The sequence below is a fragment of the Flavobacterium hankyongi genome (genome assembly GCF_036840915.1).
Classification (GTDB): Bacteria; Bacteroidota; Bacteroidia; order Flavobacteriales; family Flavobacteriaceae; genus Flavobacterium; species Flavobacterium hankyongi.
This window is the reverse complement of the sequence record NZ_CP085725.1, coordinates 57,672-115,342: the sequence shown is the minus strand read 5'-3', so window position 1 is coordinate 115,342 and position 57,671 is coordinate 57,672. Positions and strand designations below refer to the sequence as shown.

The window sequence follows — 57,671 nt, the reverse complement described above, 5'->3', positions numbered from 1 at the left end:
GATAACTTATCAATGAACGAATATTACAATTGTAAAAAAACTTTGAAAGCTCAAAATGAATTTTTGAATGAATTAGTTGAAGTTGACAATGAAATAAAACTTAAAGAAAGTACAATTAAATATTTGGAAACAGTTGAAAAAATACTTGATAGTTTTATTCTTCCAATTATAAAACACTTAAATGAACCAAATCAAAACGAAATATTCGATGCAGAAAAACTAAAAGAAGGACTTTTGTTAATTGAGAAATCTGTTAAAGAAACGTCTGAATTAAGTAACAATCTTGACAAGTTTTGCGAGAAATATAAATTAGCGAGAAAGATGAGCGATTTTGAAAAAAAAGATTTAAGCCAGAAAATAGAAAATTTGAAATCTAAATTAAAAAACTAGTGCTAACACACGTTTGGCGCAATTGCGAATTTTGTGGTAAATTCACGTTCACGTTTCGCAAGAAATATTATCTTTGATAGAAAATAATTCGTTCCGAAGCTCGCAACTGACGCCAAGCGCGGGAACGTTGTGTGCTATTTTATAGAACCTATAGAACAAATTCAACTTTTGGTTTATTTTTAGTGTTTATTTTATAAAATTTTTTATGAAAAAGTTTTTTTTAAGTACAATTTTGCTTTTGACTTTTTTTAATACTATTGCTCAAACGCAAATAGGTACTGAAGAGAGTTTTAAACCATATAAATCATATCTAAAAACCCCTGATTTCTTTGAAATATTGGAGAAAAGCAAACAAACCCAAAAAGACTCAATGGAAGTTTTTACGTTCAATGGATTTTCCCAAGAAAAGAATGAAACTTTTAAATGTAGTTTTGATATCGAGAAATACAGAACAAGATTATATGAAGATGAATATGGACTAAATGAATATATAGAACTTGCAAGTCTTACCAATTATGTTTATCAAAATCAAAAAATAATTTTTAAAAGGATTAAAATTAAAAAAGATTTAAAAGAGAAAGTAATAAACATTAAAAACTACAATAGAGATGAAGAAGTATTAGATATTTACTATTATCAAAATGGAAAACCTAAGCGATTATATTCAAAACTAGCTAAAACAATTTGGTTTTTTGATAAAAAAGGAAATATTGACAAAGTCAGATATGATGAATTAGGAAATATTTTGAATTATTTTGATTTAGAAGAAAAAAAGGAATTTATTATAGACAATTCAAAATTTACTTTAAAAGAACATTTGAAAATAAGAGAAGATTTGTTAAAAATAATTCATAATACAGGTATGGCAGGAAAAGGCTTTGATGATTTTACTGTTAGTGATTGGAAAATACTTAACAAAACCAAAAAATATTTGAAAAAGCTATTTAATATTGACTTTGATTTGTATTGTTATGGAATGAGTCATTTAAGTAAAGAAACCTATTTAATTTCAGAATATGGCGAAGAATATTTTCTAACACCATATTGGAAAGAACTCAAAAAACAACAAGAATATTACAATAACAAATGAAACAACTACTTTACATATCATTTTTCCTTTTTAGCATTTTGTCTTTTGGGCAAAATATTAAAACTAAAACAATTAAAGTTTTTGTTTTTGGAAGTGTTTCTTACATAAAAACTCAAATTCCAGTATTTGAAGCAGATATTTTAATATATACAGATGGAAGAGTAAGAGAAACAAAGACAGACAAAGACGGAAAATTTCAAATAGAGGTAAAAGAAGGTGATGAATTGATTTTTAGTGTTCTTGGATATGATGAACAAAAAATATTAATTACTGATAAAAATTGCTATAAAATTTTTTTGTGGTCAAAAGATTTTGATGTTTGGGAATCAAGAAAAACATTTAAAAAAAATCGAAGATACTATCGAAAACTCGAAAAAGAAATATTGAAGAAAGAAAAAAAAGGAATTTATGATTGTTTTGATTAAAAAAAAACAGCACACAACAGCGGTTTGCTTCAATGGCTACTTCCGGATTTTCCTACGGAAAATCCGCTGCTAAATGGAATGTTTTGTTATATTTGTAATGGCTTGGTGTTGGTGCAACGCCACTGAGAGCAAGCCGCAGAACGTTAGCGGTAATTTTACCAAAAATGTGGCTAATCTAAGAATCTAAGGCAATTTTTAAGACAAAAATGAAATCTAAATTTTCGTATCGAGCATATTTTTTTGTGGGATTAATAATTCCAACTCTAATTTTACCAATCTATCTTTTCTTCAACAGAAAAGAAGCTTTCGGAGAAAATTACAATTTCAAGTTTTTATTTGTAGGTTCACTTATGCTAATTACCTGTTTCTGGCTTTTTGTTGGAACATTGAGAAGAGTAATTTCTTTGGACTTATCCAATCGTGAAATTGTTGTGAAAAATATTTTGCAATCAGAAAAAAAAATTAGACTTGAAGATTTAGACGGTTTTGAAACGACAATTGAGACTTCTAAAAGCGGAAACTACGAAGTTTTATTTTTAGTAAAGAATAATAAAACTTTAGTTCACATTTCAGAATTTCATTTATCAAATTATAAGGAAATTAAAAGCGAAATTGAAACGAAACTGAAAAATCTCGGATTTGTGCCGTTTAGTTTTTTCTCAGATTGGAAAAGATATAAATAAAAACTACCGCTAACAGCGGTTTGCTTCAATGGCTACTTCCGGATTTTCCTACGGAAAATCCGCTGCTAAATGGAATGTTTTGTTATATTTGTAATGGCTTGGTGTTGGCTCAACGCCACTGAGAGCAAGCCGCAAAACGTTAGCAGACATTCTTTAAAACCTCACCATGAAAAATCTATTTAGTATCAAGAAAATTTTATTATTGACTTTTATATTACTAATTATTTCTGCTTGTCAAAAAAGAGAAATTAATTTTTCAAATGCTTTGCTTTTAGAGCAGTCAAAAGAGTTGACACTCGCTAATAAAAGAGAATTTCACGGTTTGCTCTCAGCGATATATTCAATAAATTTAGAAGAAAATAAACAAACTTCTGTCGAAACCAAAAAGTTAGAAAATCTTTTTGCCGAATTTGAAAAATTTGAATTAAAACTCCAAAAAGCAAATCGTGCGAAATCCATAGAATTGATTGATAAGGAATATGCGAAATTTAAAAATGATGTTGTTTTTAATATACCTGGGTTTGTTTTTAAACCATTAGTAACCGAAGAATTAAATAAGCTTAATGATGACGTTTTTAAGTCATATGCAACATCAAAAATTTCAAGACTTTATTTAGATTCTGCTGGATATATCTTTACTTCACGAAGTTATGGGCGTGAACCACTCTAGAACGTCTGCTAACAAAGAACTGTGCTTAAAAACAAATAAAAAATGATTTATTTTTAGTTTTTAACTACTAGTTTACTTCTATAGTTTTCATTGTACTCTACTCCTGACTTTGCTATTGCAAATGCTTGTTTTAAAAGCTTGTTGCATACCGCTATTAAAGCTAGTTTCTTGCTTTTTCCTTTGTTAACTATTCGTTCATAAAGTTCCCTACAAGCTTTATTGCATTTACAAGCAGTAAAACTGCACATAAACAGTAAATTTCTGAGTTTGGAATTACCAACTTTACTTATCCTAACCTTTCCTTTTATACTACTTCCTGACTGCCTAATTACTGGAGTTAAACCACAAAATGAACACAATTGTGAACTGTCCTCAAAACGTTTAAAACCATCTGTTAAAACTAAAAGCATCATCGCTGTTTTACGTCCAATTCCTGGAATACTCTCTACCTTAGTCAACATCTCTTGTTGTTCTGATTTGACCAAAACCAACAACTCTGCTTCCAGCAAACCAATCTCTTTTTGTAAATGTTTTAGAATCTTCTTTAATGAACTAACCACTATTTTACAAGGATTACCCAATACCTCCTCTGCTTGTATTTTATTCTTTAAAGCAGCACTTTGCTTGGTATAAGTGTCTAATAATCTCAACATTTGCAAACATTGTGTCTGGTATTTTGAATAACCAAACCATAAGGGAAGCTCTTGTTGCTGACCATACAAACAAATCATCTTAGCATCTGATTTATCCGTCTTTACCCTACTCAGTTTCATTTGAATAAAGCGCTTTATCGATAACGGATTTTCTACCGATACTGCAATATGATGATCTACTAAAAAATATGCCAATTGATAATGATAATAGCCCGTTGCCTCCATGACACAATGGGAAGTGGCATCCAACAATTTCAAAAACTTTAAAAAGTCTTTTAAATTGTTAGAGAATTGATAATAATTACCCGAACAATCATAAACATCAAATGTGTCTTTACTGATGTCAATACCAAATGTTTTTTTATCTTTACTCATAACAAATTTTTTTTGGAAAGGACAGACTACTTGCTTTTCATCACCTTAAAATCGAGATTAAATCTCACAGAACTGTTCGAAATTTAAGTAGAAAAGAGAGGGGATTATCACTGTTGACGGAATCTTAAGTTCCTGCGGTTATCGTAAACCTTACTCCTCTCTTTTGTTCTTTCTGTTTATAATATAAATTTATCAATAGTAAACTTAAGGCGGTTTTACGCAATGGCTCCATTTCTGTTTTCTTCGCCGGAAATTACTAAGTTGGAATTTTTGTTTACATTTACAACTAATCAATAAACGTCCCGCCACTGCGTAAAGCCGCGGAACGTTGTGCGTAACTCGCCCAGCGACCTCAAAAAAATCGTTAAAAAAAATTGCAGAAATACCAAAACTTGGTATATTTGATAAAAATTAAAAACGATGGCACGAAATACTTCAATATTGTTAGGTGATTATTTTGAAAACTTCATCAATGAGCAAATTGCTTCTGGAAAATATAATTCTGTAAGTGAAGTGGTTAGAACTGCTTTGAGAGTTTTTGAACAAGAAGAGAACAGAACAAAATCTTTAATAAACGAACTTAAAATCGGAGAGAAAAGTGCTAAGATTAGAAATTTTGACCGTAACAAAAATCTTGAACAGCTTAAAGCGAACTTTCAAAAATAATGTCAAAATATATAATTAACGAGAAAGCTCTTGATGACATTAACAAAATCTGGATTTACACAGCAGAAACCTGGTCAATCGAGCAAGCTGACCGCTACTATAATCTAATTCTTGACGAAATTGAATATATCATTGATAATTTTGAAATGGCTCGTGACTTTGGAAACGTCAGAAAAAATTACAGATGTTCAAAAGTAAAGTCTCACTTAGTTTTTTTCAAGAAAACAAAAACTAATGAAATAGAAATCATTAGAGTTTTACATGAAAAAATGGATATTGAAAACCAATTAACTGAATAACAAGAGCTACGCACAACAGCAGTTTGGCGCAATAGCTAATTTGCTCTAAATTCTAAATTTTCTTTACGAAAATGTGTATCTTTAACAGAAAATAAATCTTTCGCTGGCTTCGCTACTGTCGCCAAGCTGCGAAACGTTATGCAACATTATTTAAAACCCTGTAAAACATGACATTTACGTATTCTATCTGCCATCCCGAGAAAAAGGAAATCGATTATAAAAATCAACATTTATCAGAAGAAGAAGTGCTTGAAATTGCCCAAAATTATCCTTGGGAAGAAAAATTGAATTTCATGAAATCCCTTGGAGAAAAGGTTTACTATAATCCTTCAATAGATTTCAAATGCATTGAAAATGGACAAAGTTTTTGTTTAACCGCTATGTATGACGACCAAAATAAGCTTATGTTTTCTTTGTGGTATAACCGTCCAAAAAAAGTTAAAGTGTTGTTTGGCCTTCTTGGAGAATCTGAAAAAATGGTTGTTGATGATTTTTGGTCATTAAACCTTAACGATTCAATTAAATATTTAGAATATTTTGTGGAGAAAAAATACTCAAAGATTGAAGATTTATATAAAAAATAACGTCCCACAACCTGAAAAACAAAAGAAATTAAGTTGGATAAATAAAATATTTGGAACTAAAAAGGTAGAGGAAATTCCAACTCGAAAAATTGACTATATCCAAACAACAAAAGATTGGAACGCTGACCCAGTTTCACCTGAAATTGAATTAAAAGTGGACGGAATTGACTTAATAATGAATATTTATCTTAATCATTTCCAATTCGACAAATATCAAGGCGACAAAGTTAAAGTCCGATTTAAAAACTGTGCGGAATATTCTATGAATACTTGTAATGACGAAGGCTTTTACTATGATCAGTATAGAATTAAACCAACGGAATTAGAATGAGGAGAATTTTATGAAATTAAAAATGGATTAGATAGAAAATTACCGAATCCAATTAAGAGAATTCAAAACGATAATTCGGACAGAAAACATTTCATATTCTTTTTTAAAGACGAGACATTCGAATGCCTTGCTTCTGACTATTATTTAGATTTTTACAACGAAAAGGACTAAATAGCTGTAAAACCTATAAAGTAGTTTTAGGAGACAAAGAAATTGGAACTTCAAAACTCGAAAAAGCAGACGCACGAATGGGAGTTGCATTTGGACTATTGAATTCAATGGAATTGAAACGCCTTACGAATTCTTCAAAGAATACTGCTTGAAAAATAATATTGCAATAAATACTGACGACCCAGAATTTGAATTTATTGATACTCAAGTTATATCAGAATTAAAAGTATTCAGACAGCATGGACTTGAAATAAAAGGAGTTGCTGGAAACGCAATTACGGGTATAAAAGATGAAGGATACAAAATCTCAATTTTGGGAATAAGTTACCCATTTTACGAGGAAGAATTTCCTCATCATGTTGAACACTATGAAAATATGTTTAAAAAAAATAAAAAAACGAACGCACAAAAAGCGTTTGGCGCAATTGCGAATTTTGTAGTAAATTCAAGTTCACGTTTCACAAGAAATATTATCTTAGTGGAAAATTAAGCGGTTACGAAGTTCGCCAGTTCTTGAAGCCTCAAAACGAACGTTAACTGCAAGAAGACCAACACACAGCAAAATAAAAATCTGATTGACTAAGCTGAAGCCGAAAACAATAAATACGTTAAACATAATGACAAGAAATATAATGATTGCGAGCCGACTAAGAGAAGTTTTACTGAACGGACGTTGGATTGCCTACACAAATTACAGAGAGCAGATACAAAGCGTAAATTGGCAACAGGCGACACAAAAAATTGGCAATTTAAATACTATTGCAGCTTTGATTTACCACATAAACTATTATTTGGCAGGACTATTAAAAGCTTTTGAAAATGGAAAACTTGAAATTAGCGATAAATACAGTTTTGACCTTCCACCAATTACTTCCGAAACAGATTGGAATGAATTAGTTACCGACTTTTTAACCAATTCAGAAAAGTTTGCAGATAGAGTAGAACAAATGGATGACCAACAATTTGACAAGCCTTTTATTGATGAAAAATATGGAACATTTTTGCGGAACATTGAAGGAGTTATAGAACACAGTTATTACCATTTAGGACAAATTACCTTATTAAAAAAATTGACAATAGACAATAAATCATTAGAAACTAAATGAAAAAAACAATTAATTACAGAACTGCCTGCCGCTAACAAGGGTTTACCAAAAGCGGGGCTAAAGCGCCTCGATTGAGCATTTGTGCAAGGTTGAACAGCAGTACTTCTATTGAACGTTTGTGCTAAAAATCCTCACTAGCATAAAGCCCTGAAAAGTTATCAGTAATACCTCCTCACTAAATAATTCAATTTAAAAAACTTGTTTTAAAATAAATTGTTAAATTATTTTTATATAATTGACGCAACAACTATATTTATATCAATTATAATTGTATCAATTAATTTAATATGACAAAAAACAATCCAACAGGAACCGTTCTTTATACAATTGAACAAACAATAAAAGAATATAGAAAAATTTCACAGAAGAACATAAGGAAAATAGTAAATGATATAACAGTTGACCAATGTTTGTTATTAATTGTGCTTAATAAAAATCCTCATTATTCTCAAAAAGAAATAGCCGAAATGATTTTCAAAGACAATACTTCAATTACTAGAATTATTGAACTTATGGTAAAAAAAGAATATCTGACAAGAAAAATAAACGAATTGGACAGAAGAAAATTTGACCTTGAAATAACAGAGAAAGGAAAAAAAACAATTCAGTTGCTAACACCTGTAATAAACAAAAACAGACAAGATGCTCTTAAAGGATTAACAGACAATGAAATTGAATCATTGGATAAAATACTTATTAAAATACTTTCAAACTGTAGAAAATAAAATGAAAAAAGCACATCAAATAACTATATCGAGATTGTTTTTTATAATCATTTTTCTTCCAACATTAATTTTTGGACAAAAAAATATATCAACTGATCTTGCAAAATATATGCAAGCACAAGTCGATGTCAATAATTTTAGCGGAACTGTTCTTGTCTCAAAAAATGGTTCAATTTTATTAAAAAAAGCCTACGGATTGGCTGACTATGAATGGAATGTTAAAAACACTATTGATACAAAATTTCAGTTGGCATCTGTAACAAAACAATTTACGGCTGCGGCTATTCTTATATTGGTAGAAAAAGGAAAATTATCACTAAATGATAAACTAAATAAATTTTTACCTGATTACCCAAAAGCAGATAGTGTATCAGTTCATATGCTATTATCTCATTCATCAGGACTTGCATTAGGTTTTAAGGAGTTGGCAATAAGTACTATTTCAGCAGATTCTGCCTATTATGAAATTAAAAAAATTCCTTATGAATTTCCACCAGGAACAAAAACGGCTTACAGCAATATAGGTTATTACTTATTGGGTAAGATTATAGAAAAAGCATCAGGTGAAAAGTATGCCAATTTTTTAAATAAAAATATATTTGAAAAAGTAGGAATGAAAAACACAGGAATAAGTAATAATGATTCGATAATTCTAAAAAAAGCAAAGGTTTATCATCTTACAGAAAAAGGACTAGTACACAATCCTTATATTAATTGGACGTTTAATATTGGTCATGATGGTGTTTATTCTACTGTTGAAGATTTAGCATTATGGGACAAATCCCTTTATGGAACTACAATCTTGTCGGCAGAATCAAAAAAGGCAATGTTTACTTCATATAGCAACGAAAATTGGGGTTATGGATTTATGATAAATCCATTTTATAATCATGGACATCAACTAATTGCTCATGACGGTGGTTTTTTTGGCACAATGACTTCATTTAACCGATACACTGATGATAAAATTTTTGTAACTGTACTTTCAAATAATGAATCCTTTTCTCATATTATAGGTTATGGGTTATCGGCAATTGCTTTACAAAAAGTCGTAGAACTTCCTTATAAACATTACCAAACTAAAATTGATACCACGATATATGATAAATATGTAGGTAAATATGGAAAAAACAAAATCATCAAATTAAATGGTAAATTATATTTCAATAGTTCAGAAATGGAGCTTTTACCAGAAACAAAAACAAAATTTTTTAGAGCTGATAATAACGACAGAACAATTGAATTTATTGAAGACAAGAAAGGTGTTTATAGTTCAATAATTTTGACTAAAGGAGGTGTAAAAGAAACTGTAATGAAAGATAATCAATAAAAACACAAACCGCTAAAAGTAGTTTTATATTGATATAATTTATGATAATGAATAAGAATTTAAAAAAGACTTTGGGTTAATTAAACACAAATATTATTATAATAGAAATCAAAGAATTGAAAAGCAAGCAGTTTTTTTTAAACGATACAGAAATTCATTGAATGGAATTTTAGATTAAATTCAGCATCACTTGTATGTTTACCTCAAGAATAGCGAATCTTTAGAAAGACACATTCTGATGCGAGATTTTTAAGAAAAAATGATTGAGATAGAATGAAATACAAATCAGCTAAAAAAGTAAATCAGAATAAAAAACGATATGCAAAAATGAAAGAATTGTATGCTGATGAATTTGTTTACGAAATAATTAAAAAAGAGAAAACATACACAAAGTAGTAGTTATAAAAAAGGCATTCAAATAAAGTTTAAAGTTTTTTTATATATTTAGTTACAATCTTAATAGAACAATTAGAACAAAAAACATTAACATGGAAGACTCAACAAACAATTCATCAAGTAAAGTAACCCCAAAAGTAACAGGTATTGGTGGTGTATTCTTTTTTTCTGACAATCCAAAAGAAACAAGAGAATGGTATGCAAAAAATTTAGGATTTGAAATAAACGATTGGGGATCAACTTTTCAGACAAGAAATTTAGAACGTCCTGAAGAAATAAATTCATTACAATGGAGTCCATTTAAAAACGGTAGTGACTATTTTGCACCATCAAAAAAAGAATTCATGGTAAATTACACTGTTCAAAATATCGAATCGTTAGTTAAAAGTCTCCAAGAGAAAGGAGTTACAATACTTGACGAAATTGCATCTTATGATTATGGAAAGTTTGTTCATATTATGGATGTAGATGGAAATAAAATTGAACTTTGGGAACCTGCAAAATAATTTAAAAAGAGTTTAAAGATGTTTTAAACATCTTTAAACTCTAATATATCTCCTGGTTGACAATCTAAAACTTTACAAATAGCTTCTAAAGTGCTAAATCGTATTGCTTTTGCCTTTCCTGTTTTTAATATTGAAAGATTAGATAACGTCAAATCTACTTTTTCTGAAAGTTCGTTTAATGACATTTTTCTCTTTGCCATCATAACATCTAAATTCACTACTATTGGCATAACTAAATTGTTAATTCGTTTTCAAATTGCATCTCAACTCCTCTCTTAAAAATAAGAACTATTATATAAAGAGTAATAAACATAAAGAACCAAACATCTGCCCCACTAATTCTCAACAATTCAGTATCAGACATTTTTATTCCTTTTGAAGCTATCCATCCTAAATATTTTTGCCCCCAAAATGAAAAAATAGCAATTCCTAAAATTACATACGACATTTTAGACAAATACTTAATCAATTCTTCTGTAAAGGGAGCTTCAATATTAATTTTTCTTTCATGCAAAACCTTTACTATCAAATAAAAAAGAATTGCTTTTAACGTTGCTGCAATACATGAAAAGATCAAAACAACTATAAAATAACCGTAATCATAATCCAACAATTCTCTTAATTTAAAATAATGAGCCGCATAAGGATTTATACATACAGAAAAAACTGCATTGAAAATAAACGATCCCGCTTCTACACATAATCCTATGAATATTATCCACGAAACAACATTCATCACTTTTAAAATTTGTTTTGTTCTTGATTTCGTCACTGCAAATTGTAAAATTACAAAGCAAATATCAGTAAATTTTTATTGAAAAACAATAAATTTTTATTAATTTTTAAAACATTTAATCACAGTCTTATAAATTAAAAATTGATACTAAAGTAAAATCATGTTTAACTTGCTAAATTTGCTAGAAAATAAAGGAAATGAATATTAAACTTTTAGCAATAGGTAAAACAGATAATAAAGCTTTACAATCTCTCATTGATGATTATACTAAAAGGCTTTCCTTTTATATAAAGTTTGATTTAGAAATAATTCCTGACATTAAGAATGTAAAGAATCTTTCAGAAGCTCAACAAAAAGAAAAAGAAGGAGAAATAATCCTATCTAAAATATCGAATACCGATCAGCTTATTTTATTAGATGAAAATGGTAAAACATTTTCAAGTGTGACATTTTCAGAAGAATTACAGAAAAAAATGAATTCAGGCATTAAGACACTGGTATTTGTAATTGGCGGTCCATATGGCTTTAGTGAAGAAGTGTATAAAAAAGCAAATGGCAAAATTTCTTTATCTGCTATGACATTTTCTCACCAAATGGTTCGCTTGTTTTTTATAGAGCAATTGTATCGTGGATTCACTATACTGCGAAACGAGCCTTACCATCATCAGTAGTTTTACTTTTTTTTATAATAATGTGGATTCTTTATTAATCCTTTCTTCACAATTTTTCTTATCCCCCCTCTAATCATTGTATCAAGGCGCAAAAATACATCAGTCAATTTATTATTGGGTCTAGCTCTAAAACTAGTAACATGATAAGTATCTGAAGGCAACAAAGGGTTGTCTGAAAAATAGTAGTTAGATACACAACATCTTGATTTGTCAACTACTACCTTTGAAACAGAATGTAGAGAATTATTATGTGTTGCCATTACTACCAAGCGATTGAATTTACTTTCAATAGTAATTTGACTATTATTCAATCCATCTGGCCATAACTCTAAATTTCCACCATTTTCAATAGTCCAATCAGGTGAGACATAAAATAAAACATTTAAAATTCTCCAACGACTTCTATCCTTATCATGTGAATTATCTAAATGAGGGTTAAGAAAGTGATTTTTACCCATCATCGAAATCCCTCCTGCATATAACTTTTCGTCAGGATGCAAATCGTTAACTCCGCAAATTTCTCCAATAAGTTTGACCACTCGCTCATCTTGAAAAGCAAATATTATTTCTTCTAGTAAAGGGTTAAGCTCATCCATTTGTGCAGAAACATATTTAAACTCTCTAATGCTTTTTTTGAGTTTCATTATTTCAGAATTGGGAAATGAAGAATAAATTTCATCTACAATATGTGAAGGAAGAAGATCATCTAAAAAAAAGAAACCTATTTTATTAGAAGATTTATGAAAACTTTCTGACAAAGACTTTTTTTCTTTCTCTATTTTTTCAACAATTAATGCCGACAAATCCTCTCTAGTCATAAGTTTTTTTTACAAATATAGTATTCTAATAAAATAGATTTTTAAATATATTATAAATAAATTGCAGCATAAATTTCAAATATGATTTCGATACTTATTCCTACTTATAACCACAGTGCTTTGAGCTTAGTTAAAGAGCTGAGCAATCAAGCACAAGGTATCGAAATTCTTTACGAAATATTGGTTTTGGATGATTGCTCAACCAACAAAAAAATCATTGAAGAAAATAGATCTATCAACAATTTAGAAAATTGTTCATATACAGAAAGCAACATCAATAATGGAAGAACATTTTCGAGAGGAATTTTAGCAAATAATGCAAAATATGAATGGTTACTTTTTTTAGATGCAGATGTAATACCAAAAGATATTTCTTTCATAGAAAAGTATATCAATGAAATTAAAGATAATAGTTTTGATGTTATAATAGGTGGATGTGCATATGAAAACAAAAAAACACAAAAAAATAAAGTATTCAGATACACTTATGGAAAAAAAAGAGAAGAAAAAGCGGCAGATTTACGAAATAAATTTCCTCATAAAAATATATTATCAGGGAATATTTTAATTCAAAAAGATATTTTTTTAAAATACAACTATCCATATCCAAATAATATTTATGGATTAGACAATTATTTTGCTTTTCAACTTTTTAAAAACAAAGTAACCATTAAGCATATTGACAATCCAATTTATCATTTGGGTCTGGAAGACAATGAAGTTTTTTTTAATAAATCAATCAATTCCATTGACTCACGTATTAAATTACTTAAAAATGAACCTGGAATAAATAATTTTGACTCATTAATTAAAAACTATAATTTTTTTCACAAATCAAAACTGAATATTATTATTTCCTTTTTATTTAGATTGAGTGAACCTTTTCTTAAAAAAAGAATATTGAGTTCAAAACCAAGTATCCTTGCATTCGATTTATATCGTTTAGGATACATTTGTAACTTAAAATAATTAAAAAAATGCCTTTTTTTTCAGTCGTTATTCCGCTATACAATAAAGAAGAATTCATTGAGAGTACTTTAAGAAGTGTTTTGAATCAGACTTTCAATGATTTTGAAATCATTATAGTAAATGATGGGTCGACAGATAAAAGTGAAGCAAAAGTTTTAAGTTTTAAAGATTCTAGAATAAAGTATTTCTATAAAACGAATGGAGGTGTCTCTTCTGCAAGAAATTTTGGAATTGAGAAAGCAAGTTCAAACTATATCTGTTTTCTGGATGCGGATGATTATTGGTATCCTGAATTTTTAACTCAGTTTCACAATACAATACAATATCATTCTGAACAAAAAGTTTTCTCTTGTGCCATCGAAATTCAAACTTCAAAAATAATTTCTCCTGCAGTTTACGCTATCAATCAAGAAAGAAATACTCAATTATTTAATTACTTTGAAGCCAGTTTAAAACAATCTATACTATTTACTTCGGCGGTTGCTATACATAAGACTGTTTTCGAAAAAGTTGGCCATTTTGATGAAAAAATGAAAACTGGAGAAGATACTGATCTTTGGATCAGAATAGGCTTACACTACTCTATTTTATTTATCAATTCTATTTTAGTTCGATACAATTATGACGAAAAAGGATTGTCCAGACAGATTAAAGATTTTGGCAAAAGCTTAAATTACAGTGCTTTTAAAGATTTAGAACAAAAGAATTTATCGTTAAAAACATTTTTAGATTACAATCGTTTTTCAGACGCTATAAAAGCTAAAATTTATGGAAACAAAGAACATTTTAATTTAATGTATTCTCAAATAAACCACGAACAATTACCAATAAAGAAAAAAGTTTTACTAAACCTACCTACCTTTATATTAAAAGCTTTGATTATAAATCAAAATAAACTAGGGAAAAAATCATTTTTTAAGTAACTTAAAGTCTTTGTATTCTCTTATATAATCAGATTCATCAAAAAGTCCTGAAGAAAGCACAAGACAAACCGAACCAGAAGAAAAGTTTTCTAATTCACGCCAAATTCCTTCAGCTATGAGTAAACCTTGATTAGGACGGTTTAATGTTATTATTCTTTTATTTTTACCGTCTTTTAAAACAACATCAAAACTACCACTAAGTGAGATTAGAAACTCAAATTGTTGCTTATGAGCGTGTCCTCCTCGTTTAGAACCACTAGGAACATCAAATAAATAATAAACTCTCTTAAAGTTAAAAGGAATTGTATCACCTTCAATAACCGAAAGGTTTCCTCTTCTGTCTTGAATTCTTGGTATTTCTATTAATTTACAATCTTCTATTGTTGTCATTTATCCTTCAATGATTTTTTGCCAATCTTTACTCACATTATCCAAAGATAAATGCTTTATACTTTCTTTAGCATTCATTTTACAATTTTCATAAAGAATTTTATCCTCAATCATCCTGTTCATTGCTTGAGCTAAAATATCTGGATTATTATTTTCAACTAATAATCCATTTACTCCATTGATAACAATTTCCGCTGGACCCGATTTACAATTAACAGTTACAACAGGAGTCTCTAATGCCAATGATTCTATAATAACTCTAGGAAATCCTTCATATTTACTTGTTAATGTGGTAAATATTGCCTTTTTCACATACGGAAATGGGTTAACAAGTTTTCCTTTGAAAAGAATTTTATCTGATAAATTAAGTTGAGAAACTTTTTCTTTTAACATCTCTAAATCTTGTCCTTCTCCTATGATAAATAGTTGAATGCTCATTTTAGGTAGATTAGATTTAGCATAAGCATTAATTAACAATGTATAATTTTTAACTTCGTCATCAATTCTGCCATAAGCCAAAATAAAATTCCCCAAAATATCAAGCGCCAAAGACTGTCGCATTAAAATTTGTTCATGAATTGGATTATAGATAGTTTTTACATTCATATAATGAAATACTGACTTAATTTCAGTCTCAATTTCTCTAGAAACACCAATAATCGCATATGCTTTTTTATAGATAGTTTTGGCGATGAATTTATTTTTAGGAAAATATAAATGAATATTTCCACTTCGAACCATATAAATAGGAAGACTTAAATTATAAACGAAATTAGAAATAATAAATTCTAAAACCGTTTTAGTTCTTGTTCTATTATCAATGATATAATCAAATTCATGCTTTTTAATATATTTTCTAAAAACAAAAAAACGATTAATTCTACCTAGTACAGTGTTATTTTTTTCTTTTAATAACCCCAAATTAAGTAATTGTCCTTCATACTCAAACTCAATTTTATTTAAAACCGTTGTAATGTGAACTTCATATCCTAATTGGGTAAGCAAGATAGACAACAATGCTGTTGAACGCTCGGCTCCTCCATTAGCCAATGAAGTCGTTACTAGTAAAACTTTCTTTTTTGTTTTTTTGATAGGCATCAAGAAAAAATGTAGATATATTTGACAAATATAACAATATATGAAAATATTATTAGTAGGAGAATACAGCCGTTTACATAATTCATTAAAAGAAGGGTTACAAGAATTAGGTCACGAAGTAGCACTTAATGGATTAAACGATGGTTTTAAAAATTACCCTGTTGATTTTAAAATAAAAAGAAAATGGAATTCGGGCATTCTAAAAAAACTAAAATTACTTTTTTTAAAATGTACTGGATTTGATATTACTTCTTATCTTACCTATAGACAGGTGAAAAACAATTTAGACAAATTTAGCGGATTTGATGTCGTTCAATTAATCAATGAAAACAGCTTTTTATGTGTGCCTAAATATGAAATAAAAATTATTAATTTACTTCTTAAAAATAATCAAAAACTATTTTTACTATCTTGTGGAAATGATTATCTAAGCGTGACTTTTAATTTTAAAAATCCTGAATTAAAAACTGAAGTGACTTCTTATTTAGAAGGTAAAGTTTTAGATAAAAATTTTCAAAATACTTTAAAATTTAAACAACCTGATTTTAAAAAACTTCATGATTTTATCTTTAAAAATTGTTGTGGGGTAATTGCTTCCGATTTAGATTATTATTTTCCTTTATTAAATCATCCTAGATTTTCAGGATTGATTCCTAACCCTATAAATATCAATAAATTGATTTTTACTGAAAATCCCATTACAGATAAAATTGTGATATTTCTAGGAATTAATAATCAAACCTATTATAAAAAAGGTTGTGATTATTTTGAAAAGGCACTAACAGTAATACAATCTAAATATCCTGATAAAGTAAAAGTTATCATTAGTAGAAGTGTACCTTACGCAACATACATTAATTCCTACAATGAGTGTCATATTTTACTAGATCAAATTTATGCTAAGGATCAAGGATATAATGCTCTAGAAGCAATGGCTAAAGGAAAAGTAGTTTTTACAGGAGCAGGTGATGATTTTGTACAACGATATAATCTCACGGAAAAAGTTGCTATACATGCCAAAGACGATATTGAATACTTAGTAAATGAACTTAGTTTTTTAATTGAAAATCCTAATGAGATTATTAAGATTCAAAAAAATGCTAGATTATTTATAGAACAGGAACATAATTATGTTGGAATATCCAAAAAATACATTAGTACTTGGAATACAAATAAAAAATTTACCTAAAACTACAATGGCGTATTTTGCCTTTATTAATTTAAGGTAACTTTTAAATTTTAGATAATCAGAGAGATTATCTTTTACAAATTTTGTTGTTCTTGTGACTTTATAGTTTCTTACTTTCAAGAAATACAAACCACTATTCATGTTAGGTTAGGTAAATTTACATATGTACTTTCTGTATGAGTTTAGGTTGCATGAATCTGTTTCCCTAAATAATCGTATATAGTTATTTCATTTACTCCTCTAGGTCAATAAGTAATACTTCAAAATTTCCATTGTTGGGATTTGGATATAATTTAACTTGAATAAAAACGGATTAGCATTTATATTAGAACTAGTTAAATCTACAAAAGTTAACAATCTGCAGTATCCATCTCTAAAAGCACCAACATTTAACAATAAAGATTTTTTATAAGAATCACTAATAGGTAAATGTTTGTCCATTTGTTAAAGCAGCTATTTCAAACTTCCCGTTTGGTGTGTTTGTACCAATTCCTAAATTAGTATTTGTTGTTGGTGAATTAGGTAGTACCCTTGATGCACCTCCTGAACCAGTACTAATTTTAGCATTACTACTTACAAAAGAACCTAAGAATAATTTTTTTTTATCTTTACTTGCTTTAAAATTTTACATAATAAATGTCTTACAAATTAAAACAAGCTTTTTCTAAAATAAATTCCTAAAACTATAGAGTAAACAAGGTAAGTAAAGGCATGAGCTATAACAACTCCCTCATTTTCAAAATACTCTATAAATAAAAAACTAGAAACAAGGAGAACACTTAAAGACATCATTTCAGTAATTATAAATGCTCTAGTCATTTTTTTTGCGAAAAACTGTAATGCTAATATCCATGAAAAAGCCTTAAAAAAATCACCAATTAATTGCCAGAAAAACAATTCTGAAACTGGTTTAAAATAATCTGTAAACAATACTGAAATTATAATGTTCTTCAACAGAAACAATATCACTAGTCCAACTCCAAAAAAAGGCAAGACTTTTTTATAAAAATCAAACAAAACACTTTTTGTCTCATCATTATTCTGAGCTGTAACTAATCTTGGGTAATAATAGACTGTAAGGAGCGTATTTATAAAAAGTAAATAATAAGATGAAATTCTACTCATTGCTTCCCAATATCCAGCCTGATCTATCCCTTCGTTTTCAATAAGATTATTTCTTATCAACAACATCACCAAAGGTCCTAAAACTCCTGAAACTAAAGCCATCAGGAAGTAATGTGACAAATTTTCAATCAACTTAAAATCAAAAAATCTGAAGTTTATATAATTACCTAAAGATAACTTTCCAGATAAAAAATATAAACTCACAAAAAAAAGTAGTGATGGCGCAACAATTATTGATAACATCGCTCCAAACACATCATATTTCAATACAAAAAATAAGGTTAGTAACAAACCAATGATATTACCAATGATATTGATGTACATTACTTTCTTAAACTCTCCAAGACCGTTTATAACAGCATTTAAGTAAATAGATGATATGTATAAAGGCACTAAAAACGCTAATATTTTGAATAAATATGAAAAATTATTAGTTCCAAAAACGATTGAATTCCAATAATCAGCAAAACAAAAAAGTAAAATTCCAAATAGACAGGAAAGAATTACAAGATTTAAAAAAAGTGTAGAAATGATTTTTTTTAATTCAGACTCAGAGTCTTTTTTTTCGGCGACATATTTAATGATACCATTTTGAAATCCCAGAGAAGAGATACTATCAAAAGACGATAAAAAATTTCTAAGATTTCCTATTAAAGCCATTCCTGAAGGCCCTACATAGATGGCTAAAATTTTGGAACTAATAACCCCAACTCCAATTTTAGTCAATACATTTAATCCATTTAAAGAAAAAATTTTAAATAGTTCTGAAGAAATTATTTTTTGATAAAATTTCAAAATTAATAGCTATTTAAAATTTGAATTACCTTGTTTATCTCATCGTTTGTCATTACAGGGCTCATTGGCAAACTCAATACTTCTTTGTGAATTTTTTCGGTTATAGGAAATGACCAATTATTCCAACTTTCTAAAGCCTTTTGTTTGTGTGGAGGAACAGGGTAATGTATCAAGGTTTGGATGCCATTATCAAGTAAATAAGTCTGTAATTTATCTCTATCTTCACATCTAATCACAAATAAATGAAAAACATGATCATCAAAGTTTTCGACTTTTGGCAATACAACTTTATCATTCTTAATTTCTGAGAGATAACCTTTCGCAACTAAACGTCTCTTTTCATTATCTGAATATAGATTAGGTAATTTACAATTTAAAAAAGCGGCCTGAATTTCGTCTAATCGAGAGTTAAAACCAATGTATTCATTATAATATTTCTTTTCTGAACCGTAGTTTCGGAGTTTATATATTGTTTTTGATAATTTTTCATCATTCGTTATGACAGCACCTCCATCTCCTAACGCTCCTAAATTTTTCCCAGGATAAAAGCTAAATGTACGAGTATGACTTCCTTTAAAATTTAATCCATGAGCTTGAGCACAATCCTCAACAATTAATAAATCGTGTTTGTAAGCAATTCCTATTATATCATCCATATTAGCCAATTGGCCATATAAATGAACTACCAAAATTCCTTTTGTTTTTGGGGAAATTTTTTCTTCTATTAATTTTGCATCAATATTATAAGTTTCGATATCTGGTTCGACTAGCACTGGAACCAGGCCTGCTTGTAAAATTCCTAAAATTGAAGCAATGTAAGTATTTGCTGGAACTATTATTTCGTCACCTCTCTTTAAATGACCATTTTCTATATACGCTAAAAACGAAAGTATAATAGCATCCAATCCGTTTCCTACTCCAATACAGTATTTTGCTTTACAATAATCCGCAAAATTTTTCTCAAACAGTTTAACTTCTTCTCCCAAAATATACCAACCACTATCCATCACCTGCTTCAGCTTATTTTGAAAGGCTTCTTCGTAAGGTTTATTTATTTTATGAATATCTAAAAATGAAATCATTTCAATACATTAAGTAAGTTGATAAATTTTGAAGTTGAAACTTCATAAAAATCCTGAGTTATAGCTGATGCTCCAAAGCTTTCTTTCCAAAAAGACAAACCTTTATTAAGTATTTTACCATTGTCCTCATTAGAAATTCCAAAGTCTAAAAACTTCTTATCTTTAAATACATTCGTTATCAAATGGTAATACAAATAATCAAGGCTTCCTAATTCATTTTTAGTCGAATTAGCCGAAATATACTGTGCATGGGCAACTTGCTCACTTTCAAAAATAGTTGTCCCGGCAACTATTTCACTGTTTTTATAAACATTAAATTGTCTTATGTTTTTAGAAAATTTAGAATGTAAATATTCTATTTCTTTTAATGAGTGAACTGGTAAAGCATTATGCTTTTCATTCAAATTTGGAATTAAAATAGAATTCCAGAATTTTTCAAAATTTGATTCTTCAACTATTTCCAACTCATTCTTCACCCCCTTAGAAACTCCTTCCATCCGTCCTTTAGATATTGAATTCTCTTTTTTCAGATCAATAACAGCTAATGAATCTCTTCTTATTAGCTTCGATTCCAATAAAAATAGAACATACAACATTTCATCGGCAGGTTTTTTATGATAGATAAGCGGAATACATTTTATAGTTATTTTTTCAAAGCTATTTTCATATAAAAACTTCAAAACATCATGAAAAATATTGATTATCACTTCAAGCTTTAAATTATCATTATAAACAAGTCCTCCATAAGTCAATCCTTGATGAGAAAATAACTCATTACCTACTTTATTTGCAGGTAAAATTGCAACCAACTTTTCTTTTTCATCAGAGACAAATAATGAACAATCTTCAAATCGATCACTATGATATTGCATAAAATTGCGATGAAATAAAAAAGTACCATTTTTAGCATTGGCTACAAAATTGTTCCAAAGATTAAAGTCGGTTTGGTTATATTTTTTTATTTTAAATTGTTTCAAAACTATAATTTAACCCGAAAGTACATATTTTAAAGCCTATCTACAAAATAATTTGAAAGGCTATCTATTTCTTAGTACTTTAGCTTTTTAATTTAATTCGTTTTGAAAGAAATAACTTCTGTCCAAAATCTATATATAAAATCACTGGTTTTACTTCAGGAAAAAGCCAAGGAAAGAAAAAAAACTGGTACTTTTTTAATTGAAGGGCATCGTGAAATTGAATTAGCCATTAAAGGAAATTATAAAATTGAAACTATTTTATTCCTTCCTGAAATCATTTCAAATGATCAGATAAATAAATACTCTCAAGAACAAATAAACCTCATTGAAATATCAAAAGAAGTTTATCAAAAATTAGCTTACAGAGATACTACAGAAGGTATTTTAGCTGTAGCAAAAACCAAAAATTTCAGCTTAGAGAATTTAAAACTACCACAAAACCCTTTGATTTTGGTCGCTGAAGCCCCAGAAAAGCCAGGAAACATTGGCGCTATGTTACGCACGGCCGATGCTGCAAACCTTGATGCGGTTATTATAGCCAATCCTAAAAGTGACATGTACAACCCGAATATTGTTCGTTCAAGTGTAGGGTGTATTTTTACTAATCAAATCGGCACAGGTACTACTCAGGAAATTATTGATTTTTTAAAAAAAAATAAGATAAATATATACGCAGCAACATTACAAAATTCCACTTCTTATCATACTCAAGATTATACCAAACCCACAGCACTTGTTGTAGGTACTGAAGCAACGGGATTAAGTGATGAATGGAGAAATAACGCCACTCAGAATATTATTATTCCTATGCAAGGGGAAATAGATAGCATGAATGTTTCAGTTGCGGCAGCCATTTTAATTTTTGAAGCTAAAAGACAACGCGGATTTTAACTTTACAGAAATTTAAATATATTGTGTATATCAACGCTAATTCGTAAATTTAAAGAATGAAGATTAAATGCCATGGTTGAGATTGATATAGAAAAAGAAAACAAAGCAATTGCTCAAGAATACAAAGAATTACTTCGAATAAGTTATCAAACTTTAAGTCCTGAAGATAAAAAGCTTATCCGTAAAGCGTTTGATGTGGCTGTTGAAGCACACCAAGACCAAAGAAGAAAATCAGGAGAAGCCTATATTTTCCATCCTATTGCTGTTGCAAAAATTGTTGCAAGTGAAATTGGTTTAGGTCCAACTTCAATTGCCGCTGCATTGTTACACGATGTAGTTGAAGATACCGATATAACTGTCCAAGACATTGAAAAACTTTTCAATCCTAAAGTTGCACAACTTGTTGAAGGTTTAACTAAAATCGCACAAGTCAAAAAAGACATGAATATCTCTATGCAAGCAGAGAATTTCAGAAAAATGTTATTGACCTTAAACGACGATGTTCGCGTAATTATAATCAAACTTGCCGACCGTTTGCATAACATGCAAACCATGGAGTCTATGGCTGATTACAAACAGGTAAAAATAGCTTCTGAAACATTATACATTTATGCTCCCCTTGCGCATCGATTAGGTCTATACAATATTAAAACGCAACTTGAAGATTTAGGATTAAAATACACAGAACCTATTGTGTACAACGATATTGTAAGTAAAATAAAGGAGACTAAAGAAGAACAAGATGCTTACATAAAAAATATTTCTGATATTTTAAAAAAATCATTAGACGAAGAAGGTATTGAATACATTATAAAAGGACGTCCAAAATCTATTTATTCTATCCGTAGAAAAATGGCTGCTCAAAATGTTACTTTTGATGAAGTGTATGACAAGTTTGCCTTGCGTATTGTGTACAAATCGAATCCTCATGATGAAAAATTCTTAGCTTGGAAAATATACTCAATTGTTACTGATCATTACCGCCCTTCACCAAGTAGACTACGTGATTGGATTTCTTCACCAAAATCAACTGGATACGAAGCGTTACACATAACAGTAATGGGGCCATTAGGCCGATGGGTAGAAATTCAAGTTCGTAGTGAACGCATGGATGAAATTGCTGAAAAAGGATATGCAGCTCACTATAAATACAAACAAGGCGCTAATGAAGAAAGTAGTCTAGACACTTGGTTAAATCTACTTAAAGAAGCCTTAGAAAACGCCGAAACAAACGCAGTAGATTTTGTTGAAGATTTCAAAATGAATCTTTATGCAAAAGAAATTTATGTATTTACACCAAAAGGAGAAATTAAATCCCTGCCTAAGGGAGCTACCTCATTAGATTTTGCTTTTTCAATTCACTCAGAAATTGGAGTAAAAACAAGAGGGACAAGGGTTAATGGAAAGTTAGTCCCTTTAAATCATGAGTTAAAAAGTGGTGATCAAGTAGAAATTATCACTTCCCCTAATCAAAAACCAACAGCTAACTGGTTGGATTATGTAACCACTGCTCGTGCTAAAAATAAAATTAGAAACGTTCTTAACGAGAATACTAAAAAAATTGCCGAAGACGGAAAAGAAGTTTTGGCAAGAAAACTGAAACATCTTAAAATCACATTAAACGAAACTGTTGTAAACGAATTAGTATCTTACTTGAATCTAAAAACAAGTTTAGATTTATTTTATCGTGTAGGTATAGGAACTGTTGATAATCAACAACTGAAAGATTTTGCCGCACAAAAAAGCAATACATTTTTTAATTTCTTCAAAAACAAGATAAAAAAATCATCTCCAAACTCAGAGTTTATCCATAAAGATGAAATTACAAGTAATTATGATTTATTAGTTTTTGGCCCCGAACAAGATAAACTTGATTATAAATTATCTTCATGTTGTAATCCTATTCCTGGCGATCCAGTATTTGGTTTTGTGACTATTAACGAAGGAATTAAGGTCCATAAACGTGATTGCCCTAATGCCATAAGTATGCAATCGAACTATGCATATCGAATCATGCAGGCAAAATGGATAGATTCTTCTCAACAAGAATTCAAAGCAATATTAGAAATAACTGGAATGGATAGCATAGGGCTTACTAATGAATTAACAAGGGTTATTTCTAACAACATGCAGGTAAATATTCAAAGTATCTCCCTTAGCGGAGAAGCAGGAATTTTTAACGGTAAATTAGCTGTTATTGTACCTAACAATACTGTTCTTAAAAAAATGATTGAAAACATTAAAAAAATTGATGGTGTAGACAGAGTGACTAGAGTTTATAAAAATTAAGTTTCTAATAAACTTTTATACTCAAAACAAAAAAATTATCTTTGCCGGATATGACACAAATATCATCTGATAATACTACAAATCAGGAAATTGTAAAAAATGTTTTTACAATGTATCTTGAAGAAAAAGGTCACAGAAAAACTCCTGAACGTTATGCTATACTTCAGGAAATATACGATAGCGAAGAACATTTTGATATAGAAAATTTGTATATCAAAATGAAAAATAAAAACTATCGTGTATCTCGTGCGACCTTATATAATACTATAGAATTACTTTTAGATTGTGGATTGGTTCGTAAACACCAGTTTGGACAAAACCAAGCTCATTACGAAAAATCATATTTTGATAAGCAACATGACCACATCATTATGACCGATACTGGAGAAGTAATCGAATTTTGTGATCCAAGAATTCAAACCATCAAACAAACCATGGAAGAAATTTTTGGTATTGAAATACAAAACCACTCTCTTTATTTTTACGCTACAAAAAAACAATAATTAATGAGCACAGAATTAAATCAAGATCAACTCAATACTGAAATCGAAAAGAGTAATTTCAAAATTTATTCAAAAGGTGCTATCTACGGATTTTCAATATTTTTTTCTACAGTTTTTGGTGGCGTATTATTAATGCAAAATTTAAAAGATTTAGGAAAAAAGAAGGAAGCTAATCTTGTATTAGGAATATCATTACTATATACTGCGATATCAATTGTCATAATTAATTTACTTCCTTCAACAGTTGGTAATCCAGCTCTTTTTTTAAATTTAATTGGTGGTGGTATTTTGAGTTATTTTTTTCTTCCAAAATACATACCTAATTTCGAAAGCTTTTCTAAAAAAGCAATATGGAAACCTTTAATAATTTCATTATTAATATCAATTCCATTTGTTTTAGCACTTATATATTCAGAATAAATAAAATTATAAATACAACAACACAACACAACACAATGACCGTAGATTTACTACTAGGATTACAATGGGGAGATGAAGGCAAAGGAAAAATTGTCGATGTATTAACCTCAAAATACGACATTATTGCTCGTTTTCAAGGCGGACCAAACGCTGGACACACATTAGAATTTGATGGAATTAAACACGTTTTAAGAACTATTCCTTCAGGAATTTTTCACAAAAACTCAATTAACATTATTGGTAATGGAGTTGTAATTGACCCAGTAGTTTTTATCAAAGAAATTGAAGGTCTTGAAAAATTCAATATTGATATATATAATAAACTTTTAATTTCTAGAAAAGCACACTTAATACTTCCTACTCACCGCTTACTAGATGCAGCTTCTGAAGCAGCAAAAGGTAAAGCTAAAATTGGTTCTACCCTTAAAGGGATTGGGCCTACTTATATGGACAAAACCGGTCGTAACGGAATCCGTGTTGGAGATATCGAATTGGCCGATTTTGAAGAAAGATACCGTTCATTGGCAAACAAACACGAAGAAATGATTAAATTCTATGATGTTGCTATCCAATACAATCTTTCAGAATTAGAAAAAGAATTCTTTGATGCTGTAAAAGAACTTAAAAAGTTAACTTTTATTGATTCTGAAGAATATTTACATCAGGCTCAAAAATCAGGAAAATCAATCTTATGTGAAGGAGCTCAAGGTTCATTGCTAGATGTTGATTTTGGTACTTATCCATTTGTAACATCATCAAATACAACTGCTGCTGGAGCATGTACTGGTTTAGGTATTGCACCAAATAAAATCAAAGAAGTTTTTGGAATATTCAAGGCTTATACAACTCGTGTTGGTAGTGGTCCTTTTCCAACTGAAGATTTTGGTGATGCTGGCGATACAATGGCTAAAGTTGGTAACGAATTTGGATCTGTTACAGGACGTCAACGTCGTTGTGGATGGTTAGATCTTGTTGCTTTAAAATATGCTATCAGAGTTAATGGTGTAACTCAATTAATGATGATGAAAGGCGATGTATTATCAGGATTTGAAACATTAAAAGTGTGTACATCATACCAATACAATGGTCAAGCCATTGATCATTTACCTTATACTATTGAACCAGAAAATGTAACGCCTGTTTATACTGAGTTTAAAGGTTGGAAAGCCGATTTAACTGGAATGAGTTCATACGACCAACTTCCAACAGAATTAAAAGAATATATCGATTTTATCGAAAAAGAAGTAGAAGTTCCCATTACAATTGTATCTGTTGGACCTGACAGAAAACAAACAATAAAAAAATAATTCATAAGACTCAGATAAATTCTGAGTCTTTCTTTTTTAAATAATTTTCTTTACATTGAAGTCCTAAATCATAAAAAATATGACTTCCGCCATAATTATTACACTATGTTCGTTACTATTAATTGCCTACCTATTTGATGTTACATCTTCAAAAACCAAAATACCATCTGTTATTATATTACTCCTTTTAGGCTGGTTAACAAAACAAAGCACCATAGTATTAGAAATTAATTTCCCTGATTTATCTAATGTTTTACCAATACTTGGAACAATAGGATTAATTTTAATTGTGTTAGAAGGTTCATTAGAACTGGAATTTAATTCATCTAAACTAAATATCGTAAAAAAATCTGTAGTTGTAGCCTTACTGCCAATACTAGTTCTTAGTTTTGGAATAGCTTATTTAATGGGTTACTACTATAACATCCCTTTAAAAACTGCTCTCACCAATATTTTTCCTATTAGCGTAATAAGTAGCGCTATCGCTATACCAAGTGCTAAAAATATACCTTCTAGTGAAAAAGAATTTATAACATACGAGAGTAGTCTTTCTGATATTTTTGGAGTCATTCTTTTCAATTTTGTAGCATTAAATACTGATTTTGGAACAAAATCTTTCGGATACTTTGTTTTTGAGTTCCTTTTGATGATTATTATTTCTTTTGCATCAACACTTCTTCTAACTTATTTATTGGGTAAAATAAAAAATCATGTCAAATTTATTCCAATAATTCTAATCATAATTCTGATTTACGCTGTATCCAAATTATATCATTTACCTGCTTTAATTTTTATACTTTTCTTTGGTTTGATAATTGGCAATGTAGATGAATTAAAACATATTCCTTATATCAAAAAGTTTCATACTGAAATTTTAAATAAAGAAGTCAAGGAACTTAGTAAATTAACCAACGAAATTACTTTCTTGATAAGATCTTTATTTTTCATTCTTTTTGGTTTTCTCATTGATACTTCAGAATTATTAAATTCTGAAACTTTCATTTGGTCGCTTGGTATAACTATAAGCATTTTTGCCGTGCGCTTTATCTTTTTAAAGATCTTTTCCTTACCAACTAAATCTTTACTATTTTTTGCCCCAAGAGGATTAATTACAATTTTATTATACTTATCAATACCTATTAACGAAAAAATTGAACTAGTTAATAAATCCTTAATAATACAAGTAATTGTTCTTACTGCAATCATTATGATGATTGGATTAATGATTAATCCCACAACTAAATTGAAAGAAAAAATATAAAACGTATATTTGTACTACTTCAATAAAAAAAATGCCCAATAGAATATCAGCATACCTACAACTAAGATTAAGAAAATTTTCAAGACGCTTTGAAACGTTATTTTTTATAGTCAAAGAATTATTATCTGAAAGAAATTTCATTTATTTTTCTTGTTTGGTAGTTGCCATTTCTTGTGCTTTGGCAGTAATTGTATTAAAAATCTTTGCTCATAATGTATTTCTTTGGGCAAATTATATAAACAAGTACTTAAAGTTACCTTATTCCAATAGTATTTTACCTATCATTGGAATAGTATTGACTGTTTTTGTAGTGAAACGTTTTCTTGATGGAAGCATAGAAAAAGGAAGTTCAAACATCCTTTACGCTGTTGCCAGAAAAGGAGGAATTGTACCTCGAAAACAAATGTATGCACAAATTCTTACTAGTTCATTAACAGTTGGTTTAGGAGGATCGGCAGGACTTGAAAGTCCCATTGTAATTACGGGTGCCGCGTTTGGTTCTAATTTTGCTCAAAAATATAAACTCTCTCAAAAAGATAGAATTTTACTACTTGCCTGTGGTGTTTCTGCTGGTATTGGAGCAGCATTTAATGCTCCAATCGCTGGGGTTTTATTTGCAATAGAAGTTGTATTGACTGATGTGACTATTTCCGCCTTTATTCCAATCATGATTTCGGCGGCAACAGGATCTTTAGTATCTCAAATGATATTAAGTGATGACATTTTATTAAACTTTAAAGGAGAACAAAATTTCGACTTTCACAATACACCATACTATATTTTATTAGGTCTTTTAGCAGGATTTGTTTCAGTGCACCATGCGCGAACATTTAGAAAAGTAGAGCATTACTTTAATCACTTTAGTAAAAAACCGTACCGCAAAGCCATTTTTGGTGCTACAATGTTAGCAGGATTAATCTTTTTATTTCCTACATTATTTGGCGAAGGATATGAGAGTATCAAAACATTATCTTCTTCAAACCCTGAAAGTTTATTAGAAAATACTTTACTTGAAAAATATATGTCCAACGAATGGATATTACTTATTTTCATAGGTGTTATTGCATTGGTAAAATCTGTTGCTACTGGAATTACTTTAGGAAGTGGCGGTAACGGAGGTAATTTTGCTCCATCTTTATTTGTAGGCTCTTATTTAGGTTTTTTCGTATCTAAATCAATAGAATTATTAGGCATATCATCAAGTCTTCCTGTTGTAAACTTCACAATTGTAGGGATGGCTGGCATACTTAGCGGATTATTTCATGCTCCATTAACTGCTATATTTTTAATTGGAGAAATTACTGGTGGTTATAATTTAATGATTCCTTTAATGATTGTTTCTTCAGTAAGTTTTGCAGTGTCTAAAAGATTTGAAAAACATTCAATGGATGTTAAGGCATTAGCAGATAAAGGAGACGTTTTTACGAGCAATAAAGATTTAAACATTCTGCAAAGCATTAACTCTTTAAATTTAATTGATACTGATATACAAACAATTACTCTTCAAAGCAACTTAGAAAATTTAGTTGAATTACTTTCATCAAAAAAACAAACTATTTATCCAGTAATTGATGAAAATGCTGCGTTAATAGGACTTATTGATTTTGAAAAAATCAGACCAATAATTTTTAATTCGTTCCAAGTAAAATATACTCCGATAAAAGATGTTGTAGAATTGCCAGATGTAAGCATTGATTTTGATGAAAGCATAGAAAGCATTATGCAAAAATTTGAAACTTCACAAAAATCAATTTTACCCGTTATAAAATTCGGCAAATTTTATGGTTTTCTATCAAAAATAGCTATTCTAGAAGCCTACAGAAAAAAACTAAAAGAAATTGTAATCGAATAATCCGCATAGGTTTTATAAATTATTCTTAATAAAATTCTTGGTTGTCGTATTTTATTTAATTTTGACAAAAAATACTATTCATTGAATACACTATATATTAAACTTACTTGTATTGCTCTACTCTTTAGTTTGTCGCCAATTTGGTCACAAACACAACCTGCTCCTAAAGACAGTAAACAAGTTATCATAGAAAACTCAGATTTTTTTGATATTTCAGAAAGTGAAGTCCCAGGAGCAATTGTTCTTACTGGAAATGTGCGCATCATTCACGAAGGAGTTCGTATGACTTGTAACAAAGCCTATCATTTTACTAAAGCAAATTTTGTTAAAGCTTTTGGAAATGTTAATATGGTTCAAGGTGATACGCTTACAATGACCAGTAAATATGCAGAATATAACGGAAATACAAAGTTTGCATACGCCACAGGAAATGTAGTGATGCGTGATCCAAAAATGACTTTGGTGACTGACACTATTAATTTTGATCGTAATTCTCAACTGGCTTATTATAATTCTCAAGGAACTATAACTGATCCAGAAAATACTTTGACTAGTAAATCAGGTAAATATTACTTATCACAAAAAAAGTTTCAGTTCCAAACGGCTGTAACAGTTACTAATCCTAGACAGACAATTAAAACTAATCATTTAGATTATTACACAAACTCAGGACATGCCTATGTTTTTGGGCCATCCACCATTACTTCAAGCAGCAATACCATTCATACAACAAAAGGATTTTATGATACTAAAAAGGATGAAGGAAAACTCCAGAAAGGATCCAAAATAGTTTATAAAGACCGACTCATAGAAGGTGATGATATTTATTATGACCGAAAACAAGATTTTGCTAAAGCGAAAAACAATGTAAAAATTACAGATACTATAAACAACTTTGTAGTTAAAGGCCATTATGCAGAGGTTTACAAGAAAAAAGATTCCATGTTTATTACTAAAAAAGCATTGGTAACTACTCTTTTCGAAAAAGACTCTGTTTATTTTCATGCTAAAAAATTAGTAGTAACAGGAAAACCTACAGAAAGAATCATTAAAGGATACAACAACGCTCGTTTTTACAAAAAAGATATGAGCGGTAAATGTGATTCTATTCATTATGATCAGAAAAAAGGTCTGACACAAATGATTGGAAAACCTATTTTTTGGAACGGTAAAAACCAAATGACAGGAGATTTAATGCATTTAATTTCTGATGCAAAATCAGAACGAATAGATTCCTTGAAAGTACTAAACAATGCATTTATTGTTTCAAAAGATACAGTTGGAACAGGATATAATCAAGTGAAAGGACAAAATCTGTACGGGAAATTTAAAGACAACAAACTTCATGAAGTTGACGTGGTTAAAAATACAGAGGTTATCTATTACATGCGAAATGACAAGCAGGAACTAATAGGAATTAATAAAAATGTAAGTAGCAAAATCAATATGATTTTGGAAGGAAATACAATTGAAACCATAACATTTTTCACTAATGTTGATGGAAACATTTATCCTGAAAATGAACTTCCTGAAAATGCACGACTATTAAAAGGATTTATTTGGAGAGGTGATGAACAAATTCTTTCATTAGCTGATATTTTTCCCAAAGAAGAACTAGAAATAGACGCTAAAGTTCAAGAAGAAGCCAAGAAAAAATTACTTGAACCAGATCTTCCAATGGAAGCGACTAAGGAAACATTGGAGTACGACAAACCTAAAAAAGTCGAAAGTACAAAAGCCAAAGTACAAAGGCCAAAGTCGTCGAAAGTCAAAAAATAATATCCTAATCAATTTTATTTGTTTTCAAATAATCAAATCGATACTTAAACAAATGTTAAAAGATTTCTATAAATATCAAGCACAAACTTCACCATACCCTTTAGGAATGGAAGTTTCACATGCAAAAGGTTCCTATATTTACGATACTAACGGAAAAGCTTATTTGGATTTTGTTGCAGGTGTTTCAGCATGTACATTAGGACACCAACATCCAAGAGTTCGTGAAGCCATTGTAAATCAGCTGGATAAATATACTCATGTGATGGTGTATGGCGAATATGCTCAAGATCCGTCTGTACAATTATGTAAATTATTAGCCGAAAATACTCCTGCTCCATTAGAGAAAGTATATTTAGTAAATTCTGGTACCGAAGCTACCGAAGGCGCTTTAAAACTAGCACGTCGTGTAACTGGAAGAAGTCAGTTAATTTCATGTTTTAACGCTTACCATGGGAATACAATGGGTTCTATGAGTGTTATGGGTTTTGAGGAACGCAAACAAATTTTCCGTCCGTTAATTCCTGATGTCGATTTTATCACTTTCAACAACGAAGAAGACTTACAAAAAATAACCACAAAAACAGCTGGTATAATATTAGAAACAATTCAAGGTGGTGCTGGTTTTATTCAGCCTCATGATAATTTTTTACAAAAAGTTAAAAAACGTTGTGAAGAAGTTGGAGCCTTAATGATACTTGATGAAATTCAACCAGGTTTTGGTCGGACAGGGAAGTTATTTGGTTTTCAAAATTACGATGTTGTCCCTGATATTGTAGTCATGGGTAAAGGTATGGGCGGCGGAATGCCTGTTGGTGCTTTTATGGCAAAATCTGAATATATGGATTTACTTAGCCATGACCCAAAATTAGGACATATCACAACATTTGGAGGACATCCGGTAATTGCTGCCGCTTGTTTGGCAACATTACAAGAGTTGTTAGAGACAGATTTAATGCCTCAATGTATTGAAAAAGAAAAGCTATTTAGAGAGCTATTGATTCACCCATTAATAAAAGAAATACGTGGTGAAGGCTTAATGCTAGCCGCCATGACAGAAAGTCCTGAAATCACTAACAAAGTAATCTTTAAATGTCAGGAGAAAGGGCTTATTTTATTTTGGTTACTCTTTGAAGGATGCGCCATCAGAATAACTCCTCCTCTAACCCTATCAAATGAAGAAATAAAAGAAGGTTGTGGCATTATTATTGAAGCTATGAATGAAGTGATGGCCGAATTATAGTTATAGCCCAGATTGAGCCTTTGTTGAAGCTCTTTAATTGTTGAGTCAATTTATTGAACTTGACAATTAAAAGCGACTGGCGAAAGCTGGAAAAAGCTACTAAAAATAAGAGCTGATCACACTAAAATTGTTAATTAAATTGTTCACAACAATTGATTTTCGATGCCAACAACAAATTAAAAGGTTTCCTAACTTTATTAAGGATAATTCTAAAAACAATGAGTATGCATTTGAGTCACGAAGAAGAAGATCGAAATTTATCCTTATCACGTTTTGAATCAATGCTTAAAACAAACAAGGTTTTGTTTTTTGATTCAGAAGAATTCGAGGATATCATACTACATTACATGGATATTGGAAAACCGAGTCTTGCCAAGAAGGCACTTAAGTTAGCGCTCGAGCAACATCCAAAATCAACAGGATTAAAACTAGTTCAAGTAGAAATGCTGATTTTTGAAGACAAACTTGAAACAGCAGAAAAACTTTTAAATGAACTTTACGCAATTGAACCTACTAACGAAGAAATCTACATTCAGAAGGCTAATATTTATTCTAAAAGAGATAATCACGAAAAAGCGGTAGAGTTGCTTAAAGTAGCTTTAAAGTATACTGATGATTATGCTGATGTTCACAACCTAATTGGTATGGAATACCTTTTTATGGATGAACTGGAATTGGCAAAAGAAAATTTTATAAAATGTCTTGAAGAAGAGCCAGAAGAGCAATCGAGCCTTTATAATGTTATTTATTGCTTTGAATTTTTAGAACAATACGAAGAAGCTATTGAGTTTTTAACTGAATACATCGACAAAAATCCTTACAGTGAAATTGCTTGGCATCAGTTAGGTAGATTAAACTATACCATTAAAAAATACGAAGAAGCTTATATTGCATTTGATTATGCAACTGTAATTGACGACCAGTTTATGGGAGCATTTATGGAAAAAGCAAAATCACTAGAACGTTTAAAAAGATATGAAGAAGCTATTTACAATTACAACGAAACGATTCGTTTAGAAGACCCTACTTCATATGCTTTACTACGTATTGGTAAGTGCTACGAAAAATTAGGTAATGATTCAGAAGCTTTAAAATTCTACAATAAAACAGTTCATGAAGACCCTTTGTTAGACAAAGGTTGGATTGCTATTACCGACCATCATTTTAAACATAACGACTTCCAAAAAGCATTATACTTTGTAAACAAGGCCATTGCTATTGATGGAGAAAATCGTTTTTACTGGAAACGCTTTGCAGCCATTAATAAGGCTTTAAATTTATTTGAAGAAGCCGAATACGGCTATAGAAAAGCTGTAGAATTTGGTGCTACAGAATTAGAAACTTGGTTATATTGGGTAAATGTTTTACAATATTTAGGTGAATTTGACGCAGCAATTCAAACACTTTTACAAGCTTGCGATCATTTTCCTGACGAATATGAAATTGAGTATCGACTAGCTGGTTTACACTTAATGCTAAACGAAACCGAAAAAGGTTTATATCATCTTAATAACGGTTTACGTCAAAGTTTTAAAAACAGATTTTTACTCGAAGAAATTTTTCCTGGTGTTTGGGATACAAATCTTGTTCAAGAAACCGTAGCGAAGTATAGTAAGTAATGAAGAAAATATTTTTTTTAGTCTTTATTCTATTTCCGGCAATAGTAGTTTGCCAAATCAGAAACAAAGCTAGTAAAACAAAAGAATCTAACGTCAAAAAAGATGTTAATCAAATTGTTCGTGTGGAACCTGTTTTTGATGAAAATCATATCTATGATTATCCCAAAAATGCTAATCTATTAGATTCGTTTCCTGAATATTTAGATGGTGCTGTTAAATTTGATGAGGATTTTAACAAAGCATTTAATCCAGCAGTTAGTGAAGATTTAAAGGGAAAAATTCTAATTGAATTTATTATTGAGAAAGATGGTTCATTAACACATTTTAAAGTTTTAAGAAACTTAGGACAACAAATGGGAACTGAAGCAATTAAAACCATTCAATCTCTAAAAAAATGGAAACCTGGAACAAGACACAAAAAGCCAGTAAGGACAAAATATATGGTTCCTATTCAAATTGATATTAAAGCCAACATCTCTAATGAAGAAACTAGGATTACTAGGTAAAAATATTAGTTATTCCTTTTCAAGAAATTACTTTGCAGAAAAATTTAAAAAAGATGGAATTACTAATGATTTCTGTTACGATAATTTTGACATTCAATCCATAAATGAATTTCCTGAAGTACTAAAAAATAATCCTGATTTAATTGGAATGAATGTCACCATTCCTTACAAACAAGATGTTGTTCCGTTTCTAGATGACCTATCAGACAACGCTAAAGAGATTGGAGCAGTAAATACTATAAAAGTATCTCCAGAAGGAAAATTAATTGGTCACAATACGGATTATTTTGGCTTTACAGAATCTTTAAAACCTTTGCTTAAGTCTAATCATAAAAAAGCATTAATTCTTGGAACAGGTGGCGCTGCAAAAGCCATTGCTTACGGCTTAAATCAACTTGGAATTCATTTTCAGTATGTTTCAAGAAAAGAAGCATTTGGCATGATTACTTACAATGATTTAAATTCAGATACTTTTGATGAATATCACATCATTGTCAATTGTTCTCCTTTAGGCACTTTTCCTAATATTGAAAACTGTCCAGATATACCTTATCAATATTTTACTTCGAAGCACATTGCTTATGATTTAATTTATAATCCAGAAAAAACAACCTTTTTAGGTAAAGCAGAAATACAAGGAGCAACGATAAAAAATGGTTACGAAATGCTGGTTTTACAAGCCGAAAAAGCTTGGGAAATTTGGAATTCATAGCCCAGATGGAAGCGGCATCCTTTTGGTAACTGAGGTGTCATGCTGAGCTTGTCGAAGTACTCTCGAAGTTACCAAAAGATATAGTGAACAGCTGGATTAAGCTCCTAAAAAAAGATGATTATAACTCATTTTAACCGATTTATACATCTTTATAGCAGTTTTTACTTTCTAATTTATACGCTTTTTAGTAACTTCGGCGTTAATTATTAAACAGTAATATCCTGCAATATGCAAGAAGAACAACACGACAACCTGCTTCACGCAGACGGAAACACAGAAGCTACTACGCAAAATATTGCAAATCAAGCTATTGAGACCATAGAAAATTTAAATGCTGAAGCTGGCGAACACACATCAACAGACAATAGCCATGAAATTCCTATGCTTGATTATGAAGCAATGGACATGGATAAATTGGTTGTTGAGCTTGAACATGTGGTTGCAAAGGACAATATTCTTGCTATAAAAGACCATGTTGAGGAAATAAAAACAGCATTTTTATCTAAATACAATCATTTTATTGAGGAGAAGAAGGAAGAATTTCTTCATGAAAATCCTAATTCTACTGAAGAATTTGAATATCATTTGCCTCTAAAATCAAAATTCGATTCTTTATATAACAATTTCAAAACGAAGAAGAATAATCATTTTAAAAGTTTAGAATCAAAACTTAAAGATAATCTTCAGAAACGTTTAGAACTTATTGAAGAATTAAAAACATTGATTAATCCTAGTGAAAATATTGGTGATAATCTAAAAAGATTCAACGATTTACGTGAGCGCTGGAAAAATGCTGGAGCTATCCCAAAAGACAAATACAACCACGTTTGGAATAATTATCATTTCCATGTAGAAAATTTTTACGATTATCTACACCTTGATCGTGAAGCCCGTGACTTAGACTTTAAACACAATTTAGATTTAAAGCTAAAAATAATTAGCCGAGCAGAAGATTTACTTCAAGAACAAGATGTTTTTAAAGCGTTTAGAGAACTTCAATCTTTACATAAAATCTGGAAAGAAGAAATTGGACCTGTTTCTAGAGAAAAACGTGAAGAAGTTTGGCAAAAATTTAGTGAGGTTACTAGACAAATGCATGAAAAACGTGAGGGTTTATTTGCTCAACAACACGAAATAGAGTTGCAAAATCTGGCTAAGAAAAAAGAGATTATTGCTGCAATTGAAACTATTGCAACAGAACATATAGAAATTCACTCTGGATGGCAAGGCCAAATCAATAAAATTGAAGCGTTACGTCAAGAATTCTTTTCGACAGGGAAAGTACCTGCTGATGTGAATGAGCAAACTTGGACTGATTTTAAAACTGCTGTTCGTAACTTTAATGCACATAAGAACTCTTTTTATAAAGACATTAAAAAAGAACAACAAAACAATCTTGATAAGAAAAATGCTTTAGTAGCTCGCGCCAAAGAATTGCAAGAAAGTGATGACTTTGCAAGCACAACACCAATCATGAAGAAAATCCAAGAAGAATGGAAACAGATTGGTCATGTGCCACGTAAATTTTCTGATGCAGTTTGGGCCGATTTTAAAGCGGCATGCAATCATTATTTTGATAGACTTCATGCTGTGAAAAACGAAAATGAGGCTGTAGAAGTAGAAGCTTTTGAAAAGAAAAAAGAATACTTAGAAACTGTTCGCCTTTTTGAGTTTACCGGAAATCACAAAACTGACTTAGACGAAATAAAAAAACATATTGAAACTTGGAAAAGCTTCGGAAAAGTACCTTTTGCAAGACGTCATATTGAAGGTAAATTCAATAAAATACTTGATGCTTTATTTGAAAAATTGAGCTTAAGTAAAAAAGATGCTGAAATGATGCGTTTTAACAATCGTATTGAGCAATTAACTGACTCAAATGATCCTAGAGCCTTGGATAATGAAAAAATATTTATTCAACGTAAAATTGAGGAAGTACAAAAAGAAATTTTCCAATTAGAAAATAATATTCAGTTTTTTGCTAACACCAAAAAAGACAATCCGATGGTTGTAGAAATTAACAAAAATATTGATCGTCATAAAGACGAACTTGCAACTTGGAAAGACAAGCTTAAGCAACTTAGAAGTTTATAATCATAAAAAAGCCTAGCAATGCTAGGCTTTTTATTATATTATTATTTTTTATTCTTTTACAATTATTATAGAAGCTTTGAAACCTGTGGCTAAATTCCATTGATTGGATGAAATAATATTTTCATTATCATCATAAACTCTAAATTCAGCGGTATTAGGTCCTGAAGAGCCTTGATTTAGTGCTTCAAACTCAACTTTATTAATTCCTTTTGTCAGTCCTAAATTCAACTTCCCAAAAGAGCCTTCTAAATAAACATAATCTACAACCACTACCCCATTTACCCAAATTCTAATTAAATCACCATCTACAAATTCGTGATCACGATATACAATTTTTGCAGAACCAGATTTTGTTTTAAAATCTCCCAAGAATTGATTTCCTCTATACACTTTAGCATCATCTTCTGGTTGAAATGGTTTATTCAATTTTTTTTCAAAATCTAAACCAGGTTTAATATCACTTTTAGGTTGATTACCCATTCCTATTGTTGTTTCTAATTGTGGCGCTTCATAAACTTTCTTAGGCGATTTAAACATTTTAGGCTCAAACGGTTTAGAAATTGAATATTGAGGTGCTTCCGTTTGATCTTCGGGCTTTTTATCTGGTAACGGAGTATCGGTTCTTGGTATAGCAATAGACTTTATAGGCTTTCCTTCTTGGGCAAAACCTATAATTGGCAACAAAAACAGTATTACTATTATTTTTTTCACAATCTAAATTTATCAAAAATTATTCCAAATTACTTTTCAAAATCATATTCTCTTTCAACCAAGGCAATTCTAACTTTATAAGACTCATACCATTTTTGCTTTCCCATACGTTGCGCCTGTAAATGATCTAAATTACTTTTCCAGTTTTTAATAGATTCTAAATCTTTCCAATACGAAACGGTAATACCTATTTCATTACGAGCCGATTCGACTCCTAAAAATCCTTCTTGCTCTTTAGCCATTTCAACCATAAGATTAGCCATTTGTGCATAACCTTGTTCAACTTCTGTTCTTACCGAAGTAAAAATTACTGCGTAATATGGTGGCTTCATATTTTTAGTGTTTCGAATGCTTTATAAACTGCTAAATGTAAAATATCTCCATGATTAGCATCACCAAAATATTTAAAATGACTTTCTATGTTTTTCTTATTATTTGATAGAATATCGTAAAGTTTCTTAGCATCACCTTCCATTACTTTTCCTTCTTTCCCAACTCCAACAAAGACTTTTGTTTTTTGATTAAAATTTTGCTTTAAGAATTCAGGAGTTAGTTTAAATAAGGATTCATTGTCCCACCAAATACTTGGGCTTATAATTATATAATTGGAAAAAAGAGTTGGTTTTTTATACAATATTTCGGTAGCTAAAAGACCTCCTAATGATTGCCCTATAAGTGTTTTACTACTTGTTGTATTATACTTGCTTTCAACAAAAGGCTGTAGTTCTTTTTCAAGAAAAAAAATAAACTTTTCAGACTCTCCTGTAGTAGGATAATCTTTTTTGTCTTTTTCTATAGTTGTAGGAAAAGTAAAATCGCGTTTTCTATCTACGTTAGCAATCCAAACTAAAATAGATTTAGAAACCATATTTAACCATTCATAATTACCATACTGCAAAATTCCCGCTATGTGTATAAAATCTTCACTTTGAGACCCATCCAATAAATAAATTACTGGATATGCTTTAGTAGCATCATACTCGGCAGGGAAATATATATTTATGGTTCGTTCTTCATTTAATACTTTTGAAGGAATCGTTTCTATTTTACCCAACACAAAATCCTTTTGAGCCGAAACAAAAACACTAAATAATAAAGTCAGTAGAAGTATTATTTTTTTCATCATCTCTAATTATAGCTTTTTAGCTTCTTCCCAAAACACATCCATCTCGGCCAAAGTCATTTCAGAAAGATTTTTACCTAAGTCTTTTGCTTTGCCTTCTAAATAAGTAAAACGTTTTATAAACTTTTTGTTCGTTCTTTCTAAAGCATCTTCTGGATTTACATTAAGAAATCGAGCGTAATTAATCATAGAGAATAAAACATCTCCAAACTCGGCTTCGATTTTATCTTGATTATTAGTTTTTACTTCGTGTTGAAGTTCTTGTAGTTCTTCTTGGACCTTTTCCCAAACCTGATGTGGTTCTTCCCAATCAAAACCTACTCCTTTTACTTTATCCTGAATTCGGCTTGCTTTCACCAAAGCGGGCAAACTTTTAGGCACTCCTTCAAGAACCGATTGTTTTCCTTCTTTTAACTTTAGCTTCTCCCAATTCTGTTTAACTTCCTCTTCATTTTCTACTATCACATCACCATAAATATGCGGATGACGATGAATTAGCTTTTCACAAATATCATTAGCCACATCAGCCATATCAAAACTGTTTGATTCGCTTCCAATTTTGGCATAAAAAACAATATGAAGCAATAAATCACCAAGTTCATTTTTCACTTCTTGAAGATTGTTGTCTAAAATTGCATCTCCTAACTCATAGGTTTCCTCAATAGTGAGATGACGAAGTGTTTGAAGTGTTTGCTTTTTATCCCAAGGACATTTTTCACGTAAATTGTCCATGATATCTAGCAATCTATTAAAGGCATCAAGCTGTTGTTGACGTGTATTCATTAGCTTTGTTATTTATATATTCATTTTCTTTGTTTACTCAAACTTTGACAATCTCAGTGTGCAAAAAAAGTGATTCGTGTAAAAATAAGAAATCCTGCAAATGAATATCACTTGCAGGACTTATAATTATGTTAAAACTTCGATTACTCTTTAGTTTTAGTAGCTTTTGCTTTTTTAGGTTTTTCTTCTGTAGCAGCTTCCTCAGTTTTAGCTTTTGCAGCTTTCTTAGGTGCTTTTTTCTCTTCTTCTACAACAATTAAACCTTTAGATTGTAAAATATTATACCAGTTTAATACCTTTTTAATATCTGAAGCATAAACTCTTTCTTGATCGTAATCTGGTAATATTTCTAAAAAATAAGCTGTTAAAGCTGCTTTATCATCTTTTAATTGAGGAGCTGCTCCATTGTTTTCTTTTGCAGCAATAGCAGTCATTACTTCAGCAAGTGGTTTTTCTTCACTGTAAGTATACATAGATATTTCTGATAATAAACTTACGTTACTACGTAAACCTACTGTGATTTTTTTACCATCAACTAATGATTCAGCAACAAAACCAGTTCTTGTTTGCATCTTTAATGCATATAATCCAGGTTTACCAGAAATGGCTAATATTCTCTCTAAATTCATTTTTATATATCTTATTTGTTAGTTTATCTACCTTTTTTAGGACCTGCAAAACGCATTCTATAATCTGGTCTTGCTTTCCCGTCCATTATATTTTGAAGTTTCTTTTTAATTAACGTCTTTTTAAGTGACGATATTTTATCTGTAAACAAAACTCCTTCAATATGATCGTATTCATGTTGAATAACTCTTGCTATCAAGCCATCGTAAACATCTGTATGCTTAGTAAAATTTTCATCAAAATATTCAATTGTAATTTTTTCATGACGGTAAACGTCTTCTCTCACATCAGGAATACTTAAACAACCTTCGTTAAAAGCCCATTCTTCGCCTTCTTCTTTAAGAATTTTAGCATTAATGAATGTCTTTTTAAAACCTTTTAACTGTTCCGCTTCTTCTTTTGACAAATCATCACTTTCACTAAAAGGCTCCGTATCTACAATAAATAAACGAATTGCCAAACCAACCTGAGGTGCTGCCAAACCTACTCCACATGCATTATACATCGTGTCATACATGTTTGCCAAAACCTCGTTTAAATTTGGATACTCTTTAGTTATTTCTTCTCCTACTTTTCTTAAAACAGGATCTCCATAACCAACAATTGGATAAATCATTCTATTTCAATTTGGGCGTTCCCCTTCGTAAACTTAGGGTCAGGCTATTCGCGGTGCATGACACCTTGCTTCTATCCTTAACGCATTTAATTTAGAGTGCAAAAGTAATTAATTTTACTAAAATTAAATGCATTGCTATAAGTTTTGTTACTCAACGCTACTTTGATTCATTTTCAGAACTAAAATAGGGAAAATCTTATTGAGAAATTTTAACGATTAGTTCTCGATTAACTTCGTTCCGTTCAGCTATACCTCGGGTCATTTTTTGTTCCTTTACATTTCACAAAAAACACTTGAACTGAGGTTAATCTACTTTCAATTTTAGTACCTCATTTGTTTTTTTTCTTACTTGGTCACACAATTCAGTATTCTGACACAAACTTTGCCCGTATGACGGAATCATGTTTTTTAACTTGTTTTGCCAAGCTTCAGACTTCATTTGTTCCGGAAAACATTTCCCAAGTAATTCAATCATTATCGAAGTCGCTGTAGATGCTCCCGGTGATGCTCCAAGTAATACTGCTAGAGAACCATCATGAGCTGCAACCACTTCGGTACCAAATTCCAACACCCCATTACCTTCTTTATCTTTTTTGATAACCTGAACACGTTGTCCAGCATTTTCTAAAACCCAATCTTCTTTTTTAGCAGAGGGAACATATTCTTTCAACGCCTTCATTCTATCATTTGACGATTGAAAAACCTGTTCAATTAAATATTTTGTAAGTGGAATATTTTTAATTCCTGCTCCTATCATAGGCTTTATATTGTCTAATTCAATCGACTTAATTAAATCGAAATACGAACCATTTTTAAGAAATTTAGTAGAAAACCCAGCGTACGGACCAAAAAGTAATGCTTTTTCTCCATCAATCATGCGCGTATCAATATGCGGAACCGACATGGGTGGTGCACCAACAGAAGCCTTACCATACACCTTAGCAGCATGTTTTTTAATCACTTCAGGATTAGTACATTTCAACCACTGTCCGCTTACAGGAAATCCTCCATAACCTTCTCCTTCAGGGATATTGGCTTTTTCTAAAAGTAATAACGAACCTCCTCCAGCACCAATAAACACAAATGGCATATATACTTTTTTCTTTTCTCCAGAAGCAATATCCTTAACCTTAATTCTCCAAATTCCTGTATCTCTTTTCTTAAGTGATTTTACTTCATGATTGTAGTGAACTGTAACACCTTCAAGCGTTTCCAGATATTTAAAAATACTGCGTGTCAATGCTCCAAAATTAACATCAGTACCATACTTCATGGTTGTCGCTGCAATTTTATCCTTGCTCTTACGGCCTTCCATTACTAAAGGCGCCCATTCTTTTATTTGATTGGCGTCCTCAGTAAATTCCATTTCTTTAAACAAGTGGAATTTTTGCAGTTCGTTAAAACGTTTTCTTAAATACTCAACGTTATCATCACCCCAAACAAAGCTTAGATGAGGAACACTTTTTATAAAATTTTCTGGATTTTGCAATAAGTTCTTTTCGACAAGATATGCCCAAAACTGGCGTGAAACTTCAAATGATTCTGAAATTTTAACGGCCTTTTTTACATCAATAGAACCGTCTTCTAGTTCAGGAGTGTAATTTAACTCACAAAAAGCAGCGTGACCGGTTCCCGCATTGTTCCAAGCATCAGAACTTTCTGCAGCAGCGATATCTAATCGCTCAAATATTTCGATTTTTAAATCAGGTTGTAATTCTTTTAGAAGTAGTCCTAACGTAGCGCTCATAATTCCAGCACCTATTAACACTACATCTGTTTCGATTTTTTGTGTTGTTGTTGTCATTTCTTAGAATTGTGCCACAAAGATACTATCAAAAAATGCAAAATTTATCTTAATTTTCAACCCTTAATAGAATTTTAGATATTGATAAAAAAACCTATATCATTTTTCGAGATAGATAATCTCTAAGCATAATTGTTGCCGAAATTTCATCAATTAAGGCTTTATTTTGACGTTGTTTCTTTTTTAGTCCACTATCAATCATAGTTTGAAACGCCATTTTTGAAGTAAAACGCTCATCTACCCTAACTACCTGAATTTTAGGAAATATCTCTTTAAACTTTATCACAAAAGCCTCAATTATGGGAGCGCTTTCAGATGGTTGTCCATTCATTTGTTTTGGTTCGCCAATAAGCACCTTAGTAACTTGCTCTTTTGAGAAATAATCTTTCAAAAAATCAATCACTTTTTCTGAAGGAACTGTCTCTAAACCCGATGCTATAATTTGCAGTTCGTCTGTAACGGCAATTCCTGTTCGTTTCATTCCGTAATCTAATGCGAGTATTCTTGGCATGCTATATTTTTGTTACAAAGGTAAATATTATTGGCTTTAATTCTTTGCAGGTAATTTATAATTTGATTTAGTAGATTTGTTTTAAATTATTTATGGCATGGATTAAAAATCATAAGTTTCGAAACCTTATTTCGGTTTAAAAATATCCTCAACTTGATTTGGATTTCCTCCGCATTTTTCCACAATTTCTTTGATGATTAATACTTCTAACTCGTTAGCAAATTTTAGTTTTGTTTTATAAATTTAAAAAATACTTCAATCTCCCATCGCTGTTTGTAGATATCGACAATCTCTTTAGAAGTTAGATTATTACTATTGCTTAAAAAATAGAATATTTCATTACTTTCCTTTTCTCGTGCAATGATTAACCTTAAAAATGAAGTTGTTTTTTTATTTCGTTTATCAAACAATATAACCTTCAAATCTCTTTCAATAGATAATCTTTCTGTTTCTTTTTGAACTATTTGAAATTCCTCAACTATTTGAAAGCGAGTATAATTATTAAGGCGAGTAACAAAAATAAAGTTCTGATTATTGAAACCTTCAAATACACTTCTTGCCTGAAGTCCGCGATCAAAGACCAATATGTTTTCTGGACTTAGTAGACATTCATTTATTAAATCTTTTAAAGCAAAATCTTCAGAAACGAAAGCCTGGTCTGTAAATATCTTAGAATGTATGGGACATTGGAAAAAGCCATACTAAACTTCACAAATCTTTTATCTCCTTGTTTGTTAATCTGCATTCCTTCTGCAAATAATTTTGAAGAAATACTTACTAAAGTAGAGTCAAAAGCAATAATATTGTGTTTCTTCTTAAGATATTTATTTTGAAATTGTTTTAAACAACTTTTAAAAATTGCCTCGAAATAACACGGGTTTATAGCAACTAATCGGTCTCTTATCGAATTGTATCTTACCCCCTCAGAACTATTGTTTGCAATACTTTTAAAGGCTAATGAATGATAAAATTCCTCCATGACACTCAAGCTATTATGCTTTACATTTAGCATTGAAAAAAGTAAAAGTTGAAACATCGTTTGCTCATTGAGCTTTTTAACTTGGTAATCAACCTTGTAATCTAATGATAATCTTTCTAATTCCTCTTTGGAGATATAATTTAATACTTCTGAAACTTGCATAGTTTCTTGTAAAATTATAAAATTTAAGGTTTCGAACACTTATGGCGTCTCGCTCGTGTCTATTGAAACATACGATATTTTCCTACTCAAAGTCAAGAGACTTTGCTTAGAAGAGCAAAAATATTCATTTATCATATCTTTGATTGAAAACAATCAACCTATCATTAAAATTTAAGCATCTGTTTATGCATGAACCTTATGAAAAAAGACTTAATCACAAAGCAGATTTCAGAGTAAAATATAAATTCAGAAGTCCAGAAGACGGCGGAAGAAAAACAGGTGAACCTTATCAAGGAATTCGTTGTGATTTTTCATTCATTGATGAATCTGAAAATAAAATGTATATGATATGGCCAGAATTTGAAGATGAAGAAGGAAATGTTATATTACAAAATAATATATCTGTACCAAACTCAGGAACGGCAAGAATGTGGATTATAAACAATCAAATGAGACCCTATCACTATGAGAAAATTAAAGTTGGCGTGAAAGGAAATTTCAGAGAAGGTCCTATGTTTTCAGCAGATTGTGAAATTATTGAAGTTTTAGACTTAAAGAGTAACCCAACAAAGAATAGATAATAAAAGTAGTATTATTATTTAGAAGAATAAAAAATGCCCCAATCGGGGCATTTTAACTTATATAAACTTGCTTTTTTAAAACACTTCGACAAGACTTTGACAAGCTCAGTCCAAGACTCAGTGTAAGCGATTTACACGAAATCTTTTCAAAGATTTCGGTTCTCTGCTTACATATTTCGTCTATACTGTCCTCCTACTTCAAACAACGCTGAAGTAATCTGACCTAACGAACACACTTTAGTGGCATCCATCAGTTTTTCAAAGATGTTTTGGTTTTGGATAGCGGCTTCCTGAATGATATTCAACTGCTCCTCCACTTTATGCGCATTGGCTTTGTGCAGATTATCTAACATTACAATCTGGTATTGTTTTTCCTCTTCCGTTGCACGAATTACCTCAGCAGGAATTACAGTTGGCGAACCTTTTGAACTCAAGAAAGTATTCACCCCAATAATCGGGAATTCTCCGGTATGTTTCAATGTTTCGTAATACAACGATTCTTCCTGGATTTTCGAGCGTTGGTACATGGTTTCCATAGCACCTAACACACCGCCTCTTTCCGTTATTCTGTCGAATTCCTGAAGAACAGCAGCTTCGACTAAATCGGTCAATTCTTCAATGATGAATGAACCTTGAATTGGGTTTTCGTTTTTAGCTAAACCTAATTCTTTGTTGATAATCAACTGAATTGCCATCGCACGACGTACCGATTCTTCCGTTGGTGTTGTAATCGCTTCATCATACGCATTGGTATGCAACGAGTTACAGTTATCGTAAATCGCATACAACGCTTGTAATGTCGTACGGATATCGTTAAAGTCGATTTCCTGCGCGTGTAACGAACGACCGGATGTTTGAATATGGTATTTCAACATTTGAGCTCTTTCATTCGCACCGTATTTGTTTTTCAAGGCTTTTGCCCAGATTTTACGTGCCACACGACCAATAACAGCATATTCTGGATCGATACCGTTCGAGAAGAAGAAGGATAAGTTCGGACCGAAATCGTTGATGTTCATACCGCGGCTTAAATAATATTCCACGTAAGTGAAACCATTTGCCAACGTGAACGCCAACTGCGTAATAGGATTCGCTCCTGCTTCGGCAATATGGTAACCAGAAATCGAAACCGAATAGAAATTACGAACGTTTTCTTTGATAAAGTATTCCTGAACGTCACCCATTAAACGAAGGGCAAATTCTGTAGAGAAAATACACGTATTTTGCGCCTGATCTTCTTTTAGGATATCGGCCTGAACCGTTCCACGAACCTGTGCTAAGGTTTTTATTTTAATATCGTTATAAACATCCGCTGGTAACACCTCATCTCCGGTAACACCTAAAAGCATTAAGCCTAAACCGTCGTTTCCTACAGGCAATTCGCCTTGGTAACGTGGACGTTCTACGCCTTTTTCTTTATAAATTTTAGCAATTTTGGCTTCAACTTCTTTTTCTAAACCGTTCTCTTTGATGTATTTCTCACAGTTCTGGTCTATGGCCGCGTTCATGAAGAAACCAAGCAACATCGGAGCTGGACCGTTAATGGTCATGGAAACCGAAGTCATCGGGTGACTCAAATCGAAACCAGAATATAATTTTTTAGCATCGTCCAAACAACAGATAGAAACCCCAGCATTTCCGATTTTTCCGTAAATATCCGGACGAACGTGTGGGTCATTTCCGTATAACGTCACACTGTCGAAAGCAGTCGATAAACGTTTTGCTGGTAAACCGGCACTCACATAATGAAAACGCTTGTTGGTTCTTTCCGGTCCGCCTTCCCCGGCAAACATACGTGATGGATCTTCTCCTTCACGTTTAAACGGATACAATCCCGAAGTAAAAGGAAATTCTCCCGGAACGTTTTCCTGTAAATTCCATTTTAGGATATCGCCCCAAGCCTGGTATTTCGGTAAGGCTACTTTTGGTATTTGAGAGTGCGATAAACTCTCGGTATGCGTTGCTATTTTGATTTCCTTATCGCGTACTTTAAACGAGTACACCGGATTTTTGTATTTGTTGACTTTTTCGTCCCAGGTTAAAATGATTTCCCAGTTGTAAGGATCCAAATTCATTTTTACGCGGTCGAATTCTTTTGTTAATAATGATAAGAATTCTTGTTTTTCCGGCGAATGATTCAACGATTCCTCAACTACACCCGATTTATCTAATTTAGGAGCTTTTCCAGAAACGGTTTCAATCGTTTTGAAGATTCCATATAATTTTTGCGCCACATCAACCTGAGAAAGCGCTGTTTCGTCATATTTTCGGTTGTTTTCTGCGATTTCCGACAAATAACGCGTTCTGTGTGGCGGAATCACGAAGATTTTTTCGCTCATTTCACGCGTAATTTCAAAAGTCGAGTGCAAATCGATTCCCGTTTTCTCTACAATTTTATCCATAATGGATTTGTAAAGCGTGTTCATGCCCGGATCGTTAAACTGCGAAGCAATCGTTCCGAAAACCGGCATTTTATCAGGATCAACATCCCACAAATTGTGGTTACGCTGGTATTGTTTTTTCACATCGCGAATCGCATCCAAAGCACCGCGTTTGTCAAATTTATTCAAAGCTACCAAATCGGCGAAATCCAACATGTCGATTTTCTCCAACTGAGTTGCCGCACCGAATTCAGGCGTCATTACGTATAACGAAACATCAGAATGATCCATGATTTCCGTATCCGACTGACCGATTCCGGAAGTTTCCAACACAATCAAATCGTATTTAGCTGCTTTCAATACTTCAATCGCTTCCTGAACGTATTTTGACAAGGCCAAATTCGACTGACGGGTTGCCAACGAACGCATGTAAACACGAGGATTATTGATCGCATTCATACGGATTCTGTCTCCCAAAAGTGCACCACCCGTTTTACGTTTTGACGGATCCACGGAAATTAATCCGATAGTTTTTTCAGGGAAATCGATTAGAAAACGACGAACCAATTCATCTACCAAAGATGATTTTCCGGCGCCACCTGTTCCCGTGATTCCCAAAACCGGCGTTTTACTGTCCTGATTTATTTTGTAGATTTTCTCCAAAGCAGGTTTCGCCACTTCAGGGAAATTTTCCGCCGAAGAAATGACACGAGCAATCGCTGTCGGATTCTTATCTTCTAAATGATTCAGCTCACCATTCAGCACATCGCCTACCGGAAAATCGGAACGCATCACCAAATCATTAATCATTCCTTGCAATCCTAATTCACGACCATCATCGGGAGAATAAATTCTTTCGATACCGTATTCGTGTAATTCTGAAATCTCTGAAGGCAAGATTACTCCGCCACCGCCTCCAAAAATTTTGATATGACCTGCTCCTTTTTCTTTTAGCAAATCATACATGTATTTAAAATATTCGTTGTGACCACCTTGATAGGATGTCATCGCAATCGCATTGGCATCTTCTTGAATAGCAGTATTTACCACTTCTTCCACACTTCTGTCGTGTCCCAGGTGAATAACTTCCACACCCGTTGCCTGAATAATACGACGCATGATATTAATTGCTGCATCATGGCCGTCAAAAAGTGAAGCCGCAGTTACAATTCTAACTTTATTTTTTGGTTGATAAGGTTGTACTTGTTCCATTGTTATGGTAATAAATTTGTGCTGCAATTTACATATTTCTAAAAAATTAAAAGCCTTATTTTTTGTATTATTACGAATAAAAAAGAGTCATTACAAAACTTCTGTAAAATTTATCTCACTATTCACTACTGCGATTGCATTTTAATTAAAAAACAATTCAAAAATTACCTTCAAATTAATTCGATTTTTTAAAAAGGCATAGAGTTTGATTATCTTTGGTAAACCAAATTTTTATTATGAAAAAGATATTCCTACTATTATTTTTAATCCCATTTGCTAGTAACGCACAATTAAAAGATTTACTAAAAAAAGCTGAAGAACAACTTACATCAATCACTAAAAAAGACGGAGGGCTAGATATTGCAGCTGGTTTAAGAGAAGCTTTAAACAAAGGTGTAGATGTACAAGTAACTAAACTAACCGCTACTGATGGTTTTTATAAAAACCAAGCGGTTAAAATTTTAATGCCCGAAGAATTACAAAAAGTGGATAAAACTTTGCGAAAAATGGGAATGTCTAAATTAGCCGATGATGGTGTAAAAGCCTTAAACAGAGCCGCTGAAGATGCTGTAAAAGAATCGACACCAATATTTGTAGATGCCATTAAAAATATCACAATTACTGATGCCAAAAATATTTTACTTGGCAATCAAGACGCCGCAACAAACTACTTACAAGGTTCTACTAGAAATCCGCTTTATGCTAAATTTAATCCTGTGGTTCAAAAATCTATTGGAAAAGTAGGAGCTGATGTTATTTGGAACAATATCATCAAAAAATACAACAGTTTACCACTGGTTTCTAAAGTTAACCCTGACATTAATGATTATGTAACCAATAAAGCTTTAGATGGTGTTTATAAAATGATTGCTGTGGAAGAAAAAAATATTAGAACTAATATTAAATCAAGAACATCTGATTTATTAGTAAAAGTTTTTGCATTACAAGATAAAAAGTAAGGCCATGAAATCAACGATTCACGAACACCAAAAAAGCAATTTAAAAACTGTGAGTAAAAAAGTTATCATTTTACTAGCTATCCTTCCTTTATTTTCAGGATGCGCCGAAATGCAACAGGTGATTAATCAATTACCTACTGAGCAAGGTATTTCACAATTTGAAATTGCATCGGGTTTAAAAGAAGCTTTAAACAATGGTATCGACAAGCAAGTTGTAAAGCTTACAGCTATAGATGGGTTTTATAAAAACGAAATGGTCAAAATTTTACTTCCCGAAGAATTAAAAAAGGTTGACAAAGGACTTCGAGACATTGGAATGGGAAAATTAGCCGATGAAGGATTAAAAGTTTTAAACAAAGCTGCCGAAGATGCTGTAAAAGAATCGACACCAATATTTGTGGATGCCATCAAAGGAATGACATTTACAGATGCTAAAAATATTCTTTTAGGAGACGATCGTTCAGCAACAACTTATTTACAAAACTCTACCTCAACGGCTTTGTATGGAAAATTTAATCCCGTGATTAAAAATTCATTTGCAAAAGTTGGGGCAGATAAAGTTTGGACCAATATCATCAACAAATACAACAGCATTCCGCTGGTTAAAAAAGTTAACCCAGATTTAACAGATTACACCACCAATAAAGCAATGGAAGGGGTATTCAAAATGGTTGCAATTGAAGAAAAAAATATCCGAACTAACATTGCAGCAAGAACTTCTGATTTGTTAAAAAGGGTATTCAGCTTACAAGACAAGAAATAGTTAAAATTTTCATAATCAAGAAGATAATAACATTATCTTAACAATAGCATTCGAAAAAAATACTGACCTTTGTAAGAGAAATTCATAGAATTTTGTTTGGTTTGGTTAGTTTACAAAAAAGTCGGTATCTAGGTACCGGCTTTTTTATTTGAATTCCATCAGGAAATTAATTACTTGAGCATTAAAAACCGAAGCTTGCTCTACGTTTACAACGTGTCCACACTTTTCTACAACATATAATTTAGCTGTTTTATAATGTGCTTCCACCACTTTTTTCACAGAAGGTAAAAACATATAATCCTCTTCTCCCATAATGTAAAATGTTGGAATATTCAGCTCCACTTGGCGGAACCATCTTAACACTGGGTTAATCTCGGCAGTTAATTTAAACCACTTAATAAATTCTTTTTGATACAGTTTTTTGGCCTCATTAATAAACAACAAACGAGACTGTTTATGATTATCCTTTGGCATAATAATGAAAGCAAATAATTTGTAAAGTACCAGATAAGGAAGTACATACTTAAAAACATTCCCTACTCGCATTAAAATTTGGGAACGGAAATTCATTTTCAAAATAGCGCCTCCCATAATCATGCTTTTTACTCTTTCAGGATACATTTCAGCCAATTGACGAATTACAATTGTGCCGAGAGAAATGCCCACAAAATGTGATGACTGAATTTTAAGATGATCAATCACTTCGATCACATCTTGTGCAATAGATTTAAAAGTATATTTTTTTGTAAAAGCAGTTTTTCTAGAGTCACCATGACCTCTTAAATCAAGAACCAAAACATTAAAATGCTTTTGAAATTCTCTAATTTGTTTATACCAAATTGACGAACTACCACCAGCTCCATGAACAAATGTTACCCATTGAGTATTTGAATGATTTTCGTAAACAGTATAATTTATCACAGACTATTTTTGAACAAATATAATAGATTAATGGTCATGACCATGTTGCAAGTGCAATTCTCCTATTCTAAAGCGAAGTTTTTTGAAATAATCGAAAGCTTTGACTAATCTACTCCCGTACCAAGAAAACATTTCTCCGTCTACAAAAACTGTTTTTGCATGATGTGTATGTCTGCCCAATTCAAAAGCATGTTCATCATTAAAAGGAAACGGTTCAGAAGAAAGGAATAGTAAATCTGGATCTCCTTGAATTCGCATTTTTTGCACTACAACTTCTGGATAACGACCTGAGTATTTTTCGTTGTGAGCGTAAATATTTGTAAACTTATTTAACTCCAATAAATGATTAATAAAAGTATTGTCGGCAGCAACCATGTACGGTTTTCCCCAAATAAAATAGGCTACACTTTGGGTTTCGTACTCTTTTATAAAATTTTGAAAATCTTGTTGAGCAAAGTTAATCTTATCAATCCATTTTTGAGATTCGGTACGTACATTAAATAGCTTCCCGAAATCTTCAATCATTTTGTTATTATCCTCAATCGTATAAATATCAGTCACCCAAACAGGACATATTGCACTCAATTCTTCTACAATCGCTAAAGTATTTTCTTCTTTGTTACAAATAATGATATCAGGCTGAAGTGCTTTTATTTTATCAACTTTTACCTGTTTTGTACCACCAACAATTGTTTTGGTCGATTTAAAATGAAACGGATGCACGCAAAATTTAGTAATCCCAACAATCTTATCCTCTAAACCTAAATCATATAACAATTCGGTTTGAGAAGGCACTAAAGAAACAATTCTTTTTGGTGAAACTTCAAAGCTGTGTTGGTTTCCTATTTGGTCTACAAAGATTTTCAAATTCTATTATTTTATTTTTTAATACTAATTCCGTTGGGATACATTATGGCTATTAATACAGCGATTAGTAAAAAATTGAATTCTACTCCATTTCTGCCACCTCCAACAACATACCACCCATCAGGTAAATGAACCATAAAAATTCCAACAATCAGAATTAAAATAGTTATTATAGCCGCTGGTTTTACATATTTATCAATAAGTAATAAAATTGCAGTTACAAGATGCGATAGTTTAATACTCCATGCAAGGGCTAAACCAAAAGGAGCAAATCCTATCTGATTTAGATACAGATTACCAAAATCATTTATTCCGTTATTAAACATTCCCGGAACACTGTGCATAATTAATATGATGGCTACAGCGACACGAAGTATAAAACTTGATTTCATAAAGTTTCTAAAATTTGTCCCATTTCTTGTTGTAACTTGAAAGCTTCTTCCCTAGCCTTTTGAGCAAAATCTTCTTGAATTGAAGCATAAATAATTCCTCGAGAAGAATTTATCAGCAAGCCTACATTTTTATTCAATCCATACTTACAAACTTCCTGTAAACTTCCTCCTTGTGCTCCAACACCAGGAACCAAAAAGAAACTATATGGTACAATCTTTCTTATTTCTGTAAAATATTCTGCTTTTGTAGCACCTACAACATACATCAGGTTTTCAGATTTTTTCCAAGTTTTTGATGTTTCAATTACTTGTTTGTATAATTCTTTTCCGTTTACCATTAATGTTTGAAAATCGAAAGCTCCTTCGTTTGATGTTAAAGCCAACATAATAGTATGTTTTCCTTCAAAAGCTAAAAAAGGTTCAACAGAATCTTTACCCATATACGGTGCCACCGTAACCGAATCAAATTCTAAATCTTCAAAAAAAGCTTTGGCATACATAGAAGATGTATTTCCAATATCTCCTCTTTTAGCATCTGCAATAGTAAATAATTCAGGATAGTTTTGATTAATGTAGTTAATCGTTTTCTGTAAAGCTTGCCAACCTTTGATTCCGTAAGCTTCAAAAAAAGCAATATTAGGTTTATACGCCACGCACAAATCATGTGTCGCATCTATAATTGCTTTATTAAATTCAAAAATTGGATCTTCTGTAGCTAGTAAATGTTGTGGAATTTTATTCAAATCTACATCTAGCCCTACGCATAAAAATGATTTCTTGATTCGAATTTGTTCAATAAGTTGTTGTGTTGTCATTTGTTATAGTTGTTGTGCAAAAGTACAAAGTAGAAACTCAATTCTCAAAATTATATAACATTCTCCAAAAATCATGTAAAACAAACCTCAACCAGTCGATGCATCTTTGTCATGTAATCAAAACATTAAAATTTGGAAATTATGAAAACGATGAAAAATTTAATTTTAGGATTAGGGTTATTAGCGACATGTACAATGATGGCTCAAAACGAAAAAATGCATAACATGATAAAAGCAGGTATAAATGGTGGTATTGCTTTGCCATCAACAAATGCAACAGCTAATGCAGGTGTTGATATTGCTTATCAAAACTTAGTAGTACCAGGATTTGGACTAGGTGTAGCTACGGGTTACAATCATTTTTTTGGAAAAGATAATGATGGAATTAAAAATAATGACTTTGGAATTGTTCCAGTAGCTGGTTTAATTCATGTTTACCCAGGTAAAACAGGTTTCTATTTAGGATCCGATATTGGATACGGATTTTTAGTTGGCGATAAAAAAGTTGCTAGTAACAGTGATGTTGACAGACCCGATGGTGGTTTTTATATAAAACCAGAAATGGGTTGGCATAATAGAAATTGGAACTTCTCTGTACAATACGCAAAATTGTTTACGGGAAGTAAAGGAGAAATTGGAAATCAGGATTATAACGCAGCTAGTTTAGGCGTTGGAGTAAGTTATAATTTACCATTAGGAAAATAATGTACATATATATTTATTTGAGTTAGTTAGTTGGTTTTGAAAACCCCGATTTTTATCGGGGTTTTTGTTTAAATGAAAATTCTATAACAAATAGAGAACAAGATGTAAGGCAAATTTTGGGGCAAAAAGGCAACTTTGAATATAACCTAAATGAAAGCCAAAATGAAAACTATAAGTCTAATTATTATCAAAGTAATAAAATCATTTTTTGGAGCGTTATGCAATGATTTGGTTTTATTTGCTGGACATCATAATTATTTTGAAATGTTTTTGATTGCCTTTTGCATCGAATTGAAAAGCACTATTTTCAGTTAAAAATTTATATATTTAAAGAATAAACTGGTAACAAACTATGAAAGCCTTTTTAAAATTTGATTTCAATATTTTGACAAAGAAGTTGTTGGAAGAAAAAATAGCTTCTTTAGGAGTAAAATTTTCAGTAACAGGTTTTGGTGAAATTGAATTTTTAGAAACCATTCCCGAAGACAAAATCGAAGAAATAACTTCTGTACTTAATAGCTATGGAATTGATATTATCGAAAATCAAAAGACGGTTTTAGTTCAAAAAATAAAGGATACTATTGTTGAAATGGTTTTTAAAGAAGATGCTCCAAATGTAAAAGCATCAGTTTACTTAGCAGAGAAGCTAAATCATAGCTATGGCTATTTATCTAATTTATTTTCTGAAGTAACTTATACATCAATTGAAAATTTTATCATTATTCAAAAGATTGAATATGCGAAACAGCTTATAGTAAATGATAAATTGAGCTTAACTGAAATTGCATTCAAACTTAACTATTCAAGTGTAGCACATTTAAGTACACAATTTAAAAACACAACAGGAATTACTCCTTCTCAGTTTCAGCGAATTATTTTGAAAAGAAGGGAAATTGCCAATACCAAATAAACTCATGGAAAAAGAATATATACACATTATCCTTGCTGATGATGACGAAGATGATAGGTTATTTTTTACAGACGCTTTTAGCGAATTAAAAATAAGCACAAAAGTACAGACTTATAACGACGGTGTTGAACTCATGAATTATCTAAATGAGGACGATGTTGTTTTACCCAATGTCTTATTTTTAGATTTAAACATGCCTCGCAAAAACGGAATTGAATGCTTGCAAGAGATTAAGTCAAATGACAAGTTTAAAGACATTGCCATTGCTATCTACTCAACCTCATCTTCTGAAGAACATATTGAGGAAACTTTTGTATTAGGTGCTAATGTGTATATAAAAAAACCTAATGATTTTAATACACTAAAAAAGTTTTTGTCTGATGTAATAACCATAAACTGGCAATACCATACCTCTGGACTTAATAAAGATAATTTTTTACTACGAATGTAAAATGAATATTATAGCCTTTTATAAATCTCCCCTTTTTTTACGTATTGTTTTTGTTTTATCAATTGCGATTATTTTTTTCATTGCAGCCATCACTTTTAAACATATTAATGCTTTATCTGACTCTTCAAATAGAGTTTTAAACACCTATAATGTTGCTGTCGAACTCGAAAAAATGTACACCTATGTTAATGACTTAGAAACAGCCAAGAGAGACTATATTGCTTCAAACGATCAAACGATAAAATTTTCTATAAAAATTCATCAAAAAGAAATAGAAAAAGCATTGCTAAAAGTAGAAAAAATAACTCAAGACAATAAAACACAAAGGGAGTACACAAAAATTTTAAGAGGATTGATCAATCATAAATATCATATTGTTAACATCATTCTTGCAAAAGATTATTCAAATGGAGTATTAGGAAGTACAGAACTTAATAATGATTTTTTATCTGGTAAAAAAGTCATGTATGATATACGAAAAGTAATTAATAAAATGATTGCTGTCGAGGAGAGTTTACTACTAAAAAGAAATAGCATTTATCAAAACAACCAAAAAACAACTCCTTTATACATTTATCTAACATTACTTGTCACACTTGGATTACTAGTACTTTCTTATGTAAAAATGAGTAAAGATTTGCACAATATAAAATCGTACAACAACGAATTGATCGTGGCAAACAAATCAAGTAGTCTATCAGAAATTGTTGGCAATTATGGCACTTGGCAGCTTAATCTTGAAACCCACGAGTACACATTTTCTGCTAATGAATATCGTCTTTTAGGATATGAACCTAATGCTTTCAAGGCTAATCTTGAAGATTTCATGAAACATATTCATCCAGATGACAAAGAAACTGTACAAGAAGTAAACCGTAAAATGATTCATGAAGAATATCTTCCTTCTTTCACCTACCGAATTTATAAAACAGATGGTGAATTAAGATACTTTAGAGCATCAGGAAGAGTTGTTATCAATAAATCTAACGAAAGAATTTTAATTGGCACTACTACTGATGTTACCGAAGAAATTATTGCCAATCATGAAATTGAAGAACGTAATAGAATTCTGGAATTGAACAATAAAGAACTACAAGCTTTTAATTATGTGGCCAGTCATGATTTACAAGAGCCATTACGAAAAATAGAGACATTTATTTCACGCCTAATCGACAAGGATTTTAATAGTTTATCTGAATCTGGTCAGCAGTACATTACCCGAATAAATGCTTCGGCTGGAAGAATGCGAATCTTGATTGATGATTTGCTTCAATTCTCTAGAACAACAAGAGCAGAACAAGTTTTTGCAAAAGTAGATTTAAACGAATTGCTCGAAAACGCTAAACAAGAACAGGCACAACTTATTGAAGAAAAGAAAGCCATAATCAATGCCGATGAATTACCTGAACTTGAAGTTGTCCCTTTTCAAATTCAACAATTATTCAGCAACTTAATTAACAACTCTATTAAATACAGTAAAGAAAATATTCCTCCAATAATAAATATTACTGTTTCTGAAGTTGAAGCTGAAAAAGAAGCAAAATTTCTTCCAAATGGTTATAATAAATTTTACAAAATAATTTTCTCAGACAATGGAATTGGTTTCGACCAAGAATATGCTGATAAAATATTTACACTATTTACCAGACTTCATAATAAAGACGAATATGCAGGAACTGGTATTGGACTAGCCATTTGTAAAAAAATCATCGAAAATCATAAAGGCTATATTTTTGCTCAAGGCGAAATTAA

At 31.0% G+C, this 57,671-nt stretch carries 65 protein-coding genes (2 of these 65 cut by a window edge); 40 read left to right on the top strand and 25 right to left on the bottom strand.

The genetic code is table 11. From position 1 onward, the window contains the following. From LJY17_RS00570 to LJY17_RS00550, 5 genes are all read left to right on the top strand, one after another. Nucleotides 1-390: the 3' portion of a hypothetical protein gene (locus tag LJY17_RS00570; RefSeq protein ID WP_264541935.1), read on the top strand. The gene continues 183 nt to the left of window position 1, outside the view; the window shows 390 of its 573 coding nt (coding positions 184-573); its start codon lies beyond the left edge, outside the window; the stop codon is at nucleotides 388-390. A 205-nt stretch (nucleotides 391-595) separates the two neighbouring features. Then, the gene (locus LJY17_RS00565; RefSeq protein ID WP_264541934.1) at nucleotides 596-1,480 is read left to right on the top strand and encodes a hypothetical protein; all 885 of its coding nucleotides are present in this window, start codon (nucleotides 596-598) and stop codon (nucleotides 1,478-1,480) included. After that, entirely contained in the window at nucleotides 1,477-1,905 is a 429-nt protein-coding gene (locus LJY17_RS00560; protein ID WP_264541933.1) for a carboxypeptidase-like regulatory domain-containing protein, read from the top strand. The genes LJY17_RS00565 and LJY17_RS00560 overlap by 4 nt, the downstream gene beginning before the upstream one ends. A gap of 206 nt (nucleotides 1,906-2,111) precedes the next feature. Next, nucleotides 2,112-2,588, top strand: a complete 477-nt coding sequence (locus LJY17_RS00555; RefSeq protein WP_264541932.1) for a hypothetical protein — start codon at nucleotides 2,112-2,114, stop codon at nucleotides 2,586-2,588. 166 nt (nucleotides 2,589-2,754) lie between these two features. Then, nucleotides 2,755-3,258, top strand: a complete 504-nt coding sequence (locus LJY17_RS00550) for a hypothetical protein (protein WP_264541931.1) — start codon at nucleotides 2,755-2,757, stop codon at nucleotides 3,256-3,258. Nucleotides 3,259-3,311: 53 nt separating this feature from the next. On the opposite strand, the gene LJY17_RS00545 is transcribed toward LJY17_RS00550, so the two are convergent. Then, nucleotides 3,312-4,286 carry an IS110 family transposase gene (locus tag LJY17_RS00545; protein ID WP_264541930.1) on the bottom strand — a complete coding sequence of 325 codons (975 nt, stop codon included), beginning with the start codon at nucleotides 4,284-4,286 and terminating at the stop codon, nucleotides 3,312-3,314. A 420-nt stretch (nucleotides 4,287-4,706) separates the two neighbouring features. On the opposite strand from LJY17_RS00545, the gene LJY17_RS00540 reads away from it, so the two are divergent. From LJY17_RS00540 to LJY17_RS00495, 10 genes are all read left to right on the top strand, one after another. Further along, nucleotides 4,707-4,952 carry a type II toxin-antitoxin system ParD family antitoxin gene (locus tag LJY17_RS00540; protein WP_264541929.1) on the top strand — a complete coding sequence of 82 codons (246 nt, stop codon included), beginning with the start codon at nucleotides 4,707-4,709 and terminating at the stop codon, nucleotides 4,950-4,952. Continuing rightward, nucleotides 4,952-5,251, top strand: a complete 300-nt coding sequence (locus tag LJY17_RS00535) for a type II toxin-antitoxin system RelE/ParE family toxin (RefSeq protein ID WP_264541928.1) — start codon at nucleotides 4,952-4,954, stop codon at nucleotides 5,249-5,251. Before LJY17_RS00540 ends, LJY17_RS00535 begins: the two co-directional genes overlap by 1 nt. 167 nt (nucleotides 5,252-5,418) lie before the next feature. Beyond that, on the top strand, nucleotides 5,419-5,835 hold the full coding sequence (locus tag LJY17_RS00530) for a hypothetical protein (RefSeq protein ID WP_264541927.1): 417 nt from the start codon (nucleotides 5,419-5,421) through the stop codon (nucleotides 5,833-5,835). Further along, on the top strand, nucleotides 5,813-6,166 hold the full coding sequence (locus tag LJY17_RS00525) for a hypothetical protein (RefSeq protein ID WP_264541926.1): 354 nt from the start codon (nucleotides 5,813-5,815) through the stop codon (nucleotides 6,164-6,166). The genes LJY17_RS00530 and LJY17_RS00525 overlap by 23 nt, the downstream gene beginning before the upstream one ends. Nucleotides 6,167-6,485: 319 nt before the next feature. After that, nucleotides 6,486-6,827 carry a hypothetical protein gene (locus LJY17_RS00520; RefSeq protein WP_264541925.1) on the top strand — a complete coding sequence of 114 codons (342 nt, stop codon included), beginning with the start codon at nucleotides 6,486-6,488 and terminating at the stop codon, nucleotides 6,825-6,827. Nucleotides 6,828-6,954: 127 nt separating this feature from the next. Further along, nucleotides 6,955-7,443 (top strand): DinB family protein, encoded by a 489-nt coding sequence (locus LJY17_RS00515; protein WP_264541924.1) that lies wholly within the window; start codon nucleotides 6,955-6,957, stop codon nucleotides 7,441-7,443. 287 nt (nucleotides 7,444-7,730) lie between these two features. Next, the gene (locus LJY17_RS00510; protein ID WP_264541923.1) at nucleotides 7,731-8,168 is read left to right on the top strand and encodes a MarR family winged helix-turn-helix transcriptional regulator; all 438 of its coding nucleotides are present in this window, start codon (nucleotides 7,731-7,733) and stop codon (nucleotides 8,166-8,168) included. Nucleotide 8,169: 1 nt separating this feature from the next. Further along, nucleotides 8,170-9,498, top strand: coding sequence for a serine hydrolase domain-containing protein (locus LJY17_RS00505; protein ID WP_264541922.1), 1,329 nt, complete (start codon nucleotides 8,170-8,172; stop codon nucleotides 9,496-9,498). Between the two features lie 273 nt (nucleotides 9,499-9,771). Further along, a complete protein-coding gene (locus LJY17_RS00500; RefSeq protein ID WP_264541921.1) occupies nucleotides 9,772-9,894 on the top strand; it encodes a hypothetical protein in 123 nt (40 codons plus the stop codon). A 92-nt stretch (nucleotides 9,895-9,986) separates the two neighbouring features. After that, a complete protein-coding gene (locus LJY17_RS00495) occupies nucleotides 9,987-10,400 on the top strand; it encodes a VOC family protein (RefSeq protein WP_264541920.1) in 414 nt (137 codons plus the stop codon). A 23-nt stretch (nucleotides 10,401-10,423) separates the two neighbouring features. Here LJY17_RS00495 and LJY17_RS00490 read toward each other — a convergent pair whose 3' ends face one another. Together LJY17_RS00490 and LJY17_RS00485 are read right to left on the bottom strand one after the other, a co-directional pair. Beyond that, entirely contained in the window at nucleotides 10,424-10,630 is a 207-nt protein-coding gene (locus tag LJY17_RS00490) for a helix-turn-helix domain-containing protein (protein ID WP_264541919.1), read from the bottom strand. Nucleotides 10,631-10,632: 2 nt separating this feature from the next. After that, nucleotides 10,633-11,139 (bottom strand): hypothetical protein, encoded by a 507-nt coding sequence (locus LJY17_RS00485; protein ID WP_413614501.1) that lies wholly within the window; start codon nucleotides 11,137-11,139, stop codon nucleotides 10,633-10,635. 194 nt (nucleotides 11,140-11,333) lie between these two features. Between LJY17_RS00485 and rlmH the strand changes: the two genes are divergently transcribed. After that, entirely contained in the window at nucleotides 11,334-11,807 is a 474-nt protein-coding gene (gene rlmH / locus LJY17_RS00480; RefSeq protein WP_264541918.1) for a 23S rRNA (pseudouridine(1915)-N(3))-methyltransferase RlmH, read from the top strand. Between the two features lie 2 nt (nucleotides 11,808-11,809). Here rlmH and LJY17_RS00475 read toward each other — a convergent pair whose 3' ends face one another. Then, complete coding sequence (locus tag LJY17_RS00475) at nucleotides 11,810-12,625, bottom strand: 2OG-Fe(II) oxygenase (protein WP_264541917.1); 816 nt, start codon at nucleotides 12,623-12,625, stop codon at nucleotides 11,810-11,812. Between the two features lie 81 nt (nucleotides 12,626-12,706). Between LJY17_RS00475 and LJY17_RS00470 the strand changes: the two genes are divergently transcribed. Beyond that, the gene (locus tag LJY17_RS00470) at nucleotides 12,707-13,594 is read left to right on the top strand and encodes a glycosyltransferase family 2 protein (protein ID WP_264541916.1); all 888 of its coding nucleotides are present in this window, start codon (nucleotides 12,707-12,709) and stop codon (nucleotides 13,592-13,594) included. An 8-nt stretch (nucleotides 13,595-13,602) separates the two neighbouring features. Next, on the top strand, nucleotides 13,603-14,517 hold the full coding sequence (locus LJY17_RS00465) for a glycosyltransferase family 2 protein (protein ID WP_264541915.1): 915 nt from the start codon (nucleotides 13,603-13,605) through the stop codon (nucleotides 14,515-14,517). Here the strand turns inward: LJY17_RS00465 and LJY17_RS00460 are convergent. Continuing rightward, on the bottom strand, nucleotides 14,503-14,907 hold the full coding sequence (locus LJY17_RS00460) for a sugar 3,4-ketoisomerase (RefSeq protein ID WP_264541914.1): 405 nt from the start codon (nucleotides 14,905-14,907) through the stop codon (nucleotides 14,503-14,505). The two genes, LJY17_RS00465 and LJY17_RS00460, sit on opposite strands and share 15 nt — an antisense overlap. After that, complete coding sequence (locus LJY17_RS00455; RefSeq protein ID WP_264541913.1) at nucleotides 14,908-16,005, bottom strand: glycosyltransferase; 1,098 nt, start codon at nucleotides 16,003-16,005, stop codon at nucleotides 14,908-14,910. A gap of 40 nt (nucleotides 16,006-16,045) precedes the next feature. Between LJY17_RS00455 and LJY17_RS00450 the strand changes: the two genes are divergently transcribed. Then, nucleotides 16,046-17,194, top strand: a complete 1,149-nt coding sequence (locus LJY17_RS00450) for a glycosyltransferase (RefSeq protein WP_264541912.1) — start codon at nucleotides 16,046-16,048, stop codon at nucleotides 17,192-17,194. A gap of 240 nt (nucleotides 17,195-17,434) precedes the next feature. Here the strand turns inward: LJY17_RS00450 and LJY17_RS00445 are convergent, their stop codons facing one another. The 4 genes from LJY17_RS00445 to LJY17_RS00430 all read right to left on the bottom strand — a co-directional run bounded on the left by LJY17_RS00445 (nucleotide 17,435) and on the right by LJY17_RS00430 (nucleotide 21,173). Continuing rightward, nucleotides 17,435-17,635: a hypothetical protein gene (locus LJY17_RS00445; RefSeq protein ID WP_264541911.1), complete on the bottom strand. Its 201-nt coding sequence runs from the start codon at nucleotides 17,633-17,635 to the stop codon at nucleotides 17,435-17,437. Between the two features lie 207 nt (nucleotides 17,636-17,842). Then, entirely contained in the window at nucleotides 17,843-19,114 is a 1,272-nt protein-coding gene (locus LJY17_RS00440) for an O-antigen translocase (RefSeq protein ID WP_264541910.1), read from the bottom strand. Nucleotides 19,115-19,116: 2 nt separating this feature from the next. Then, on the bottom strand, nucleotides 19,117-20,196 hold the full coding sequence (locus LJY17_RS00435; protein WP_264541909.1) for a DegT/DnrJ/EryC1/StrS family aminotransferase: 1,080 nt from the start codon (nucleotides 20,194-20,196) through the stop codon (nucleotides 19,117-19,119). Further along, complete coding sequence (locus LJY17_RS00430; RefSeq protein WP_264541908.1) at nucleotides 20,193-21,173, bottom strand: GNAT family N-acetyltransferase; 981 nt, start codon at nucleotides 21,171-21,173, stop codon at nucleotides 20,193-20,195. Before LJY17_RS00430 ends, LJY17_RS00435 begins: the two co-directional genes overlap by 4 nt. A 102-nt stretch (nucleotides 21,174-21,275) precedes the next feature. Between LJY17_RS00430 and LJY17_RS00425 the strand changes: the two genes are divergently transcribed. From LJY17_RS00425 to LJY17_RS00365, 13 genes are all read left to right on the top strand, one after another. Beyond that, on the top strand, nucleotides 21,276-22,064 hold the full coding sequence (locus tag LJY17_RS00425) for a TrmH family RNA methyltransferase (RefSeq protein WP_264541907.1): 789 nt from the start codon (nucleotides 21,276-21,278) through the stop codon (nucleotides 22,062-22,064). Between the two features lie 72 nt (nucleotides 22,065-22,136). Next, nucleotides 22,137-24,353 (top strand): RelA/SpoT family protein, encoded by a 2,217-nt coding sequence (locus LJY17_RS00420; protein ID WP_264541906.1) that lies wholly within the window; start codon nucleotides 22,137-22,139, stop codon nucleotides 24,351-24,353. A 50-nt stretch (nucleotides 24,354-24,403) separates the two neighbouring features. Further along, complete coding sequence (locus tag LJY17_RS00415; RefSeq protein ID WP_264541905.1) at nucleotides 24,404-24,856, top strand: Fur family transcriptional regulator; 453 nt, start codon at nucleotides 24,404-24,406, stop codon at nucleotides 24,854-24,856. A gap of 3 nt (nucleotides 24,857-24,859) precedes the next feature. Beyond that, the gene (locus LJY17_RS00410) at nucleotides 24,860-25,276 is read left to right on the top strand and encodes a hypothetical protein (RefSeq protein WP_264541904.1); all 417 of its coding nucleotides are present in this window, start codon (nucleotides 24,860-24,862) and stop codon (nucleotides 25,274-25,276) included. Between the two features lie 35 nt (nucleotides 25,277-25,311). Beyond that, nucleotides 25,312-26,583 (top strand): adenylosuccinate synthase, encoded by a 1,272-nt coding sequence (locus LJY17_RS00405; protein WP_264541903.1) that lies wholly within the window; start codon nucleotides 25,312-25,314, stop codon nucleotides 26,581-26,583. A 79-nt stretch (nucleotides 26,584-26,662) separates the two neighbouring features. Next, a complete protein-coding gene (locus LJY17_RS00400) occupies nucleotides 26,663-27,844 on the top strand; it encodes a cation:proton antiporter (protein ID WP_264541902.1) in 1,182 nt (393 codons plus the stop codon). Between the two features lie 31 nt (nucleotides 27,845-27,875). Continuing rightward, nucleotides 27,876-29,696 carry a chloride channel protein gene (locus LJY17_RS00395; RefSeq protein WP_264541901.1) on the top strand — a complete coding sequence of 607 codons (1,821 nt, stop codon included), beginning with the start codon at nucleotides 27,876-27,878 and terminating at the stop codon, nucleotides 29,694-29,696. Nucleotides 29,697-29,777: 81 nt separating this feature from the next. After that, nucleotides 29,778-31,475 (top strand): OstA-like protein, encoded by a 1,698-nt coding sequence (locus LJY17_RS00390; RefSeq protein ID WP_264544834.1) that lies wholly within the window; start codon nucleotides 29,778-29,780, stop codon nucleotides 31,473-31,475. Nucleotides 31,476-31,527: 52 nt separating this feature from the next. Continuing rightward, the gene (locus LJY17_RS00385) at nucleotides 31,528-32,715 is read left to right on the top strand and encodes an aspartate aminotransferase family protein (protein ID WP_264544833.1); all 1,188 of its coding nucleotides are present in this window, start codon (nucleotides 31,528-31,530) and stop codon (nucleotides 32,713-32,715) included. Nucleotides 32,716-32,939: 224 nt separating this feature from the next. Then, nucleotides 32,940-34,334: a tetratricopeptide repeat protein gene (locus LJY17_RS00380; protein ID WP_264544832.1), complete on the top strand. Its 1,395-nt coding sequence runs from the start codon at nucleotides 32,940-32,942 to the stop codon at nucleotides 34,332-34,334. Continuing rightward, a complete protein-coding gene (locus LJY17_RS00375) occupies nucleotides 34,334-34,840 on the top strand; it encodes an energy transducer TonB (RefSeq protein ID WP_264544831.1) in 507 nt (168 codons plus the stop codon). The genes LJY17_RS00380 and LJY17_RS00375 overlap by 1 nt, the downstream gene beginning before the upstream one ends. Then, the gene (locus tag LJY17_RS00370; protein WP_264544830.1) at nucleotides 34,815-35,552 is read left to right on the top strand and encodes a shikimate dehydrogenase family protein; all 738 of its coding nucleotides are present in this window, start codon (nucleotides 34,815-34,817) and stop codon (nucleotides 35,550-35,552) included. The genes LJY17_RS00375 and LJY17_RS00370 overlap by 26 nt, the downstream gene beginning before the upstream one ends. Before the next feature lie 228 nt (nucleotides 35,553-35,780). Next, complete coding sequence (locus LJY17_RS00365; protein WP_264544829.1) at nucleotides 35,781-37,646, top strand: DUF349 domain-containing protein; 1,866 nt, start codon at nucleotides 35,781-35,783, stop codon at nucleotides 37,644-37,646. Nucleotides 37,647-37,694: 48 nt separating this feature from the next. On the opposite strand, the gene LJY17_RS00360 is transcribed toward LJY17_RS00365, so the two are convergent. From LJY17_RS00360 to LJY17_RS00315, 10 genes are all read right to left on the bottom strand, one after another. Then, entirely contained in the window at nucleotides 37,695-38,357 is a 663-nt protein-coding gene (locus LJY17_RS00360) for a hypothetical protein (RefSeq protein WP_264544828.1), read from the bottom strand. A gap of 29 nt (nucleotides 38,358-38,386) precedes the next feature. Further along, a complete protein-coding gene (locus LJY17_RS00355) occupies nucleotides 38,387-38,689 on the bottom strand; it encodes an antibiotic biosynthesis monooxygenase family protein (RefSeq protein WP_264544827.1) in 303 nt (100 codons plus the stop codon). Next, complete coding sequence (locus LJY17_RS00350) at nucleotides 38,686-39,483, bottom strand: alpha/beta hydrolase (protein WP_319800135.1); 798 nt, start codon at nucleotides 39,481-39,483, stop codon at nucleotides 38,686-38,688. The genes LJY17_RS00355 and LJY17_RS00350 overlap by 4 nt, the downstream gene beginning before the upstream one ends. A gap of 6 nt (nucleotides 39,484-39,489) precedes the next feature. After that, nucleotides 39,490-40,263, bottom strand: a complete 774-nt coding sequence (gene mazG, locus LJY17_RS00345) for a nucleoside triphosphate pyrophosphohydrolase (RefSeq protein ID WP_264544826.1) — start codon at nucleotides 40,261-40,263, stop codon at nucleotides 39,490-39,492. A gap of 143 nt (nucleotides 40,264-40,406) precedes the next feature. Next, a complete protein-coding gene (locus LJY17_RS00340; protein WP_264544825.1) occupies nucleotides 40,407-40,892 on the bottom strand; it encodes a DUF5606 domain-containing protein in 486 nt (161 codons plus the stop codon). 23 nt (nucleotides 40,893-40,915) lie between these two features. Continuing rightward, nucleotides 40,916-41,506, bottom strand: coding sequence for a peptide deformylase (def, locus tag LJY17_RS00335; RefSeq protein WP_264544824.1), 591 nt, complete (start codon nucleotides 41,504-41,506; stop codon nucleotides 40,916-40,918). Nucleotides 41,507-41,810: 304 nt separating this feature from the next. After that, nucleotides 41,811-43,310, bottom strand: a complete 1,500-nt coding sequence (locus tag LJY17_RS00330; protein ID WP_264544823.1) for a malate:quinone oxidoreductase — start codon at nucleotides 43,308-43,310, stop codon at nucleotides 41,811-41,813. A 94-nt stretch (nucleotides 43,311-43,404) separates the two neighbouring features. Continuing rightward, nucleotides 43,405-43,821, bottom strand: a complete 417-nt coding sequence (gene ruvX / locus LJY17_RS00325; protein ID WP_264544822.1) for a Holliday junction resolvase RuvX — start codon at nucleotides 43,819-43,821, stop codon at nucleotides 43,405-43,407. Nucleotides 43,822-44,045: 224 nt separating this feature from the next. Further along, a complete protein-coding gene (locus LJY17_RS00320; RefSeq protein ID WP_264544860.1) occupies nucleotides 44,046-44,489 on the bottom strand; it encodes a transposase in 444 nt (147 codons plus the stop codon). Continuing rightward, nucleotides 44,447-44,962, bottom strand: coding sequence for a hypothetical protein (locus LJY17_RS00315; RefSeq protein ID WP_264544821.1), 516 nt, complete (start codon nucleotides 44,960-44,962; stop codon nucleotides 44,447-44,449). Before LJY17_RS00315 ends, LJY17_RS00320 begins: the two co-directional genes overlap by 43 nt. 185 nt (nucleotides 44,963-45,147) lie before the next feature. Here LJY17_RS00315 and LJY17_RS00310 point away from each other — a divergent pair, with 185 nt between their 5' ends. Continuing rightward, nucleotides 45,148-45,543 carry a hypothetical protein gene (locus LJY17_RS00310; RefSeq protein ID WP_264544820.1) on the top strand — a complete coding sequence of 132 codons (396 nt, stop codon included), beginning with the start codon at nucleotides 45,148-45,150 and terminating at the stop codon, nucleotides 45,541-45,543. Nucleotides 45,544-45,710: 167 nt separating this feature from the next. On the opposite strand, the gene LJY17_RS00305 is transcribed toward LJY17_RS00310, so the two are convergent. Continuing rightward, nucleotides 45,711-49,136, bottom strand: coding sequence for a methylmalonyl-CoA mutase family protein (locus LJY17_RS00305; RefSeq protein ID WP_264544819.1), 3,426 nt, complete (start codon nucleotides 49,134-49,136; stop codon nucleotides 45,711-45,713). A 236-nt stretch (nucleotides 49,137-49,372) separates the two neighbouring features. Here LJY17_RS00305 and LJY17_RS00300 point away from each other — a divergent pair, with 236 nt between their 5' ends. Both LJY17_RS00300 and LJY17_RS00295 read left to right on the top strand, forming a co-directional pair. Then, nucleotides 49,373-50,095: a DUF4197 domain-containing protein gene (locus LJY17_RS00300; protein ID WP_264544818.1), complete on the top strand. Its 723-nt coding sequence runs from the start codon at nucleotides 49,373-49,375 to the stop codon at nucleotides 50,093-50,095. Nucleotides 50,096-50,099: 4 nt separating this feature from the next. Further along, nucleotides 50,100-50,858, top strand: a complete 759-nt coding sequence (locus LJY17_RS00295; RefSeq protein ID WP_264544817.1) for a DUF4197 domain-containing protein — start codon at nucleotides 50,100-50,102, stop codon at nucleotides 50,856-50,858. Nucleotides 50,859-51,002: 144 nt separating this feature from the next. Here LJY17_RS00295 and LJY17_RS00290 read toward each other — a convergent pair whose 3' ends face one another. From LJY17_RS00290 to pyrF, 4 genes are read right to left on the bottom strand one after another with little or no spacing between them, the layout of a single operon-like run. Continuing rightward, entirely contained in the window at nucleotides 51,003-51,779 is a 777-nt protein-coding gene (locus LJY17_RS00290; RefSeq protein WP_264544816.1) for an alpha/beta fold hydrolase, read from the bottom strand. 27 nt (nucleotides 51,780-51,806) lie between these two features. Further along, nucleotides 51,807-52,646 (bottom strand): ABC transporter substrate-binding protein, encoded by an 840-nt coding sequence (locus LJY17_RS00285; RefSeq protein ID WP_264544815.1) that lies wholly within the window; start codon nucleotides 52,644-52,646, stop codon nucleotides 51,807-51,809. Nucleotides 52,647-52,657: 11 nt separating this feature from the next. Then, nucleotides 52,658-53,038: a DoxX family protein gene (locus LJY17_RS00280; RefSeq protein ID WP_264544814.1), complete on the bottom strand. Its 381-nt coding sequence runs from the start codon at nucleotides 53,036-53,038 to the stop codon at nucleotides 52,658-52,660. Then, nucleotides 53,035-53,853, bottom strand: a complete 819-nt coding sequence (gene pyrF, locus LJY17_RS00275; protein WP_264544813.1) for an orotidine-5'-phosphate decarboxylase — start codon at nucleotides 53,851-53,853, stop codon at nucleotides 53,035-53,037. Before pyrF ends, LJY17_RS00280 begins: the two co-directional genes overlap by 4 nt. Before the next feature lie 141 nt (nucleotides 53,854-53,994). Here pyrF and LJY17_RS00270 point away from each other — a divergent pair, with 141 nt between their 5' ends. The 5 genes from LJY17_RS00270 to LJY17_RS00250 all read left to right on the top strand — a co-directional run. Next, nucleotides 53,995-54,558, top strand: a complete 564-nt coding sequence (locus tag LJY17_RS00270) for a hypothetical protein (protein WP_264544812.1) — start codon at nucleotides 53,995-53,997, stop codon at nucleotides 54,556-54,558. A 162-nt stretch (nucleotides 54,559-54,720) separates the two neighbouring features. Further along, nucleotides 54,721-54,873 carry a hypothetical protein gene (locus LJY17_RS00265; RefSeq protein WP_264544811.1) on the top strand — a complete coding sequence of 51 codons (153 nt, stop codon included), beginning with the start codon at nucleotides 54,721-54,723 and terminating at the stop codon, nucleotides 54,871-54,873. Nucleotides 54,874-54,910: 37 nt separating this feature from the next. Then, a complete protein-coding gene (locus tag LJY17_RS00260) occupies nucleotides 54,911-55,468 on the top strand; it encodes a helix-turn-helix domain-containing protein (protein ID WP_264544810.1) in 558 nt (185 codons plus the stop codon). A gap of 4 nt (nucleotides 55,469-55,472) precedes the next feature. Further along, nucleotides 55,473-55,919, top strand: coding sequence for a response regulator (locus LJY17_RS00255; RefSeq protein WP_264544809.1), 447 nt, complete (start codon nucleotides 55,473-55,475; stop codon nucleotides 55,917-55,919). 1 nt (nucleotide 55,920) lies between these two features. Then, nucleotides 55,921-57,671, top strand: the 5' portion of a protein-coding gene (locus tag LJY17_RS00250) for an ATP-binding protein (RefSeq protein ID WP_264544808.1). Its footprint extends 43 nt past the window's final position; only the first 1,751 of its 1,794 coding nucleotides appear in the window; it begins with the start codon at nucleotides 55,921-55,923; its stop codon lies off the right edge, out of view.

Coding starts and splice junctions, on each gene's coding strand:
- LJY17_RS00565 (WP_264541934.1), top strand. CDS start 596: ATGAAAAAGTTTTTTTTAAGTACAATTTTGCTTTTGACTTTTTTTAAT.
- LJY17_RS00560 (WP_264541933.1), top strand. CDS start 1,477: ATGAAACAACTACTTTACATATCATTTTTCCTTTTTAGCATTTTGTCT.
- LJY17_RS00555 (WP_264541932.1), top strand. CDS start 2,112: ATGAAATCTAAATTTTCGTATCGAGCATATTTTTTTGTGGGATTAATA.
- LJY17_RS00550 (WP_264541931.1), top strand. CDS start 2,755: ATGAAAAATCTATTTAGTATCAAGAAAATTTTATTATTGACTTTTATA.
- LJY17_RS00545 (WP_264541930.1), bottom strand. CDS start 4,286: ATGAGTAAAGATAAAAAAACATTTGGTATTGACATCAGTAAAGACACA.
- LJY17_RS00540 (WP_264541929.1), top strand. CDS start 4,707: ATGGCACGAAATACTTCAATATTGTTAGGTGATTATTTTGAAAACTTC.
- LJY17_RS00535 (WP_264541928.1), top strand. CDS start 4,952: ATGTCAAAATATATAATTAACGAGAAAGCTCTTGATGACATTAACAAA.
- LJY17_RS00530 (WP_264541927.1), top strand. CDS start 5,419: ATGACATTTACGTATTCTATCTGCCATCCCGAGAAAAAGGAAATCGAT.
- LJY17_RS00515 (WP_264541924.1), top strand. CDS start 6,955: ATGACAAGAAATATAATGATTGCGAGCCGACTAAGAGAAGTTTTACTG.
- LJY17_RS00510 (WP_264541923.1), top strand. CDS start 7,731: ATGACAAAAAACAATCCAACAGGAACCGTTCTTTATACAATTGAACAA.
- LJY17_RS00505 (WP_264541922.1), top strand. CDS start 8,170: ATGAAAAAAGCACATCAAATAACTATATCGAGATTGTTTTTTATAATC.
- LJY17_RS00500 (WP_264541921.1), top strand. CDS start 9,772: ATGAAATACAAATCAGCTAAAAAAGTAAATCAGAATAAAAAACGATAT.
- LJY17_RS00495 (WP_264541920.1), top strand. CDS start 9,987: ATGGAAGACTCAACAAACAATTCATCAAGTAAAGTAACCCCAAAAGTA.
- LJY17_RS00490 (WP_264541919.1), bottom strand. CDS start 10,630: ATGCCAATAGTAGTGAATTTAGATGTTATGATGGCAAAGAGAAAAATG.
- rlmH (WP_264541918.1), top strand. CDS start 11,334: ATGAATATTAAACTTTTAGCAATAGGTAAAACAGATAATAAAGCTTTA.
- LJY17_RS00475 (WP_264541917.1), bottom strand. CDS start 12,625: ATGACTAGAGAGGATTTGTCGGCATTAATTGTTGAAAAAATAGAGAAA.
- LJY17_RS00470 (WP_264541916.1), top strand. CDS start 12,707: ATGATTTCGATACTTATTCCTACTTATAACCACAGTGCTTTGAGCTTA.
- LJY17_RS00465 (WP_264541915.1), top strand. CDS start 13,603: ATGCCTTTTTTTTCAGTCGTTATTCCGCTATACAATAAAGAAGAATTC.
- LJY17_RS00460 (WP_264541914.1), bottom strand. CDS start 14,907: ATGACAACAATAGAAGATTGTAAATTAATAGAAATACCAAGAATTCAA.
- LJY17_RS00455 (WP_264541913.1), bottom strand. CDS start 16,005: ATGCCTATCAAAAAAACAAAAAAGAAAGTTTTACTAGTAACGACTTCA.
- LJY17_RS00450 (WP_264541912.1), top strand. CDS start 16,046: ATGAAAATATTATTAGTAGGAGAATACAGCCGTTTACATAATTCATTA.
- LJY17_RS00445 (WP_264541911.1), bottom strand. CDS start 17,635: ATGGACAAACATTTACCTATTAGTGATTCTTATAAAAAATCTTTATTG.
- LJY17_RS00435 (WP_264541909.1), bottom strand. CDS start 20,196: ATGATTTCATTTTTAGATATTCATAAAATAAATAAACCTTACGAAGAA.
- LJY17_RS00420 (WP_264541906.1), top strand. CDS start 22,137: ATGGTTGAGATTGATATAGAAAAAGAAAACAAAGCAATTGCTCAAGAA.
- LJY17_RS00415 (WP_264541905.1), top strand. CDS start 24,404: ATGACACAAATATCATCTGATAATACTACAAATCAGGAAATTGTAAAA.
- LJY17_RS00410 (WP_264541904.1), top strand. CDS start 24,860: ATGAGCACAGAATTAAATCAAGATCAACTCAATACTGAAATCGAAAAG.
- LJY17_RS00405 (WP_264541903.1), top strand. CDS start 25,312: ATGACCGTAGATTTACTACTAGGATTACAATGGGGAGATGAAGGCAAA.
- LJY17_RS00400 (WP_264541902.1), top strand. CDS start 26,663: ATGACTTCCGCCATAATTATTACACTATGTTCGTTACTATTAATTGCC.
- LJY17_RS00395 (WP_264541901.1), top strand. CDS start 27,876: ATGCCCAATAGAATATCAGCATACCTACAACTAAGATTAAGAAAATTT.
- LJY17_RS00385 (WP_264544833.1), top strand. CDS start 31,528: ATGTTAAAAGATTTCTATAAATATCAAGCACAAACTTCACCATACCCT.
- LJY17_RS00380 (WP_264544832.1), top strand. CDS start 32,940: ATGCATTTGAGTCACGAAGAAGAAGATCGAAATTTATCCTTATCACGT.
- LJY17_RS00375 (WP_264544831.1), top strand. CDS start 34,334: ATGAAGAAAATATTTTTTTTAGTCTTTATTCTATTTCCGGCAATAGTA.
- LJY17_RS00370 (WP_264544830.1), top strand. CDS start 34,815: ATGAAGAAACTAGGATTACTAGGTAAAAATATTAGTTATTCCTTTTCA.
- LJY17_RS00365 (WP_264544829.1), top strand. CDS start 35,781: ATGCAAGAAGAACAACACGACAACCTGCTTCACGCAGACGGAAACACA.
- LJY17_RS00355 (WP_264544827.1), bottom strand. CDS start 38,689: ATGAAGCCACCATATTACGCAGTAATTTTTACTTCGGTAAGAACAGAA.
- LJY17_RS00350 (WP_319800135.1), bottom strand. CDS start 39,483: ATGATGAAAAAAATAATACTTCTACTGACTTTATTATTTAGTGTTTTT.
- mazG (WP_264544826.1), bottom strand. CDS start 40,263: ATGAATACACGTCAACAACAGCTTGATGCCTTTAATAGATTGCTAGAT.
- LJY17_RS00340 (WP_264544825.1), bottom strand. CDS start 40,892: ATGAATTTAGAGAGAATATTAGCCATTTCTGGTAAACCTGGATTATAT.
- def (WP_264544824.1), bottom strand. CDS start 41,506: ATGATTTATCCAATTGTTGGTTATGGAGATCCTGTTTTAAGAAAAGTA.
- LJY17_RS00330 (WP_264544823.1), bottom strand. CDS start 43,310: ATGACAACAACAACACAAAAAATCGAAACAGATGTAGTGTTAATAGGT.
- ruvX (WP_264544822.1), bottom strand. CDS start 43,821: ATGCCAAGAATACTCGCATTAGATTACGGAATGAAACGAACAGGAATT.
- LJY17_RS00315 (WP_264544821.1), bottom strand. CDS start 44,962: ATGCAAGTTTCAGAAGTATTAAATTATATCTCCAAAGAGGAATTAGAA.
- LJY17_RS00310 (WP_264544820.1), top strand. CDS start 45,148: ATGCATGAACCTTATGAAAAAAGACTTAATCACAAAGCAGATTTCAGA.
- LJY17_RS00305 (WP_264544819.1), bottom strand. CDS start 49,136: ATGGAACAAGTACAACCTTATCAACCAAAAAATAAAGTTAGAATTGTA.
- LJY17_RS00300 (WP_264544818.1), top strand. CDS start 49,373: ATGAAAAAGATATTCCTACTATTATTTTTAATCCCATTTGCTAGTAAC.
- LJY17_RS00295 (WP_264544817.1), top strand. CDS start 50,100: ATGAAATCAACGATTCACGAACACCAAAAAAGCAATTTAAAAACTGTG.
- LJY17_RS00280 (WP_264544814.1), bottom strand. CDS start 53,038: ATGAAATCAAGTTTTATACTTCGTGTCGCTGTAGCCATCATATTAATT.
- pyrF (WP_264544813.1), bottom strand. CDS start 53,853: ATGACAACACAACAACTTATTGAACAAATTCGAATCAAGAAATCATTT.
- LJY17_RS00270 (WP_264544812.1), top strand. CDS start 53,995: ATGAAAACGATGAAAAATTTAATTTTAGGATTAGGGTTATTAGCGACA.
- LJY17_RS00265 (WP_264544811.1), top strand. CDS start 54,721: ATGAAAACTATAAGTCTAATTATTATCAAAGTAATAAAATCATTTTTT.
- LJY17_RS00260 (WP_264544810.1), top strand. CDS start 54,911: ATGAAAGCCTTTTTAAAATTTGATTTCAATATTTTGACAAAGAAGTTG.
- LJY17_RS00255 (WP_264544809.1), top strand. CDS start 55,473: ATGGAAAAAGAATATATACACATTATCCTTGCTGATGATGACGAAGAT.